This is a genomic window from Methylobacillus sp. DLP286, assembly GCF_056636515.1.
The window spans coordinates 852,600-910,060 of record NZ_CM153145.1 but is presented as its reverse complement, the minus strand read 5'-3'; the positions used below and the strand labels follow the sequence as shown (position 1 = coordinate 910,060).

Annotated in this window: 53 protein-coding genes and 1 tRNA gene (2 of these 54 cut by a window edge); 36 read left to right on the top strand and 18 right to left on the bottom strand. The window is 56.9% G+C overall.

The window, feature by feature from the left end:
- On the top strand, nt 1–455 hold the end of the coding sequence (locus tag ACWXTG_RS04340) for an ABC transporter substrate-binding protein (RefSeq protein ID WP_407996690.1). The gene continues 592 nt to the left of window position 1, outside the view; the window shows 455 of its 1,047 coding nt (coding positions 593–1,047); its start codon lies off the left edge, out of view; the stop codon is at nt 453–455.
- A gap of 98 nt (nt 456–553) precedes the next feature.
- Here the strand turns inward: ACWXTG_RS04340 and ACWXTG_RS04335 are convergent, their stop codons facing one another.
- Entirely contained in the window at nt 554–709 is a 156-nt protein-coding gene (locus tag ACWXTG_RS04335; RefSeq protein WP_407996689.1) for a hypothetical protein, read from the bottom strand.
- A gap of 159 nt (nt 710–868) precedes the next feature.
- Here ACWXTG_RS04335 and ACWXTG_RS04330 point away from each other — a divergent pair, with 159 nt between their 5' ends.
- The 8 genes from ACWXTG_RS04330 (at nt 869) to ACWXTG_RS04295 (ending at nt 9,225) form a co-directional block, all read left to right on the top strand.
- On the top strand, nt 869–1,708 hold the full coding sequence (locus ACWXTG_RS04330; RefSeq protein WP_407996688.1) for an ABC transporter ATP-binding protein: 840 nt from the start codon (nt 869–871) through the stop codon (nt 1,706–1,708).
- Nucleotides 1,709–1,742: 34 nt separating this feature from the next.
- Nucleotides 1,743–2,573 carry an energy transducer TonB gene (locus ACWXTG_RS04325; RefSeq protein WP_407996687.1) on the top strand — a complete coding sequence of 277 codons (831 nt, stop codon included), beginning with the start codon at nt 1,743–1,745 and terminating at the stop codon, nt 2,571–2,573.
- A gap of 38 nt (nt 2,574–2,611) precedes the next feature.
- The gene (locus ACWXTG_RS04320) at nt 2,612–3,346 is read left to right on the top strand and encodes a MotA/TolQ/ExbB proton channel family protein (RefSeq protein WP_407996686.1); all 735 of its coding nucleotides are present in this window, start codon (nt 2,612–2,614) and stop codon (nt 3,344–3,346) included.
- The gene (locus tag ACWXTG_RS04315; RefSeq protein WP_309565370.1) at nt 3,346–3,753 is read left to right on the top strand and encodes an ExbD/TolR family protein; all 408 of its coding nucleotides are present in this window, start codon (nt 3,346–3,348) and stop codon (nt 3,751–3,753) included. Before ACWXTG_RS04320 ends, ACWXTG_RS04315 begins: the two co-directional genes overlap by 1 nt.
- A gap of 146 nt (nt 3,754–3,899) precedes the next feature.
- A complete protein-coding gene (locus tag ACWXTG_RS04310; RefSeq protein ID WP_407996685.1) occupies nt 3,900–4,718 on the top strand; it encodes an ABC transporter permease in 819 nt (272 codons plus the stop codon).
- Complete coding sequence (locus ACWXTG_RS04305) at nt 4,715–5,497, top strand: ABC transporter permease (protein ID WP_407996684.1); 783 nt, start codon at nt 4,715–4,717, stop codon at nt 5,495–5,497. Before ACWXTG_RS04310 ends, ACWXTG_RS04305 begins: the two co-directional genes overlap by 4 nt.
- A 79-nt stretch (nt 5,498–5,576) precedes the next feature.
- Entirely contained in the window at nt 5,577–7,397 is a 1,821-nt protein-coding gene (locus ACWXTG_RS04300; RefSeq protein WP_407996683.1) for an ABC transporter ATP-binding protein, read from the top strand.
- Nucleotides 7,387–9,225: an ABC transporter ATP-binding protein gene (locus ACWXTG_RS04295; protein WP_407996682.1), complete on the top strand. Its 1,839-nt coding sequence runs from the start codon at nt 7,387–7,389 to the stop codon at nt 9,223–9,225. Before ACWXTG_RS04300 ends, ACWXTG_RS04295 begins: the two co-directional genes overlap by 11 nt.
- 2 nt (nt 9,226–9,227) lie before the next feature.
- Here the strand turns inward: ACWXTG_RS04295 and ACWXTG_RS04290 are convergent, their stop codons facing one another.
- Nucleotides 9,228–10,616 (bottom strand): exonuclease domain-containing protein, encoded by a 1,389-nt coding sequence (locus ACWXTG_RS04290; protein ID WP_407996681.1) that lies wholly within the window; start codon nt 10,614–10,616, stop codon nt 9,228–9,230.
- A gap of 258 nt (nt 10,617–10,874) precedes the next feature.
- On the opposite strand from ACWXTG_RS04290, the gene ACWXTG_RS04285 reads away from it, so the two are divergent.
- Nucleotides 10,875–11,042 carry a hypothetical protein gene (locus tag ACWXTG_RS04285; protein ID WP_407996680.1) on the top strand — a complete coding sequence of 56 codons (168 nt, stop codon included), beginning with the start codon at nt 10,875–10,877 and terminating at the stop codon, nt 11,040–11,042.
- Nucleotides 11,043–11,108: 66 nt separating this feature from the next.
- Here ACWXTG_RS04285 and ACWXTG_RS04280 read toward each other — a convergent pair whose 3' ends face one another.
- The 7 genes from ACWXTG_RS04280 to ACWXTG_RS04250 form a co-directional block, all read right to left on the bottom strand.
- Entirely contained in the window at nt 11,109–12,143 is a 1,035-nt protein-coding gene (locus ACWXTG_RS04280; RefSeq protein ID WP_407996679.1) for a sulfite exporter TauE/SafE family protein, read from the bottom strand.
- Nucleotides 12,144–12,383: 240 nt separating this feature from the next.
- Nucleotides 12,384–12,459, bottom strand: a tRNA-Asn gene (locus ACWXTG_RS04275).
- Between the two features lie 226 nt (nt 12,460–12,685).
- A complete protein-coding gene (locus tag ACWXTG_RS04270) occupies nt 12,686–13,327 on the bottom strand; it encodes a peroxiredoxin (RefSeq protein WP_309565363.1) in 642 nt (213 codons plus the stop codon).
- A gap of 154 nt (nt 13,328–13,481) precedes the next feature.
- On the bottom strand, nt 13,482–14,525 hold the full coding sequence (locus tag ACWXTG_RS04265) for an ABC transporter substrate-binding protein (RefSeq protein ID WP_407996678.1): 1,044 nt from the start codon (nt 14,523–14,525) through the stop codon (nt 13,482–13,484).
- Nucleotides 14,526–14,751: 226 nt separating this feature from the next.
- A complete protein-coding gene (locus ACWXTG_RS04260; protein ID WP_407996677.1) occupies nt 14,752–16,593 on the bottom strand; it encodes an ABC transporter ATP-binding protein in 1,842 nt (613 codons plus the stop codon).
- Complete coding sequence (locus ACWXTG_RS04255; RefSeq protein WP_480220825.1) at nt 16,583–18,319, bottom strand: ABC transporter ATP-binding protein; 1,737 nt, start codon at nt 18,317–18,319, stop codon at nt 16,583–16,585. The genes ACWXTG_RS04260 and ACWXTG_RS04255 overlap by 11 nt, the downstream gene beginning before the upstream one ends.
- Before the next feature lie 197 nt (nt 18,320–18,516).
- The gene (locus ACWXTG_RS04250) at nt 18,517–20,898 is read right to left on the bottom strand and encodes a TonB-dependent receptor (RefSeq protein WP_480220824.1); all 2,382 of its coding nucleotides are present in this window, start codon (nt 20,896–20,898) and stop codon (nt 18,517–18,519) included.
- A gap of 501 nt (nt 20,899–21,399) precedes the next feature.
- On the opposite strand from ACWXTG_RS04250, the gene ACWXTG_RS04245 reads away from it, so the two are divergent.
- The 7 genes from ACWXTG_RS04245 to ACWXTG_RS04215 all read left to right on the top strand — a co-directional run bounded on the left by ACWXTG_RS04245 (nt 21,400) and on the right by ACWXTG_RS04215 (nt 29,732).
- On the top strand, nt 21,400–21,876 hold the full coding sequence (locus tag ACWXTG_RS04245) for a hypothetical protein (RefSeq protein WP_480220823.1): 477 nt from the start codon (nt 21,400–21,402) through the stop codon (nt 21,874–21,876).
- Between the two features lie 34 nt (nt 21,877–21,910).
- A complete protein-coding gene (locus ACWXTG_RS04240) occupies nt 21,911–22,600 on the top strand; it encodes a class II aldolase/adducin family protein (protein ID WP_480220822.1) in 690 nt (229 codons plus the stop codon).
- Nucleotides 22,601–22,680: 80 nt separating this feature from the next.
- Nucleotides 22,681–24,030 carry an LLM class flavin-dependent oxidoreductase gene (locus ACWXTG_RS04235; protein ID WP_480220821.1) on the top strand — a complete coding sequence of 450 codons (1,350 nt, stop codon included), beginning with the start codon at nt 22,681–22,683 and terminating at the stop codon, nt 24,028–24,030.
- Between the two features lie 185 nt (nt 24,031–24,215).
- Entirely contained in the window at nt 24,216–24,872 is a 657-nt protein-coding gene (locus ACWXTG_RS04230) for an HAD family hydrolase (protein WP_480220820.1), read from the top strand.
- A gap of 705 nt (nt 24,873–25,577) precedes the next feature.
- Nucleotides 25,578–26,642 (top strand): LLM class flavin-dependent oxidoreductase, encoded by a 1,065-nt coding sequence (locus ACWXTG_RS04225; protein WP_480220819.1) that lies wholly within the window; start codon nt 25,578–25,580, stop codon nt 26,640–26,642.
- An 18-nt stretch (nt 26,643–26,660) separates the two neighbouring features.
- Nucleotides 26,661–27,830, top strand: coding sequence for an LLM class flavin-dependent oxidoreductase (locus ACWXTG_RS04220; protein ID WP_480220818.1), 1,170 nt, complete (start codon nt 26,661–26,663; stop codon nt 27,828–27,830).
- A 138-nt stretch (nt 27,831–27,968) separates the two neighbouring features.
- On the top strand, nt 27,969–29,732 hold the full coding sequence (locus tag ACWXTG_RS04215) for an ABC transporter ATP-binding protein (RefSeq protein ID WP_480220817.1): 1,764 nt from the start codon (nt 27,969–27,971) through the stop codon (nt 29,730–29,732).
- 31 nt (nt 29,733–29,763) lie between these two features.
- Here the strand turns inward: ACWXTG_RS04215 and ACWXTG_RS04210 are convergent, their stop codons facing one another.
- Nucleotides 29,764–30,582 carry a dienelactone hydrolase family protein gene (locus tag ACWXTG_RS04210; RefSeq protein WP_480220816.1) on the bottom strand — a complete coding sequence of 273 codons (819 nt, stop codon included), beginning with the start codon at nt 30,580–30,582 and terminating at the stop codon, nt 29,764–29,766.
- The gene (locus ACWXTG_RS04205; RefSeq protein ID WP_480220815.1) at nt 30,536–31,183 is read right to left on the bottom strand and encodes a glutathione S-transferase family protein; all 648 of its coding nucleotides are present in this window, start codon (nt 31,181–31,183) and stop codon (nt 30,536–30,538) included. The genes ACWXTG_RS04210 and ACWXTG_RS04205 overlap by 47 nt, the downstream gene beginning before the upstream one ends.
- 261 nt (nt 31,184–31,444) lie before the next feature.
- Here ACWXTG_RS04205 and ACWXTG_RS04200 point away from each other — a divergent pair, with 261 nt between their 5' ends.
- Entirely contained in the window at nt 31,445–31,720 is a 276-nt protein-coding gene (locus ACWXTG_RS04200; protein WP_309565349.1) for a cupin domain-containing protein, read from the top strand.
- Between the two features lie 203 nt (nt 31,721–31,923).
- Here ACWXTG_RS04200 and ACWXTG_RS04195 read toward each other — a convergent pair whose 3' ends face one another.
- Both ACWXTG_RS04195 and map read right to left on the bottom strand, forming a co-directional pair.
- Entirely contained in the window at nt 31,924–34,494 is a 2,571-nt protein-coding gene (locus tag ACWXTG_RS04195) for a [protein-PII] uridylyltransferase (protein ID WP_480220814.1), read from the bottom strand.
- 5 nt (nt 34,495–34,499) lie between these two features.
- Nucleotides 34,500–35,300, bottom strand: a complete 801-nt coding sequence (gene map / locus ACWXTG_RS04190) for a type I methionyl aminopeptidase (protein WP_480220813.1) — start codon at nt 35,298–35,300, stop codon at nt 34,500–34,502.
- Between the two features lie 221 nt (nt 35,301–35,521).
- Between map and rpsB the strand changes: the two genes are divergently transcribed.
- The 15 genes from rpsB (at nt 35,522) to rnhB (ending at nt 49,839) form a co-directional block, all read left to right on the top strand.
- A complete protein-coding gene (gene rpsB, locus ACWXTG_RS04185; RefSeq protein ID WP_309565346.1) occupies nt 35,522–36,271 on the top strand; it encodes a 30S ribosomal protein S2 in 750 nt (249 codons plus the stop codon).
- 99 nt (nt 36,272–36,370) lie between these two features.
- Complete coding sequence (gene tsf / locus ACWXTG_RS04180; RefSeq protein WP_480220812.1) at nt 36,371–37,246, top strand: translation elongation factor Ts; 876 nt, start codon at nt 36,371–36,373, stop codon at nt 37,244–37,246.
- 108 nt (nt 37,247–37,354) lie between these two features.
- Nucleotides 37,355–38,071, top strand: coding sequence for a UMP kinase (pyrH, locus tag ACWXTG_RS04175; RefSeq protein ID WP_309565344.1), 717 nt, complete (start codon nt 37,355–37,357; stop codon nt 38,069–38,071).
- A 31-nt stretch (nt 38,072–38,102) separates the two neighbouring features.
- Nucleotides 38,103–38,660, top strand: coding sequence for a ribosome recycling factor (frr, locus tag ACWXTG_RS04170; RefSeq protein ID WP_407996663.1), 558 nt, complete (start codon nt 38,103–38,105; stop codon nt 38,658–38,660).
- A 48-nt stretch (nt 38,661–38,708) separates the two neighbouring features.
- Nucleotides 38,709–39,461 carry an isoprenyl transferase gene (locus tag ACWXTG_RS04165; RefSeq protein WP_407994910.1) on the top strand — a complete coding sequence of 251 codons (753 nt, stop codon included), beginning with the start codon at nt 38,709–38,711 and terminating at the stop codon, nt 39,459–39,461.
- A 1-nt stretch (nt 39,462) separates the two neighbouring features.
- The gene (locus ACWXTG_RS04160; protein WP_480220811.1) at nt 39,463–40,293 is read left to right on the top strand and encodes a phosphatidate cytidylyltransferase; all 831 of its coding nucleotides are present in this window, start codon (nt 39,463–39,465) and stop codon (nt 40,291–40,293) included.
- The gene (ispC, locus tag ACWXTG_RS04155; protein ID WP_480220810.1) at nt 40,290–41,477 is read left to right on the top strand and encodes a 1-deoxy-D-xylulose-5-phosphate reductoisomerase; all 1,188 of its coding nucleotides are present in this window, start codon (nt 40,290–40,292) and stop codon (nt 41,475–41,477) included. The genes ACWXTG_RS04160 and ispC overlap by 4 nt, the downstream gene beginning before the upstream one ends.
- Nucleotides 41,471–42,838, top strand: a complete 1,368-nt coding sequence (gene rseP, locus ACWXTG_RS04150; RefSeq protein ID WP_480220809.1) for an RIP metalloprotease RseP — start codon at nt 41,471–41,473, stop codon at nt 42,836–42,838. The genes ispC and rseP overlap by 7 nt, the downstream gene beginning before the upstream one ends.
- A gap of 17 nt (nt 42,839–42,855) precedes the next feature.
- On the top strand, nt 42,856–45,186 hold the full coding sequence (gene bamA, locus ACWXTG_RS04145) for an outer membrane protein assembly factor BamA (RefSeq protein WP_480220808.1): 2,331 nt from the start codon (nt 42,856–42,858) through the stop codon (nt 45,184–45,186).
- Between the two features lie 71 nt (nt 45,187–45,257).
- The gene (locus ACWXTG_RS04140; protein ID WP_309565338.1) at nt 45,258–45,761 is read left to right on the top strand and encodes an OmpH/Skp family outer membrane protein; all 504 of its coding nucleotides are present in this window, start codon (nt 45,258–45,260) and stop codon (nt 45,759–45,761) included.
- Between the two features lie 20 nt (nt 45,762–45,781).
- Nucleotides 45,782–46,834, top strand: a complete 1,053-nt coding sequence (lpxD, locus tag ACWXTG_RS04135; protein WP_480220807.1) for a UDP-3-O-(3-hydroxymyristoyl)glucosamine N-acyltransferase — start codon at nt 45,782–45,784, stop codon at nt 46,832–46,834.
- A 29-nt stretch (nt 46,835–46,863) separates the two neighbouring features.
- Entirely contained in the window at nt 46,864–47,325 is a 462-nt protein-coding gene (fabZ, locus tag ACWXTG_RS04130; protein WP_407996658.1) for a 3-hydroxyacyl-ACP dehydratase FabZ, read from the top strand.
- 2 nt (nt 47,326–47,327) lie between these two features.
- Nucleotides 47,328–48,110, top strand: coding sequence for an acyl-ACP--UDP-N-acetylglucosamine O-acyltransferase (lpxA, locus tag ACWXTG_RS04125; protein WP_480220806.1), 783 nt, complete (start codon nt 47,328–47,330; stop codon nt 48,108–48,110).
- A 14-nt stretch (nt 48,111–48,124) separates the two neighbouring features.
- Nucleotides 48,125–49,261: a lipid-A-disaccharide synthase gene (gene lpxB / locus ACWXTG_RS04120; protein ID WP_480220805.1), complete on the top strand. Its 1,137-nt coding sequence runs from the start codon at nt 48,125–48,127 to the stop codon at nt 49,259–49,261.
- On the top strand, nt 49,258–49,839 hold the full coding sequence (gene rnhB / locus ACWXTG_RS04115) for a ribonuclease HII (RefSeq protein ID WP_480220804.1): 582 nt from the start codon (nt 49,258–49,260) through the stop codon (nt 49,837–49,839). Before lpxB ends, rnhB begins: the two co-directional genes overlap by 4 nt.
- Nucleotides 49,840–49,888: 49 nt before the next feature.
- Here rnhB and ACWXTG_RS04110 read toward each other — a convergent pair whose 3' ends face one another.
- The 5 genes from ACWXTG_RS04110 to ACWXTG_RS04090 all read right to left on the bottom strand — a co-directional run bounded on the left by ACWXTG_RS04110 (nt 49,889) and on the right by ACWXTG_RS04090 (nt 56,046).
- Nucleotides 49,889–50,599 (bottom strand): SAM-dependent methyltransferase, encoded by a 711-nt coding sequence (locus ACWXTG_RS04110; protein WP_480220803.1) that lies wholly within the window; start codon nt 50,597–50,599, stop codon nt 49,889–49,891.
- Entirely contained in the window at nt 50,596–52,026 is a 1,431-nt protein-coding gene (locus tag ACWXTG_RS04105; protein ID WP_480220802.1) for a DUF4139 domain-containing protein, read from the bottom strand. The genes ACWXTG_RS04110 and ACWXTG_RS04105 overlap by 4 nt, the downstream gene beginning before the upstream one ends.
- A 25-nt stretch (nt 52,027–52,051) precedes the next feature.
- Nucleotides 52,052–52,630 carry a Maf family protein gene (locus ACWXTG_RS04100; protein WP_480220801.1) on the bottom strand — a complete coding sequence of 193 codons (579 nt, stop codon included), beginning with the start codon at nt 52,628–52,630 and terminating at the stop codon, nt 52,052–52,054.
- A 108-nt stretch (nt 52,631–52,738) separates the two neighbouring features.
- A complete protein-coding gene (gene oadA / locus ACWXTG_RS04095; protein ID WP_480220800.1) occupies nt 52,739–54,589 on the bottom strand; it encodes a sodium-extruding oxaloacetate decarboxylase subunit alpha in 1,851 nt (616 codons plus the stop codon).
- A 38-nt stretch (nt 54,590–54,627) separates the two neighbouring features.
- Entirely contained in the window at nt 54,628–56,046 is a 1,419-nt protein-coding gene (locus ACWXTG_RS04090) for an acetyl-CoA carboxylase biotin carboxylase subunit (protein ID WP_407994896.1), read from the bottom strand.
- A 94-nt stretch (nt 56,047–56,140) separates the two neighbouring features.
- Between ACWXTG_RS04090 and ACWXTG_RS04085 the strand changes: the two genes are divergently transcribed.
- The 3 genes from ACWXTG_RS04085 to plsX form a co-directional block, all read left to right on the top strand.
- A complete protein-coding gene (locus ACWXTG_RS04085; protein WP_480220799.1) occupies nt 56,141–56,644 on the top strand; it encodes a YceD family protein in 504 nt (167 codons plus the stop codon).
- Between the two features lie 18 nt (nt 56,645–56,662).
- Nucleotides 56,663–56,842 (top strand): 50S ribosomal protein L32, encoded by a 180-nt coding sequence (gene rpmF, locus ACWXTG_RS04080; RefSeq protein ID WP_230341835.1) that lies wholly within the window; start codon nt 56,663–56,665, stop codon nt 56,840–56,842.
- A gap of 73 nt (nt 56,843–56,915) precedes the next feature.
- Nucleotides 56,916–57,461, top strand: partial view of a phosphate acyltransferase PlsX gene (gene plsX, locus ACWXTG_RS04075; protein ID WP_480220798.1) — the 5' portion only. It continues 498 nt past the right edge of the window; only the first 546 of its 1,044 coding nucleotides appear in the window; its start codon is at nt 56,916–56,918; the stop codon falls past the right edge of the window.

Genomic DNA, 57,461 nt, shown 5'->3' with positions numbered 1-57,461 from the left:
CCTATATCCTGGAGGATAGGGGAGTAGGCAAAATCATCTGGTCCACCAAGACCGCGCCGGTCGATTGGAAGCTGATGGGCGGGGTATGGGCGCGCAATGATTTTGTGAAGCAGAACCCCGAGGTTACCCAGGCCATCGTCACTGCCTACCTGAAAAGCGTGCACTGGGTAGCGCAGGATGAAAACAAGGAAACCTACATCCGGGAATATTCCAACAAGATCTATCCAGAAAGCGTGAACCGCAGAGAATACGACCAGGACAACGTGAGCTGGCGCCAGCGCTGGTCGCCGCTCTACGATGCAGCCTTGCAGGAGCATTACCGCAAGGCGGTGGCCTATGCGCAGGCATCAGGGTTGACGCGAACGCAAGCTGACGTCCAGCAAATGCTGAACCCGCGATTTGTCACCACGGCATTGCGGGAGCTCAAGCTCGAAGATTTCTGGGTTCCACATTAAAGGCAGCGATCCAGGCTATATGGCTCTGTCGGAGGTAGTCGTAGGGCAAAGGCAGGGCACGACGCCTGGATAATTCGTTAATTGCTCTAGATTGCGATTTAAACAGCAGCGCTAATTTTGCGCTGCTGTTTCATTTCCACCAGCAGGCCCTGTTTTTGTAGCAACACTTTGACTGTGTTTTTTGATGCCATAGCAACAGTTTGCTCTCTGGTGACCGTTCGGGATTTTTCCAAGCCAATGAATTTTAATAACAAGTCGATTTTCCCAAGGATTTGGCACAGGGATTGCCTATATATAACCAAATTGTATTTTTAATTCTCTTTATATGTTTTTATTAAGAGATATTAGAAAAAGTTATTTGGAGTGATGTGCCGCAGGGCACCCAAAAGCCCAGGCGGCAGAAAGAAGCAAGAATGAGTGCATTGAATACAGTGCTGAGTTTTAAACGTGAACAGGCACTGCATGATGAAACGCAGAAAGAGCAAAACGCAAAGCAGCAATTAAAGCCGAGGCCGGTTGCCTTGACTATCGAAAGGGTCGAAAAGGCGTTCCAGCTTTCGGGTGAGCGCCTTCAGGTGCTTTCCGATATCAATCTGGAAATTCGCGCAGGCGAGTTTATTTCGATCGTGGGCGCCAGCGGTTGCGGCAAATCGACTTTGCTGAAGCTGATCGCCGGGCTGGATACCTACTATGGCGGAGACATCGTATACCAGGGCAAGCGCATCCAGGGTACCGACCTCGACCGTGGGATCGTGTTCCAGGAACACCGCTTGTTTCCGTGGCTGACGGTGGAGGCCAATATCGAGCTCGCTTTTGCCGCCACCGAGACCACCAAGGCCGAGCGCAAGCGCCGCGTGCAGGCGCAGATCGACCTGGTGGGATTGTCGGGTTTTGAAAAAGCCTATCCCCACCAGATTTCCGGCGGGATGTCGCAACGCGTGGCGATTGCCAGAGCGTTGGTATTGCGTCCGCAATTGCTGCTGTTGGACGAGCCATTTGCCGCATTGGACGCTTTGACCAGATTGAAACTACAACAGGAACTGCAACGCTTATGGGAGCAGGAGGGCTTGACCACCATCCTGGTGACCCATGATGTGGAGGAGGCTGTGTTTTTGGGGGACCGCGTAGTGGTGATGCAATCCCACCCAGGCCGCATCAAGCGCATCGTCCCCGTCGACCTGCCGCGTCCGCGCGTGCGTTCCACGCTGGAATTCCAGCGTATCAAGGATGACGTGCTGACGGATTTCGTCTAGCACGCCGCAACGGAACATACAAAGGAGGATATACGTGTCTACATCTGCCTTGAGGCCTGCTGGCAGGTTGCTTGAGAGTGGCGACATCCTGCCGAAAAGGGATGAGCTGGCGAAGCGCGTTGCCGAGGCAGGCAAGCGGCTGGATCAGGCATTTGCCTTGCGCCAGAAAGAATTTCAGGAAGAAGCGGCTGTCCCAGGCGGCGGCAGGAATTACCTGGCCCTGGGCCTGGTGGTGATTGCCGTGCATGTGGTCGGGGCTTATTTCTATATCAATGCGGATCATGCGCCGATCGTGCCCAAGCCCCGGCCGGTGGAAATCGAGATCATCAGGCCAGTGATCGAGCCGCCGCCCGAAGTGAAACCGCCACCGCCGCCGCCTCCACCGCCCAAGAAAGTGGTGAAGCAACCGCCGCCGCAGCCCAAGCCGCAACCGGCATTGAAAACGCCGGAGGCCGAGCCTGACATCAAGCCGGACGATATCGTGGTGCAGGAAAACACCACGGCGGAAAGGACCAGCGAGCCAGTAGAGGCCGCGCCGCCTGCGCCTCCACCGCCGCCAGAGCCAGTGAAGGAAGAACCAATAACCGAGGCAATGGGCTATGCGGGCTACTTGAACAACCCTGCGCCGAAGTATCCATCCTTCGCGCAACGGCAAGGTTGGCAAGGCACAGTAGTGCTGCGGGTGCGGGTGTTGGCCAGCGGCAAGGTCCAGGGCGTGGAGATCAAGAAGTCCAGCGGCCGCAAGACATTGGACGAGGCCGCGATAGAGGCGGTGAAAGGCTGGGAGTTTGCGCCGTCCAAGCGCGGCAATACCCCGATCGATGGCTGGGCCACCGTGCCGATTGAATTCAAACTGGCTTCTTAAAGCCATCATTTACGTCATTATTTGAAGGAACATTAAAGATGTTTGATATTTCAGAATCTAATTCATTGATTGTCGATGGCGTGCTCTATGCGCTGATTGCCTTTTCCGTGGTGACCTGGACCTTGCTGTTGGTCAAGGGCTACCAGCATTGGCGCGCAGCCAGCCAGACCAAGCGTTACAAGAAGGCGTTCTGGAGCGCTCCCAATATTATTGCCGCCTCCGAGATCCAGGATGTCGACGGTCCTGCGGCACGCGTGGCGCAGGCTGGTTTCAATACTCTGCGCGACGTAGACAGCCATGCCTCCCATGATCTTGAGCATACCGGCGACCGCCAGGACTTGCTCGAGCGCTCCCTGCGCCAGCAAATCCTCAAGGAGCGCCGCAGCCTGGACAGCGGTCTTGCCGTATTGGCCAGTATCGGCAGCACCTCGCCGTTTGTCGGCCTGTTCGGCACGGTATGGGGCATCATGAACGCGCTGACCAATATCGGCGCGCTGGGCTCCGCCAGCCTGGAAGTCGTCGCCGGCCCGATCGGCGAAGCCCTGGTGGCGACAGGCCTAGGGATTGCGGTTGCGGTGCCTGCCGTGCTGGCATTCAACTTCTTCACCCGCCGCCTCAAGCTGATCAACGGCGACCTCGATGATTTTGCCGCCGACCTGATTCGCCTTTCCCGCAAGGCCAACTTTGCCGGCAGCAAGCCTGTCGAGCTTGGTTCAACCAAGCAAGAGACTTCTTCTTCCGTGGTCAACCTGAAAAATGAGGCGGTTGCATAATGGCTTTCTCGACAACTAGCGAATCAGATGACGTATTGAGCGAAATCAACATTACGCCCTTGGTGGACGTGATGCTGGTGCTCCTGGTGGCGTTCATCGTCACCATCCCGGTACTCAACAACGCCATCACGGTGAACCTGCCTAAAACGGCTGCCACGCAGCCGCCCGAGCCGAAAAAGCCAGTGACAGTGAGCGTGGACGCGGAAGGCAAAGTGTTCGTGGACAAGCAGGAACTGCCAGTGGCGCAACTGGAGTCGGAATTGAAAGCGCGCCATGCGGCCAATCCCGATCTGGCATTGCACTTGAGTTCCGACGAAGCCGTGAATTACGGCGTGGTGGCCAAGGTCATGGCCTCGATCGAGCGCGCCGGCATTACCAAGCTGGCCGTGCTGACCCAGGCGGAATAAAGGCGGTTACAAAACTCTCCTGGCATTGCTGCTTTGCCGAGCGCTACTACTTTTACTCGGCAAAGTGCCTAGCCAGGAGAGGGTTGCGCTGAGTTCTGTTAGCCGCTGTAGCCGCTTCTATTATCAAGCAGGAAAGAATTATATCTATGAGCATAGGTATCAGGGTTGCACTTGGCATCAACCAGGCCGACCCGGTGTTTCGCCGTCGCAGCAGGTTACGCCTGGCGGCGTTTATCTCCCCGATCGCGTTTCTCCTACTGTGGGCATGGGTCACCAAGCTGGAGATTTTCTCTCCGCAATTGCTGGTTTCGCCGTGGGAAGTGCTCGCCAGCCTGCATGAGCTGCTGGATTCGGGCGAATTGTGGGCGCATTTGTCAGTCAGTTTGTCTCGTTTAGGGATGGGTTTCCTGATCGGCGCCAGTTCCGGATTGCTGTTCGGCATCCTGATGGCGTTGTCGCCCAAGGTGGAGGGTTTTTTCTCGCCGCTGTTCCAGGCATTGCGCCAGGTGCCGACCATCGCGTTGATCCCGATCTTCATCCTGTTGTTCGGCATCGAGGAGCTGTTCAAGATCGCCATCGTGACCAAGGCGGCCTTCTTTACCGTGGCATTGGCGTCGTACGAGGCTACCAAGGGCATACCCAAGCATTATTTCGAGGTGGCGCAGGCATATCAGCTGCCCAACCGTACCTTGTACACCAAAGTGGTCATTCCTGCGATCCTGCCGCCTATCCTGACGGGCTTCCGCATTGCGTTTGCGCGTTCATGGACCATCCTGGTGGCGGCAGAGTTGCTTGCCGCCGACAGCGGGCTCGGGCATATGATGCAGATGGGCCGCGAGATTTTCCGCATTGATATCGTGATGGTCGGCGTGGTGCTGACCGGACTCATCGGTTTCGGCATTGACCGCCTGTTCAAGTGGGGCGAGGCCAATCTGATTCCCTGGCGCAAGGTTGAAGCAAAATGACAACGCAAACTCTATCCAGATACCGTATTTTGCAAAGCGGCCGCGGCTGGCTGATCCCGCTGGCACTCCTGCTGTTGTGGGAAGCGATGTCGCGCCAGAGCGCGGAACATGCCTATGCATTCGCCTCTATCTCGCAGATTTATCATGGCTTGCTGGAAATCATCTCGACAGGAGAGCTGCAGCAAGGCGTCGCTGCCAGCCTCCAGCGCGCTTTCCTTGGGCTGCTGATCGGCGGCTCCATCGGCTTCGGGGTCGGTGCGGTGATGGCGTTATGGCGCGTGGCGGATGTATTGATCGGGCCGCTCTACCATATGCTGCGCCAGGTGCCGTTGATGGGGCTGGTGCCCTTGTTCAGCCTCTGGCTGGGCAATGGCGATCCGTCCAAGCTGCTGGTGGTGTGCCTGTCGGCGTTTTATCCCATGGTGCTGGCGACTTACGAAAGCCTGCACCAGGTTGAGGACAAGTACAAGGAAGTCGGGGATGTCTACAAGCTGGGGCGTAGCAAGACCTTCTTCAAGATACTCCTGCCCGCGGCATTGCCCAGCATCTTTACCGGCGTTTCGTTCGCCTTGGCGTTTGCCTGGCTTGCGACCATCGGCAGCGAGATCCTGTTCAGCGCCGGTGCTGGCCTCGGCAACATCATGATGAACGCGCAGGCCGCATCGCGCATGGATATCCTCATTATCCTCACCGCCTTGATCGGTTTGCTGGGCTACCTGATGAACCTGGTCATCCAGCGCGTGGGCCGCTACTTGTTCCGCTGGCGTAATCTGCGCTAGTCTATATCCCAAATAACGCAGTGCGTTCCTGCACTGCCGCCATGCCTGGTTCCCCAGGCATGGCGCATAACCCTGCTGTATGAAAGCCCGGTTTGTGAATCTCCGTTCCTATCCCTTGTTGCGATGTTTGTGGCTTTATCGGCGTACGCCCGTACGTTTCTGGATTTCCGCTGCCTTATTTGCCCTCGCCAATTTCATGCTGGCCTGGCAACAGGGCATGATCGCGCGTGCCGTGCACGATGTGGAGCAGGGCGTGGCCGTCGTCGCGGATGCGGCTGGCAACCTGGATGCCAGCGTGGCCTGGCATTGGCTGCTGATCATCGTGGGCATTGCCGCAGGCCGGGCATTGCTGATGTATTTTGTCGGCTGGCTATCGCTGGTGATCCAGCAAGACCTGCTGGGATATTTGCGCGAGATGATCCTGGTGCAGGTACAGCGCCTGGACCTGGCCTACCATTGGCTGCACGGCGCGGGCGAGATCGTGACGCGCACCACGCGCGACGCCGATAAGCTGCGCGATGCCTTGATCAGCTTCTGGCGGCAGGTGGTCGACACATCGTTCATTATCATCGCCGCGGTCGGCTTCCTGTTCTGGTATCACCCGTTGCTGGGCATCGGCCCCTTGTTATTGACGACCCTGGGCTTCTACATCCTGTTCCGCCAGACCGACCATTTGGTACAGCTCGACCGTGCCGTGGGGCAGGCGTTCGACAGCGTCAACCAGGACTTGACGGAAGGGGTAAGCGGCGTGCGCGTGATCAAGGCCTTCAGCCTGGAATCCACCCGCGTGGCGCAGTTCGAGCGCCATGTCCGTTTCTTCGTCGGCCAGGCCCTGGAAGCCTTGCGCTACTCGACAAGCAGGATACCCATTCCCCAGTTCGTCGTGGGGCTCGGGCAGGTATGGGTGCTGGGCGTGGGCGCATATCTGGTCTACACCCGGCATTTGAATTATGGGGAGCTGGTCGCTTCCCTGTTGATGGCTACCACGCTGGTATTCAGGGTAGAGGGGGTGGGAAGGGTGATGCAGGTGTTTGCCGATGCGCGTTCGTCGGCGGCGCGCATATGGGAGTTGCTGGACGCCTTGCCCGAGATTAAAGGTGGAACGCTGGATATTCCCCAAGGCAAGGCGCTTGGCGTCCGGCTTCAGCAGGTGGGCGTCGAGCCTCCAGGCGGAGGCAACCCGGTGCTCGACCAATGCAGTTTTGAACTCAAGCCCGGCGAGGTCGTGGCGCTGGTCGGGGCGACAGGCTCCGGCAAGAGCACGCTGGCAAGCTTGCTGCCCAGGCTTGCCGATGCCAAGGCCGGCAAGATCGAGTTGAGATGGGATGATGAATGGCACGATGTGCGGGATTTCACCCTGGACGCCTTGAGGCGCGCGATCCATGTCGTGCCGCAGGAGGGTTTCTTGTTTTCCGACAGCCTGGCCAGCAATTTGCGCCTCGCGGGCCAGAACGCGACGGACGAGGAGCTGCTGTGGGCATTACGCATGGCGTCGGCAGAAGAAGTGCTGGCACGGTTGGAGTCGGGGTTGGAGACCCGAATCGGCGATAGGGGTATTACGCTCTCGGGAGGACAGCGGCAGCGGATCTGCCTTGCGCGCGCCTTGATAGGGAAGCCTTCCATCCTGGTGCTGGACGATGCCACCAGCGCGCTGGATGCCGTGACCGAGCGCACGGTATTGAACAACATCCGCCGCCTGCCGGAAGACAAGGGGCAGGCGGTTTCAGTGCTCATGATTGCCAGCAAGCTATCCACTATCCTGCTGGCGGATCGCGTACTGGTGCTTTCGGGCGGCAGGATCATTGCGGAAGGGACGCATGCGAGTTTGGTGGCGAGCAGCGCGGAATACAGGGAGTTGATGGGCGTGCAGGAGTTGACGGAGGTGGAAGATGGCCAATGATAGAGCGCCCGCCCTGCGCGTGATGTCCGATATCGAGTTGGAGGAAATGCTGGCGCAGCAGAAACTGCAGCGCGGCATGTTCTGGCGCCTGCTGCCTTTGCTGCGCCCGGTGAAGCATTTCGTAGCCGGGGCCATCATTGCGGAGATCGTGCTGGTCGGGCTGGTGTTCCTGCGGCCTTACATGATCGAGCAGGTGATAGACCATGGCCTGGTGAAAGGCTTGGCGGGAAGCTACAGCCTCAATACGCATATCATCCTGTGGGCCTTGGTCGGCATGACCATTTCCTGGGCCGGGCGTTTCGGTCTGGCAGGCGTTTCCCAATATCTTTCCGGCTCGGCGGCGATCCGGGTGTTGAACAGCTTGCGCGTGAGTGTGTTCAATCACGTGCAGCATTTGAGTGTGGGGTATTTTGACCGCACCAAGTCTGGCCGCATCGTCTCGCGCATAGACCGCGACGTCGACAGCCTGGAGCCATTGATGATACAGGGGCCCCCCGAGCTGCTGTCGGCCTTGCTACGCAGCGTAGTAGCTGGGATATTGCTCTGGCTGACCTCGCCGATATTGTTCCTCAGCCTGGCATCCGTGATTCCCTTGTTATTCGGGGCGACATGGCTGTTCAAATATTTGGCGCAGAGCAATTACGCCCGGGTGGCGGAAAACCGCGCTCGCTTTACTGCGCACCTGGTCGAGACGGTGGCCGGCGTGCGCCTGATCAAGCAGGCAGTACAGGAGGAAAACAACCGTGCCAGCTACCGCGTGCTGATCCAGGACTTCATCAACGCCTTGATCCGCAATACCCTGATGTCGGGCTGGTTCTCGCATTTCACCGGCGTGCTGACGACCCTGGGCATGATGCTGCTCATCGTCTTCGGCAGCCGCGAAGTCGCCTTGGGACATATCAGTTTTGGGCAGATGGCTGCGAGCATGTTCTATGTCTTCATGTTCCTCGGGCCGTTGCAAGAACTGGGCGACCTGTTCGAGCGCTACATCAACGGCGTGGCCTCCGCCCAGCGTATTTTCCTGCTGCTCGACACTCAGCCGGAGATCCGTGATGCCGAGCACCCAGCGCCGTTGCAGCAGGTGCGGGGCGATGTCGAGTTCCGCAATGTCGTGTTCTCCTATCATCCGGACGGGGAAAACCCGGTTATACGCAACCTGAACCTCAAGGTGGAGGTAGGCGAGGTGCTGGCGATCGTCGGGCCAACCGGCCATGGCAAGAGCACGCTGGTGCAATTGCTGACGCGCTTCTACGAGGTGCAGGGCGGCGCGGTGCTGGTCGACGGCAATGATGTGAAATCCGTGGCGCAGCATGAATTGCGGCGCCATGTCGGCGTGGTGCTGCAGGATAACGTCTTGTTCAGCGGCACGATTATCGCCAACTTGCGGCTGGCGAAGCCGCACGCCAGCGAACAGGAGCTGATCGCCGCGGCGGAGGCGCTGGGCGTGCATGACATCATCAGTCGTTTGCCGCATGGCTATCAGACGGAGGTGGGAGCCCTCGGTAGCCACCTGAGCCATGGGCAGCGGCAACTGGTATGCCTGGTGCGGGCCTACCTCGCCGATCCGGCCATCCTGATCCTCGACGAGGCGACTTCCGCCGTGGATATCCAGACCGAGCGCAAGATACAGCACGCTTTGCGGCGCTTATGCGAGGGGCGGACCGCCATCATCATCGCGCACAGGCTTGCCACCATCCGCGATGCCGACCGCATTGCCGTGATCCGCGACGGCCAGGTGGTGGAGCAGGGCGCGCATGACGCATTGATGCGCCAGGGCGGGCATTATGCCGCGCTGTATCATGCCTATGAGGCCGGGCAGGAGTTTTAAATTTAAAGCTGCAGCAATTGCAGGCCGGGTTTGTTGAGTTGTTTCAGCAGCAGTTTGTAGGTATCGATATCGAAGATGAACGCCGTCTTGGTGTGGCGCATCATATCCAGGCTGTCGTGCTCGTCCGCCGTGCCAAGGTAGCACCAGTGCTCAAACACATGCACTGCGGACTTTCCATTCTTGGCATTGGTTTCGCGGATGCCGATCTTGCCGGGATAGGGCCATGATTTCAGTTGATGACTGATCAACGCCTGCTTCAGGCGCAGGTAGTGCAACTCCGGCGGCTCCTGGTTGCAGCACACCCCCTTGCAGCGTTTGAGCTGATATGAAAAGCAAGGGCCATTGCCGCTTTCCAGCCCCAGGTGTTGCGGGCAAAGCCCGTGCACCTGGGCAAGCTGGCGCAATGCGGCTACGGCCTGGCGCTTGGTGCGATAGGTCCCGTAGAGCTCGCCCAGCAAGTCTTCGGTCATGGCATCCTGTGCGACCAGGGTCAGCAAGGGGCGTTGCCCCGCAGACGGGGCCAGATGCCAGGAGCAAAGCTGCTGCTCGCGTCGCAACTGCCGGTTATGTATCGGTTGGCGCTCCTTGATCAACCTGGCTTCCAATAACAACGCGCCAAACTCCCCGGCGGTCTCTATCCATTCGATATGCTTGATTTCTTGGGCGATGCGCATGCCGCGCGCCCGCGCATGGTCGCTGTTGAAATGCGACAGCACGCGGTTGCGGAGGTTGACGCTCTTGCCTACATAGAGGGGAAGGGCATTTTCCCCATAAAAGAAATAAACGCCGGGTGTTTCCGGTATGCCATCTATCAATTGCGGATCAATGTCGGCAGGCAGCGACTGGCCTTTGAGCAACTCCTCGGCCGTGGCCTGCAATGTTTCCAATCCATGTTCGGCTTCTGCAATATGCAGGAATTCCGCCATGACATCCACATCGCCCATGGCGCGGTGTCGTGCCGCGCAGACGATGCCATGGCGCGCGATGATGGCATCCAGGCCGTGGCTTTTGTATTCAGGATAAAGCCGGCGCGACAGCTTGACGGTGCAGAGCACATTCTGTCGCAATGTCATGCCTAGGCGCTTGAACTCGTTCTTGAGGAAACCGTAATCGAACCGTACGTTATGCGCGCACAATACCGCCCCGTGCAGGTGGGAAAGTAGCTCGTTGGCGACATCGCGGAACAAAGGCGCATCCTTCACCATGGCATTGCTGATGCCGGTAATGGCATTGATGAAGGGCGAAATGTGCATTTCAGGATTGACCAAGGTCTGCCAGCGTTTGACCTCGACTCCGTTTTCGTAACGGATCAGGCCGATTTCAGTGATGCGGTCTGTAACCGGGGTCGCGCCTGTGGTTTCAAGGTCTAGCAGTACGTAAGCGGGCAACATGATGAAGGAAGAAACTCAAATATATGAACGATTGTACAGCAGGCTGGGCATGTTATCGAATGCCTGGCATGAGCAACTTATGCGGATTGAAGACGGGCGAATATTGTAAGCCAGCCGCTATGGCATGGGATATGCTTAATCTCATATGACATCGGATAAGTCTCAACGGTCTGTCAGGTTACTGAGGCTTGAAAGAATTCTTTGGAAGTGATTTGTAATACAACTTTCACATGGCCTGCTTATGATCGATTTACACATATGAAAAAAGAGCGCATCATGGATGAAATGGAATACAACCAGCTAGTTGCAACCGATGATTCCGGCAAGGTACATGAAGTCGACGACCTTGTGATTGCCCTGCGAGCCGCCGGTACGCCTTTTACTGATGACATTATCCAGTCCGCGATTGACGAGGGCGTACAGTGAGCGGCAATTTCGCGGACCTTATCTCCTTGTAGGCTTGTATTCGCACAAGCTTTTGTTTTTTTATGATTAAGGAAACTTAATTTTCTTGATTAATTGATTATCGCGATCATAGTAATAAGCCTCGTAGGAAATCTTTTTCAAGGCATAGACTTTCTCGATAACGATTTTGGCAGATCCTACATCTTGCGAGAGTACGTATGCCTGTCGTGCTTGATCGAGGTCTGAGAATGGAATGATTTTCTCGAATTCGAAGCCTTCACCATATTTAAATTCAATGGTGTAGATCAAGTCATTCCAGTTGAATGTAGCATCGTAACCTTTTGACACCCTGACGATATCAATATTGGGGTTGTGAGCTTCTTGAATCCTTACCACCGCACTATTCAATAGCAAGATGCCTGACAGTACCATGGCGCTATAACCAATCTTGCTGAATACCTTGATCGATATTTTAGGCAGGACATACTTCATCAGATAAGTAGAAGCGATTGCCGCCACCGCAACCAGCATGCCGATATAGAACGCCTTCAGCGTAAACAAGCCGAATGAGGCATATAAGCATAATTTGACAATATGCAGGATGATCTCATTGGCCGCCCGGGTGGCGATGATCTCTTCCTTTGTTAGCCCGTAGCGTAGATATACCCCGTTGAACAGGACACCTACTGCGCCAGTCAAGGCTGAGATAAATCCGGCCAAGAAGCCAATAAATCTGAGAAGGCGGCTTGAAAATGGTGGCTTATCCTGAGGAGGTGCCGAATCCTTCTTGAATATATAAGGCAAGTTGGATACCAGGAAGACCGCCATGCACAACTCTATATACATCGGGGCCAGATAGCTCAGTAGCCAAGCTCCAACCAACACTCCAGGCAGCGCGAACGGCAAGAAGTGTTTTACTATGTTCCAGTCAATTTGCCGGAAAAATAGATAGAGCTTGGTAATTGAGCTGATGGACGTCCCGATGGAAAGGGCTGCAGGCACCTGGGCAGCTGGCAGGGCATAACCCAGAATCGGAATCAGCAACAGCCCGGCACCACCTCCGCAAACCATGCTCAGGGCAAAGGCCAGGAAAGCGACGAGGAAAATATTCAAATACATCATGGTATAAGTTATTAATATCTAATCTTAAAGATGAAAAGCGTGGTCCGAGTCTGGCAATCAAGTTTCCCCCATCCAATACAACAGGCGATAAAGCAGGGCCGCTCAGATAGATTACCGACTAAAGAAAACTTGAGGATTACACATGATGTGTTGCTAACAAGCAACATGGCGCTGATATAAATCTAAAGACGGAACAGACTAAAGAAAAAAGGCCCACATTGCTGTGGGCCTTTCTCTGTTTGGCTCCCCGACCTGGGCTCGAACCAGGGACACACGGATTAACAGTCCGTTGCTCTACCGACTGAGCTATCGGGGAATCGAGAAGCCGCTACTATACTGGGCTGGCGGGGAGTGGTCAACTATTTTCTATAAAAAAATGACAGATTTCCGATGCTAGTTTTGACGCCATTTTTGCTGACCTGGAATTTTCTTTTTGAATCAATTGTCAGTGCAGGTTGTTAGATTGTGCCGTTAGGGATGATTTCCTGAAGCAAGTAAAAAAATGCCCGGGCAGGCCGGGCATTTGCTAGATTAATCCATCTTCATTTATTGGGCTGAGGGGTGAGCCTCAGGTAGGGCTTGACGGCTTTGTAGCCCTTGGGGAATTTCTCCTTGAGCACTTCCGGGTCGGTGATCGAGGGCACGATGACGACGTCGTCGCCGTCTTCCCAGTTGGCCGGGGTAGCAACGCTGTGGTATTCGGTCAGTTGCAAGGAGTCGATCACGCGCAGGATTTCGTTGAAGTTGCGGCCGGTGCTGGCGGGGTAGGTCAGCGTCAGGCGGATTTTCTTGTTCGGGTCGATGATGAATACGGAGCGCACGGTGGCGGTGGTGCTGGCGTTGGGGTGGATCAGGTCGTAGAGCTCCGACACCTTGCGGTCGGCATCGGCAATGATGGGGAAGTTGACTTCCGTGCCCTGGGTTTCGTTGATGTCGGTGATCCAGCCCTTGTGGGAGTCTACCGGGTCGACGGAGAGTGCAATGGGCTTGACCTTGCGCTTCTTGAATTCTTCCGCAAGCTTGGCGGTGGCGCCGAGTTCTGTTGTGCAAACGGGCGTGTAATCGGCAGGATGGGAGAACAGGATGGCCCAGCTATCGCCCAGCCATTCATGGAAGGAGATAGTGCCGATGCTGGAATCCTGGGTAAAGTCGGGTGCGGTGTCACCCAAGCGTAGTGTTGCCATGTTGAGGCCTCCTGATTGATTCTCTGAGCTAGTATTGATGGCCTGGTTCTACGACGGCCGTCAAATGAATAAGGCAGCCCTCATTGTTATGAAGGCTGCCTCGATTTTAACCATACTGCGCCAGCAGTTGTTATGGTTAATTGTTATATGCTTATTATGCCGCCTTTTGCGAGAGCGAGCGCAGCACTTCGGCCAGCGGGGCAGGGTCTATCCAGGCCTTGACGTCGAAGTCAGCCTTGATGAAGCCCCATTCCAGCAGGAAGTTCTTGTAGCCTTCCAGCGCGGCGATGAATTCCGGGTTCAGATCGGTACCTTGGTGCAGGTGGATGTCGCTGCCATAGGCCTTGCGCACGTATTCGTCGGTAGAGCCGGACTCCTTGGCAATGTAGGCCACGGTTTCAGCCTCGTGGGCTGCTGCCCAGTCGCCGGCATCGACGATGCGGCGCAGGAAACGGGCTACCAGGTCAGGACGCTGGCGCAGGAGTTCGCCATCGACCGTGATAGGGCGTGGAGCGCCGTTATTGGCGCGGACTTTCGGGTCGGGGTGGTTGCGTACGTCGTAGACAATGGTCAGGCCGTTGGCTTCGGCGGCTTCGTAACCGCGTGCGCCCTTGGTGAAGATGACATCGACCTTGCCGCTCTTGAGCGCTTCCAGCTCGGTCGCATAGGCAATGCGGGTGCCATTGCCCCAGCCAAAGCCAGGCGCGGACTGCGGCACTTCAAAATCGATCAATTCCACATCATTGGTGGAAAGGCCTGCTGTTTCCAGCGTGACGACGATGCCGCGCAGTGCGCTGGCGCGTTGATGGTCGATGCTGATGCGGTTCAATGGCAATGCGATTTTCTTGCCTTTGAGGTCTTTGGGCTCCTTGATGCCGGAAGCAGGCAGGGCAAGGAGCAATTGGGCTTCGTCGACCCAGTTGAGGCCGATGACCTTGGTGTCTGCGCCATTGGCGTGAGCCCAGATGGCCGGGACGTTGCCGCCCTGGCGGAAGGAGTGCGGCAGCTTGTGGTCATAGTGCGATTCGAGCAGTTCCGGGTCGCGGGTTTCCTGCAGGGTGTTGATCGTAATGTTGTCGGGCTGGAATTCCTGCTTGAACCAGTCCTGGCGGGCTGCAAGGCCGAGCGGGGTGGGGACCGGGCAGCGTGTGTACCAAAGGGTATCAACGGATGTGTTTTGAGAGCTTGCTGACGACATGAAGAGTCTCCTTGTAATTGAGCCTGCGCAGATGAACAGGTTGGAGCCTTATTAGTGGCATGTTCCATGCCAGGGTAAACATGTAAGTGATAATTGTTAAAATTATTTATATATCAATAAATTAATATAATTTATTAATGTTGTTTATTATTATGTGGTGATTGTAAATCAACAGCATCCAGGGCTGCTGTTGATTATGAAACAGTAGCCCTGGCTGTGGTTGAGGCTAGGCAGGCTGATTGTTGGCGTTGGAGGCTTCTTCGTATGCCTGGTAAAGCCGGGAATAAGCGCCGCCCTGGCGGATAAGCTGTTGATGATTGCCTAGCTCCTGGATATTGCCGTCCCAGATGACGGCGATACGGTCTGCATCCCGGATAGTGGCAAGGCGGTGCGCGATGATGATGGCGGTGCGGCCTTCGCACAAACGGCGCAAGGCGGTCTGGATGCGGCGTTCGGTATGGATATCCACGGCAGAAGTGGCTTCATCTAGCACCAACACGGCCGGGTTGGCGAGATAGGCGCGCACCAGGCAGACCAGTTGCCGCTGCCCGTGGCTGAGGAATGCGCCGAGCGGGCCGACTGCGGTACGGTAGCCCGCAGGCAGCCGCTCCAGCACTTCATCGGCACCCAGTTCGCGCGCGGCGGCAATCAGGGCTTCATCGCTGGCTTCAGGAGCTGCCAGGCGCAGGTTGTCCAGCACCGTGCCGGAGAATAGGACGTTGTCCTGCAGCACGATGCCTACCTTGCGTCGCAAATCCTGCTGCGCATACTCGCGCACATCCTGGCCGTCGATCCTGACTGCGCCTGCATTGACCTCATAGAAGCGCGTCAGCAACTGCACCAATGTGCTTTTGCCGTGGCCGGTTGGCCCGACGATTGCCAATACTTCGCCAGGGTGGATATCGAGGTTAAAGCCACGTATTACGGGCTTTTCCGGCAAGTATCCGAAGATGACGTTATCGAATTCGACTTTGCCGGATTGCTGCTTGGGGATTACAGGGGTTTGCGGGTCCTGAATTTCAGGCTCCGTATCCAGCATCAGGAAAATGCGCTGCGCCGACGAAGCGCCGGAAGTGTAGCGCTCGAACAAATCGTTCAGCTCCTGCAGCGGCCCGAGGAAAAGCTGGACATAGAACAGACTCTGCGCGAGCTGGCCGACCGTCATTTCCTGGTCCGCGATGCCGATACCGCCCACCATGAGCAGGAAGGCCATGCCGACGGTGCTGAGCACCTGCGTCAATGGCAGGAACCAGCTTGACTTCATGGAGCCCCTGATGAGGATATTGTTGAAGTCTTCCAGCAATCCGCGATAACGGCGCGCGTTGCTGGATTCGTTGACCATCTGCTTGAGGATGCGCACGCCGGAGACGGTTTCCACCAGGTGCGCGGTAAAGCGCGCACGCGCCTCGGCGACACGGCCCCAGATTTTCTCCGAGATGCGCTTGAACAGCCAAGTGCCCAGAACCAGGAAAGGTACGATGCTGGCCAGGGCTAGAAACAGTTTGGGCGAAATCCACCATAAGGCGATCGAGGCCACGACCAGGCGCAGCAGCGCTGAGAACAGCTCGGGCGGGCCCTGCACCAGCAAGGGCTCCAGCGTATCGATATCGCGGTCGGCGCGGGAGATGATGCGGCCGGCCTTGGTCTGGTCGAAATAGCGCACGCTCAATGCCTGCACATGGCTGAAGACGCGGATGCGCAGCTTGTTGAGGATGTCGATGGCCGCCGTGCCGGCGAGGTATTGCGAGAAGCTGCCCAGACCGAAGCGCAATGTCCAGCTCACGCCGGTGGCGACTGACATCCAGGCTAGCAGCGGGGTATTGAGGACGATGCCTTGTGCGGTCTGGATGAAGCCGTTGTCGATCACCTCGCGCAGGAACCACGGACGGATGAAGATCACGCCCACGAGCACGATTTCGAGCAGGATGACTGCGAGAATCCGGCCCTTCACATCCTGCAGCAGTGGCAGCAGGCGCCAGAACATGCTGCGGTCCAGCTTCTTGCGGGCGAAGGCCTGTTCCAGCTCGATATCATTGAGCGGCTTGTCGCCGCGGAAATCATTTGCCATGGCTGACTCCCAGCAGGTCGCGGTATTGCGCATTGGTGGTGGATAAATGCTCATGCGTGCCTTGGTCGCTGATTCGGCCCTGGTCGAGCATGGCGACTCGGTCGGCGAGCAGGATGGTGGAGAGCTTGCTGGCAATCAGGATGACGGTGATGGGCTGGCCGTTGCTGTTGCGCAGTTTGCGGATGTTGTCCAGCACCTGGCGCTCGGTAATGGCGTCCAGCGCGCTGGTGGCGTCGTCCAGCACCAGGATCGAAGGCTCGGCGAGAAACGCGCGCGCCAGGCTGATGCGCTGCCGCTGCCCGCCGGACAAGGTGATGCCGCGATCGCCGATTCTGGTTTGCAGGCCGTCGCTCAAGCGGTCGAGCACTTCCGTTGCACCCGCTTGCTCCAAGGCTTGCAGAATTTGTTGCTCGCTTGCCTCCGGCTTGGCTAGCCGCAGGTTGGCCTCCAAAGTGTCGGAGAACAAGAAACTTTCTTGAGGAACCACATTAATTTTTTTTCTTAATTCATTTAATTTGAATGATTTTATATTGTTCCACCCTGCCCAGGGCGAGCCGATTTCCACGCTGCCGGCATCCACATCCAGCAAGCGCGGCAGCAATCCCGCCAGGCTGCTTTTGCCGGAGCCCGTCATGCCCACGATCGCCACCACCTCGCCTGGGGCGACTTCAAGATTGCAATCCTGCAATATCGCATTGCCCTGGCCAGGGGATTGGATGCCGACATGATTCAGGCGGATGCCCAATGCGCCCTCTGGAACGGAGTCGGCGCCTGACTTGATCGTCGGCTGCTCGTCGAGCAGTTCCCAGATGCGTGCGGCGGAGGCGCGCGCATCGGCGAAAATCTGGATCACCCGGCCGATGCCCTCGATGCGGAACACTAGTGCATTGGCGACCAGCACCGAGGCAACCAGCTCGCCGATATTGAGCGTGCCTTGCTGCACCAGGTATGCCCCCGCAGCCAGGATCCAGACATGGCTCAAGGCAACCACGGTCTGCGGCAGGGGAATACGCGAGGCGGCATAGGCCAGTGCGCTGCGCGCGTTCTGCATGAAGCTTTGCACCAGCGTCGTGAAAACCGCGACGCGCTGCTGTTCCAGGCCGAAGGACTTGATGACGCGCACGCCGTTCACGCCTTCGCTGAGTTCCTGATTGACCGCGTCGTAGGCCGCACCTACAGCCCTATCCAGCGTCACCAGCTTTTCTGTCTGGGTGACGAATAATGTAATGCCGCCCAGCGTGAATGCCAGCGTACCCAGGCCCAGCCATGGGTGATACCAGGAGAGCAGGGCGACGGAAACCAGTACCCAGAGGCTGGCCTCGAATACCTGGCGCCAGAAGTTGATCAAGGCGTCGCGCACCTTATCGGCATCCCGCGTGGTACGCGTGACCATTTCGCCCATGCCGTGCCGCCAGTGGTAGGCGAGGTCCAGCCGCTGCACCTGGTGCAGGATGCGCTCGCGCAAGATGGTGAGCAGGTCCTGGCCGATCACCAGCGACATCAGACCGCCGACATATTGCAATATGCCCCTGCCAAAAGCCACCAGCAGCAATAGAACGATCCAGTGCAGCGCTTGTGAATATTCCAGGCTGCCATCCGCGAGCCTGGTAATGGCATTGCCGCTCTGGACATCGTTGACCGCTTGGCCGACCAGCCATAGCTGCCATGCCATGCCGATATTGACGAGGGTGAACAAGGCAGCGGTCAAGGCAAATTTGTATGGCATGTAGCGATACAAAAGCAGGCAGCGGATGAGGGGGTATTGCTTCATACTGATTGGGTGCTCGTGGTTTAAAGATACGAATAATTTGGGAAGACGCTCGATTGCATTGATGCCGCTAGAACTCAATAAAAGAAACAGCCTGTTTCCAGGCTGTTTCTTGAACAAAGTCGTACAGTGTTTAGGTTAGTTGACTGAAATTATTAGAAGCGGTAGGTCAAGGATGCGCCTATCGTTCTTGGGTTGCCCCAATACACAGTGTTACCAGAGATGGCGGTGCCTGCAGGAGCACTTGCTGGTAGGGCGTGGTAGCGGTATTCCTTGTCGAACAGGTTGTTGACGTAGCCGGTGATCTCGATCTTGTCGTTCTTGGTCAAGTAGCTTACGCGTGCATTCACCAAGGTGTAGGCTCCCTGGTTCAGCAAGTCGTTGTTTTGCGGTACGACAAAGAAATACTGCTTGCCTAGATAGCGCGCATCGGCTCCCAGCAATATCCTGCTGCCGTTTTCCAGCGGGATATTGTAGGTGCCGCGTAATTGGGCGCTCCAGCGGGGAGCACGCACGAACTCGTTGCCATCGTGGTTGCCGCCGCCATTCTGGATGTCGAATTTTTCGAACTCGGTCTTGAGTATGCCGATATTGGCATTCAAGTGCAGGTTATTGGTCGGCAATGCCTCGACTTCAAATTCTGCGCCCTTGACGCTGGCTTTTTCCACGTTTTGCAAGTAGGAAATTGGCACAGCAAGATTGGTGCCGACGACATTGACTTGCACATTGCTGTAGTCGTAGTAGAAGGCATTGGCATTGAAATTCAAGCGGCCGTTCAACCATTCGGACTTATAGCCGATTTCATAGGCGTTCAATTCTTCCGGCTTCAAGGTATTCAATGCCAATGGGTTTGCGGCAGCGGTATTGTAGCCGCCGGACTTGATGCCACGGGAGAACTTGAAGTAAACGCGATCCGTGTCCGTGATCTTGTATTGCGGGGTGATGTCGTAAGTGAAAGCGTTCCATCGTTTGCTACGCTCATCAGTAAACGTGCCTGTTCCTCCAATGCCGCCAGTGTAACTGCTCCACCAAGAACCCAGATCGGACCAAGACGCTGTTCCTGCAGTGTTATTCAAGCGATTAAGGTCGTATTTCTTTTCTTCAGTAGTCCAGCGAGCGCCTAAAGTAGTATCAAACTTTTCACTGAAGTTATACGTAGTGCTCCCGAAGATAGCGTAACTTTCGCTCTTATGGGATAAGTCAGTAGAATTAAAGCTCACTGGTTGGGAAGAGCCTGCAAACTGAGGAACCGATCCATTAGGTAGTCTCGCGTTGGCAGAGAATGAATCAATATCCTCTTTGAAATAGAAGAAACCGGTCAGCCAGTTCCAGCGATCCTCACGAGGAGACGCTAGGCGGAATTCCTGTGTCCACTGCTTACTTTTTGCATCTGTGTAACCACGGCCAATTTCTAACGGAGAGTTATCTGTATCGGCGAAATTCTCAGTTTTGTAATCGGCATACGCAGTAATGGAGGTGAGTGTAAGTTTGCCGATCTGCCAATTAACATTCAAGGAAATACCGTTTTGCGTAACATCGTTGCTTTCTTCGGCATTGCTGCTGACATGGTTGATATTCCGGCTAGGTCGGTAGCCATTGCGGAATTCGCCTGTCCGGCTGTAGACCGTACCGACGTTGCCGTCGGTTTTGTACTTGCGGTGGTAAACGTTCAATAAGGCATCGAGGTCAGGAGTCAGCGCAAATAACAATTGGCCGCGAATGACCGAGTCTTCAACGCCGCCGCTGGTTTTACCGTTGAATTGGTTGGTGAAGCGGCCATCGAGGTCCTGGTTATAGAAGGAAATACGGCCTGCGATGCGCTCGTCGACGATGGTGCCCCCCACGGCGCCCTGGATTACCTTGTCACTGAAGCTGCCGTAATCCACCTTGGCATAACCTTCAGGGTTCTCCGAGAAGGTAGGTTTCTTGGAAACGATATTGACGGCGCCGCCAGTCGTATTCTTGCCCCAGAGCGTGCCTTGCGGGCCGCGCAAGATTTCCACGCGTTCCAGGTCGAAAATGGGGATGCCGGTGGCGCTGGCATTGCTGATGAATACGTCATCGATATAGAAGCCGATGGGGTTGGGGAAATCCAGCTGTTGCTGGCCTGCGCCCACGCCGCGGATCCACCAGCGTGGCCGGCCATTCTGGATGGTGCCGGCTGATGAATTGGGGACGTTGTTCAGAATTTCGCCTGCAGAACGGCCTATGCCTCTTTGCTGCAGTTCTTCCCCTCCCAATACCGAAATGGCGGTCGGTACTTCCTGCGCATTTTCTTCACGGCGTTGGGCGGTCACCACAATGCTGCCAAGGGATGATTCGACATCCTTTGCTTGGGCAGGAGTGGTTTCTTCGTTGTTTGATGTTGCTTGTGTCGTGGCGGTGCCCGTGGCTTGAGGAGTTTGCTCATCGGCCGCAAATGCGGGAGCGATAAAAAAACTGCCTGCAAATGCGGCGGCTACGGCGATTGTGAGTTGTCGTTTGACAAATGGGCTTGGGACCGACTCTGTTGGCAAGGGCGTGCTTTTCCTGGACATTGAATTTTCCTGCTAATAATGAAATGAATGGCCCAGCGCATTGCTGTGCACAGGCAAAACTATCGGCAGGATTCGTGCCAGTACTTTGTTTCCTTCATGTAAATATCTTAACCATATGAATTATATTGGATATTTATTTTCCTCTAATTTTTGTCGTAGTAACGCTGTTGTTTTGCGGGCAATGCCAGATGTTTATTTTTAAACAAATGTTGTTTTTCAAGCAGCAATTGCGAGTTGCAAGCCAGGATATGTTTGTTTTTCAGCAGAGGCAGCATGGCTTATTGAGGAGATTGTTGATTTCCGGTCACTGATATTGAGATTGTTTATCGTGATCTTTTAGCAGTTTTTGATAATAAATTTTATATAAAAAATAATAAGTTGGTGAATTTATTTAATAAATTAGATTAATTTTTAATTGTCGTGGGCTGGTCCTGCTTAAGTCGATCCTGGCATAGTGCTTGCGAATGAATGGGTTCAGATGACTTGTGGTTAAGGATGTATATGGCGCAGAACCCAGCAGAACCAATCCGCCTCTGGTATACCCGTTGCGGTGCCGCCACGGCTTCCGCGTTGGCGATCCGCCAAGGCTGGCTGCAGGCCGAGTTTGCCCAGGACGGCACTATCCTCCACTCGCTGCGCGATTCTGACAGCCTCGAGTTGCGCAACGCGCATTTTCATCATAAGCAGTCGGGTTTGTTCCGCGAGGACGGGAATATCCCGCCGATATGGGCAAAAGGGACCGGCCAGGATGCTGTGCGGATCGCATGGCAAGAATGTGCACCTGTCGTTCACCCCGTCATTATCCGAGGAATAATCCGCGGGTTGGAAGTGCAAAAGGACTTTCTGCACGAGTGGGACTATTTTTCGGACGATTTCGATATCAGGGATTGGATAGTGCATGAGCCGCTGGAGGCCGCCAGAAAACTGGTGGAAGCACAACTACAGTTTGCCAATTTCCCCGACAACATAGCTGCTTAGCAGCGGTATTTAATTTTTAACTGGAGGATGTGAAATGAGTGAAAACCTATCCGAAATCGACTTGGTGTCTTATGTGGACGAAGCCAAGGCCGATGCGATCCATGCATTCAACGTATTGCGCGAAAACGGCACCTTGTCTGCGAGCCTGACCTTCCATATTTCCCACAGGATCCCGGGCCACGACAAGCTTTTGCATATCCGCTTCCCGGGCGGACTTGCGCGTGACCATACCCCCAGCCTGCGTATCAGCAAGTTCTCCGAGGAAAGCAGCCATATCCTGAACGAGTCGCGCCTGGATGCGGACACCGCCATCCATATCCATACCAATTTCTTGTCGGCATGGTCGCTGGCGCACAAGCCGTTCCCGATCCTGTATGTCGCCGCGGCCCGCCATTTGCTGGCGCGCGAAATCCCCAACCACCTCGACCGTACGCGCAGCGTTCTGGACGTCATCAAGGAACGCTTGGATAAGCACCCTGAACTGGCACCTCCGCCTGCGTTGTTGGAGTCCAACGGCGGCGTCAATTTCTGGGGCAAAGGCATCATCCGCACTTCGGAGCTGATCTTGTTCGTGGAAGAGGCCGCGCGCTACCAGGCGATCGCCGAGCAGATCGGCGGCGCCCAGCACTACACGCCAGGCGCACTGGAAGTACAGTGGAAGCGCACTGGCTTGCTGGAGAAGGCCAAGGCATACAGCGGCCGTTATCTGGAAGATATCGCCTAAGCGTCCAGCTTAGAAGACATAGCCGGGCTAGGGTCAACAGGCCTTGGTGCCCAGCTTTTTATATTTAAGAGAGCCTCCATATGAGTGACAACAAGCGCCAATTGATCCTGAATGTATTCCTGCTCCGCTACGGGCACCATCCTGCAGGCTGGCTGCATCCGGTCTGGCAGGAAAACGGCCGCCCGGACTTGCAATGGTGGATACGCGCCGCGAAGATCGCGGAGGAGGCAAAGTTCCATACCTTCTTCGTGGCCGACTTCATCGGCCGTTCAGGCGAGCTGACGCCGCAAGCGGCCAAGAACCCGTCCAACTTTCATTTCGAGCCATTCACCTTGCTTTCCGCGATTGCGACGCAGACCAAGAATATCGGCCTGGTCGCCACGGTCAATACAAACTTCTCCGAGCCCTATAACATCGCCCGGCAGTTTACCTCGCTTGATCATATCAGCGGCGGCCGCGCCGGCTGGAACGTGGTGTCGTCCTTGAATCCCGCCACGGTGAAGAATTTCGGCATACAGGATAATCGCTCGCACGAGCAGCGCTACGATCGCGCGGAAGAGTTCGTCAACCTGGCCAAGGCGTTATGGGACAGTTGGGACGACGATGCATTCGACCATCCCGACAGGAACGCCGGCAACTTCTATGACCTGGCATCCGCACACCCAGTGAGCTTCAGGGGCAACTATTTCTCTTCCGAAGGCTTGCTGGATTATCCAAGGCCGATCCAGGGATATCCCGTATTCGTGCAGGCGGGCAACTCGGATACCGGCAGGGAGTTTGCCGCGCGCGTGGCGGAAATGACCTACAGCTCGGCAACCTCGCTCAAGGTGGCGCAGGATTACTATGCCGACGTCAAGAGCCGCATGGCGAAATACGGCAGGGCGGAGGACCAGCTCAAGATTACCCCGGGCCTGAACGTGGTGGTGGCGGAAACCGACCAGGAGGCGCAGGACAAATACGGCGAGCTGCAGGAGCTGGTGGATTTCAGCGACCTGGAATTCGGCGGTTTCGACCTCTCGCAATATCCCCTGGACGGCCCGTTGCCGGACTTGCCCTACGACGCGGGCGAGAACGGGCGCGGCCGCTTCCAGCAGCAACTGGAGCTGGCCCGGCGCGAAAATCTCACCATCCGCCAGCTGGTGCTCAAGTTCCGGGTGGCGCGCGGCCACATCCAGGCCATCGGCTCGGTAAAAACCGTGGCCGACTTGATCGAGCAATGGTTCGTGGAGAAGGGCGCGGACGGCTTCAATGTCGTGCCGCCTTACTCGATTAAGGGGCTGGAGGACTTTGCCCGTTTGGTCGTGCCAGAGCTGCAACGCCGCGGCATCTTCCAGAAGGAGTACAGCGGCAATACCTACCGCGAAAGGCTGGGGCTGGATCGGCCAGCGAATCCCAACACCCAGGCTTCGCCGGAAGCATTGCGCGCTTAAGGTGAAAGCCGGGAGCTGCATAGCTCCTGGTTTTAAGGCATCATTCTGCGCTTTGAACAGCGTACCTTTAGAGCCGCCAACCAAGCTTAGCGATTCTGTCTAACCGTCCTGCCAAAAGCAGCAGTACAAGTGGTACGGCAAGGCCGGCAGGATTTTGTTAGCGGCTCCTGGGCAATAAGGGAATCATGCCTGCTTATGAATTAGTCGTGTTTGACTGTGACGGAGTGTTGGTCGATAGCGAGAAAATCACCAACCGGATATTTGTCGACGTATTGAACGAGGAGGGCATACCTGCCCGGATCGAGGAAATGGCCAGGCATTTTGTCGGCCATTCGCTCGAACAGTGCATGGACATCATCGCCCGCATTTATGGCCGCAGGCCGGGTGCGGATTTTCTTGCCCGTTACCGGCCCAGGCGCGATGCCGCATTGCGCGACAGCTTGCAGCCTGTCGCTGGCGTAGAGCAGGTGTTGCGGCAGCTACAGTTGCCGCACTGCGTGGCTTCCAACAGCAGTGCCGCCAAAGTGCATGAAATGCTGGATATCACCGGCTTGCTGCCTTATTTCAACGACAGGATATTCAGTGCCGCCGACCTGGGCAGGCCGAAGCCTGCGCCCGACGTCTATCTCAAGGCGGCAGAAAGCCAGGGAGTCAAGCCTTCAGCCTGCCTGGTAATCGAGGATACCGATGTCGGCGTTGCGGCGGCGGTCGCCGCAGGCATGCGGGTATGCGCCTATACCGGCACCATGGCAGCCAGCAGATTGCTGGAGGCAGGCGCGGAGCAGGCGGTGGATGACATGCTGCTTTTGCCTGACATCATCAGGCGTGGTTTAGACGGATAGGATAAACCGTAGTTTTGCACAGAAAGCGTTGTTGAAAATGGACCGGATGAGAATGTGGCAACCTAATGCTGAGTAAAAATGAACTTTATTGAAAAATTAGAGAAATCCTGGGAGGAAAGCAATTCATCGTGTGCAGCTCGACCCTGACTTGTTCGGGTTTCCTTAGCACATTAAAAAGCCAAACAGACGCGATATTTGGCTTTTTAAAGGACATTGTCGACGCGCCTCATGATATTGGGGGGGGCCTTAAAGCCGCAGAGCGCTGGTCAAGGCAGGCCAGACTGAAAACGGCACCGGTTTGATTATCAGTGCTTTCCGGGCAATCCTATATGCTTCCCAAGACCCCGATTACGCTGAGGTCGCGCGCTCCGTGACAATCGATTTGAAAGACAGCATCAATCTTCACAGGTCAAAAAAGAGTCCATAACCAAGTCTTGTTTAATCGAGAGATGGCTGCTTATTGAGCAGCAACTGTTTATTTTCGAGCAAATTAAAGGGCTAAGTGTTTTTATGTAAACAGTTCGGGCCGCGAATATGCCTGCCTCAAGTCCAGCATTAAAATCCCGTGCAATGTGAATCTGTGAAATAAGCTAAAGGATTCAAACCCCTGCAAATTCCCATAAAATAATTGTGGGAATTAAAGGCGAATGGCATGGTTTCTGCGATAAGTATGATGATCTAAGTAGAAATATCGCGGAGATATGCATGACAGTTAAATTTTTCTGGCAAGCGCCGACCTCAGGGGATGGGCGCTATGCCGACGCCGAGAAACGCACGCGGGGCGAACGGGCCGACAGCCGGCCTTACTTCCTGCCGGGCGTGACCGATCCTCGCGGCCAGCGGTTCAATTATTTCGACCATTTGCACCAGATCGCCAAGGCGGTAGAACTGGCCAAGTTCGACGGCATCAAGGTCAGGAACGACCCTGAGGGCGACGAATCCTGGATCGTCGCCGGCTACCTCAGCCGCGCGACGCGCTACTTGACGGTGCTGGCCGAGTTCGACGCATCTCGCGGCTCGGCGGTCTATGCCGCCAAGAATGCGGTGAGCTACCAGCGCTTTACCGAAGGCCGTTTTGCCTGGCAAATCGGCGTGGAGCCCGACGAGGCGAAGCGCAGGCAGCAGGGCGACTTCGCGGCGCAGGAGGATTTGTATCCAAGGGTGGAGGAGTTTGTCACCGTGGCCCGCAATGTCATCACCACGACCGGGTACGACTTTGACGGCCGCTTCTTTCAGGTATTGCAAGGCGGCTTCCAAGGGCCGCTTTCCGGCCAGAAGGTTCCTCCCATCTATCTATCCGGCGAGACGGACGAGGCATATGCCCTCTCAGCCAAGCTTGCCGACGTGCATGTGCTGGAAGCGCAGCCGCTGGACGAAGTCGCAAGGAAAGTCTCGCTTTTACGCAACCAGGCAAGCAAGCAGGGCCGTACATTGCAAATCGGCCTGCGCGTCGATGTGCTGGCGCGCGAAACCGAGGAGGAAGCGGTATTCGACGCCAAGCGTTATGCCGAACAGACCGGTCAGCAAGGCGGTAACAGTAATACCGCAGGATTATGGCAAGGTTTGACCACAGTCAGCACCGGCGCAAGCGCCGTGCTGGTCGGCAGCTTCGAGCAAGTCACGGAACAGCTGGCCGCGCTGGCGGAAGCGGGCGTCGAGCAGTTCATCCTGGGCGCCGTCCCCAGCCTGGAAGAGGCCTACCGCATTGGCGAGAATGTCCTGCCGCCGCTGCGTTCCCTGATAAACGGCGCCAGCCGGCGCGCAGCCTGATAGAGGAGTCGATATATTATGGCAATTGATGTTTTCTGGAGAATTCCAACGCACGGCGAGCCAAGCTCGCTGCGCAACAAGCTGCACCACCGCGGCGACTGGTCGCAGCAGCAAGGCGACCATATCGTGCAAAAAGGCCTCAGCGGCGGCCATGGCGACGGTTTCAACAACCTCGACTATATCGCCGAGGTGGCGCGTGCTGCCGAAATATCGGGCTTTCAAGGTGGCTTGATCCCTTCCTTCCCGATGACCGATGAGCCGTGGGCAATTTCCTCGTTCCTGGCGCGCGAGACCAGCACTTTCCGTTTCATGATTGCGTTCCAGCCCGGCTTCCTGAACCCGGTCGTGGCCGCGCGCATGACGGCCAGTCTGCAACGCGCCACCGGCGGCCGTGCCCTTTACAACGTGATTACCGGCGGTGGCGGCCCTGCCCAACTGTGGTGGGGCGATGTGGCGCCGCACGACGACCGCTATGCGCGTACGACAGAATTCCTGGACGTATTGCGCGGCGTATGGAGCGGGAACAGTTTTTCCTACCAGGGCAAGTTCTACCAAGTAGAAAATGCGGCCTTGCCGGCCCAGCTCCTGGGCCAGGACTTTCCTGAGATTTACTTCTCCGGTTCGTCCGACGCGGCCCTGGCTTCCGCCTCCAAGCATGCGGACTATTACCTTTCATGGCTTGAGCCTTTCGACCAGTTGCGCGACAAGTTCGACCGCGTGAAGGAGCGCACCGCCGCATTGGGCCGCAAGATCAAATGCGCAGTGCGCGTGGACATCATTGCCCGCCGCACCGAGGAGGAGGCCTGGCGCGAAGTGCAGCGCGGGTTTGAGAGCCTCGATGACGCCGCGCGCGAGCGCTACAAGCGTTTCGCCCAGCAAACCGGGGATTCCGTCGGCGCCAGCCGTCAGCGCAGCAATGCGCCGAAGGAGCTCAATGATTACCGCGACTTCATCATCCATCCCAATGTCTGGTCCGGCCTCAGCCTGCTGCGCGGCGGGCAGACCCAGGGCATCGTCGGCAGCTATGAGCAGGTGGCCGAGCGTCTGGACGACCTGGTCAGGCTCGGCGCGGACGCTTTCATCCTCGCCAGTACGCCTCACCTGGAAGAGGCTTACCGGGTAGGGGAGGAAGTACTGCCGCTGGTGCGCGGCCATGACAGCGCGCCTGCTTTGCGCGCAGTCGGCTAACCTCCTGCCGTCGCTCAAGAAAACCCCATGCTGCGGCATGGGGTTTTTACGTTTCCAGGCGGTCAAACCCGCAGTCACAATGTGGCTGATATTTTATGCCTGGCTGATAAAATCAAAACTTTGCCCACTACATCCCATATGCATCCTCTTCGACGGTTATTCAACCATGCCCGCCAATACCGGCGCGATGCGTGGATCGCTTCCATCTATTCCCTGCTGAACAAGATTTTCGACATCCTGCCCGAGATACTCATCGGCGTGGCGGTCGATGTCGTCGTCAACCAGAAGGCTTCCTTCCTGGCCGGGCTGGGTATTGTAGAGCCGCGAGACCAACTGCTATTGCTTGCCGCATTGACGGTGTTGATCTGGGTCGGGGAGTCCCTTTTCCAATACCTGTATGACGTGCGCTGGCGCAACCTCGCGCAGAACCTGCAGCACGACTTGCGCATGGAGGCCTACCAGCACGTGCAGCAGCTCGAGCTTGCCTACTTCGAGCGCAACCGTAGCGGCAACCTGCTGGCCATCCTCAATGAGGACATCAACCAGATGGAGCGCTTCTTCAACGGCGGATTCAATAGCCTGATCCAGGTGTTCTTTGGCTCGGTGATGGTAGGCGGGGTGTTCTTCTTCCTCACCAAGGAACTGGCGTTTCTCGCATTGATACCCGTGCCGTTCATCCTCTATGGCGCATTCTGGTTCCAGTCCCGTCTTGCCAGGCGCTATACCTCGGTCAGGGAGGCGGCGGGCGCCTTGGCTACGCGCCTCAACAATAACTTGCTCGGCATCGCCACCGTGAAGGCCTATGCAGCCGAGGAGATTGAGTCCCAGCATATCCGCAGCGCTTCCGATGCCTATCGCCAGAAGAATGCGGAGGCCATCCGCCTTTCCGCCGCGATCACGCCTGTGATCCGCATTGCGATCCTGGCAGGCTTTACCGTGACCTTGCTTTACGGCGGCTTCATGACCTTGAATGGCGAGCTGGGCGTGGGAAGCTATTCCGCGTTGGTCTACCTGACCCAGCGCCTGCTGTGGCCGTTGACCGGCCTGGCCGAGCTGACCGACCTTTACCAGCGCTCGATGGCTTCCATCCAGCGCGTAATGAATTTGCTGGATTCGCCATTGGCGATCCAGTACGGCGGCAAGCCCCTGGGCCTGGATTCGGTAAAAGGCGACATCCGCTTCGCGGGAGTGCGTTTCGCCTACGATGCCCAATCGGGCCAGCCCGCGCTTGATGGGTTTGACCTGCATATCCCGGCCGGCAAGACCGTGGCATTGGTGGGCGCGACCGGCGGCGGAAAGAGCACGATCACCAAGCTGTTGCTGAGGTTTTACGACCCGCAGCAAGGCCAGATCCTGCTCGACGGGGAGAAGATCGCCTCCCTGGACCTGCAGCAATTGCGCCGCGCAATCGGTTATGTCGCGCAGGACACCTTCCTGACGGATGCGAGCATTGCCGAAAACATTGCCTACGGGCAGCCTGATGCGGGCATTGATGCGATTATCGCCGCCGCTAAGGCTGCCGAGGCCCACGAGTTCATTGAGCGTCTGCCGGAGGGTTACGGCACCCAGGTGGGGGAGCGCGGCATGAAGCTCTCGGGCGGGCAGCGCCAGCGCCTGGCCCTGGCGCGCGCCATCCTCAAGAATCCGCCGATCCTGATCCTCGACGAAGCGACCTCCGCGGTGGATAACGAAACCGAAGCCGCCATCCAGCGCTCGCTCAACAAACTGGTGGTCGGGCGTACCAGTATCATCATCGCGCACCGATTGTCCACTGTACGTCATGCGGATTGCATCCATGTGCTGGAACACGGCCGGATAATCCAGTCGGGAAGCCATACAGAATTGCTGGAAAGCGGCGGGCCTTATGCAGAGCTTTGGAAATTGCAGACGGGTGAGCTCTGAAGAAAAAATAGATTGCTAAAGTATTGTGTTTTCATTTGCCAGTATATATTTGATTTACTTCTTGCCTGATAGCTGACACGGCAAATTGTGCTGCTATTTTTGCTGCCAAGGCCAAGTTGCCTGGGTCTGCAGGCTGGCCTTCCTGCGCCAGCGCATGGTTGCCGTCCACTACGGCAATGCGTGTCGGGCTGGGCTTGGTTCCCAGATAGCTATAGAGCTCGGAAGTCACGCAGACGGGATCGGCATTGCCGAGCAGCCACAAGCTTGGCCTGGTCTCGTCAGCGGCATTTGCATATTGCTGCGCAAGCCCTGGTGGCGTTCTGCATACGGGCGTCAGCAATATGGCCGCCTTGAGTTCCGGATCAGCCTGAAATAATCTCCAGCCGATAATCAAGCCCAGCGATTTGCCTGCCACGGCGATGCGTTTCTTGTCTACCCAGGATTGCTGCCTGGCATAGGCGATGGCCGTTTGCATATCCTCGATTTCCGGTTGCCTATCAAGCGAGGGCTTGCCGTTTTTCCTATCTTGCATGTGGTATGCCCAGTTGAAGCGGATGATGGCAAAGCCGGCCTCGGCCAGATGGCTGGCAACCTGCTCCTGCAGAGGCTGCTTGGCGTCATAGTTGGAGCCCGAGCCCAGGATCACGGCAGGGAAGGGTCCGTCACCGGATGGCTTGTCCTCTATGATTTCAATCGTAGCGCTGCGCGGCGTTGTCAGTAAAAGGCTGCTTCCAGCATTGGCCGTGGTTGAAATTAGTAGGCTGCCGGACAAGGCCAGGAGTAATTGCGAAAAAATGCCCATATTAGCCCTGCGCTTGATCACCGGCACGTAGCTGTGCTTCGGCAGCAAGCGCCGCCTGCACCGCGGGGTGGCTCAGATAGCGTTTGTGATAGGCATGGATCGCAGGGTATTTGTCTTTAGCCTCGATATCGGCCCGCGGCAGCCAGCCCAGGAACACCCCAAGGTAGGCGTCTGCAATCGTGAAACGCCCGTCTACCAGCCATTGATCCGCAACAAGGCGTTTTTCCACGTGGGATAACAGCCGGTTGAGCCGTTCAAGGCCTTTCTTGCGCACTTGCTGTTGCGCTTCATGGTGATCGGCAAACAACTCGGTGCGCGTCACTAGCCTGAACACAGGATGGAGGTCCGAGTTGGCGAACCCTAGCCATTCCTGGATATGCGCGCGTTGCAGGCTTCCTGCGGGGACAAACAGATTGGCCTCAGGCTTGCTGTCAGCGAGGTAGGGAAGGATGGCGGCATTCTCGGTAATGACATCGCCGTTTTCGAGTTGCAGTGTGGGCACTCTACCCAACGGGTTGATATCGTAGATCTGGGAGTCTGCCTGGCGTAAGGCGACGCGTACAAGCCGATGAGGAATATCCAGGGCTTTGAGGGTCACAATCGCCCCCAGGGAACAGGCGCCTGGAGAAATATATAATGTTGTCATCATGCGTCCTTAGATTGTTTTGCAATAACCTCGGGAATATGCAGAAAATGTGCCGGTAGCTAAGCTATTGATCGTACGGGGCAGAGCTGTTGAATTTCGTGCTTTGGTGTTTTTATACGGTCAGATTGACACCAAGATGTTTTATTGGAAACAGTTTGGCAGCGGTAGGTATGCCTGACTACGGCCGCATGTTAGAATCTCGTGCAAGCCGGTGTTACGGCTGTTTTTTCGTCCAGTTTTTGTTGATTAATCAAGGATTTTTAAATGAGTCAAATTATTATCGAGCACAACCCAAGTGAAGAAAAACTGAAGGAACTGGGTGTGGCAAACTGGTCCATCTGGGAAAAGGAAGTGTCCAAGTTCCCGCTGGACTTCGGTATCAAGGAAACCGCATACGTGCTGGAAGGTGAAATCCTGGTAACGCCAAAGGGTGGTGAACCTGTTCGCATCGTTCCAGGCGACCTGGTTGTATTCCCTGTCGGCCTGCAAAGCAGCTGGGAAGTGGTTAAGCCACTGCGCAAGCACTACAAGCACGGTTAATCTCGCCTCGCGCTAACCGAACAATAAAAAAGCCCCGTCTCAAAGGCGGGGCTTTTTTATTGCAGGCTATTTATTACTGCCAAGCAAGTTAAGAGCGGCTAACAAAATTCAGCGAAGCGATTCTAGCTAGGCGCTCTGCCGCAGGCAGTACAAGCAGTACGGCAAGGCAGTGCAACAACGCTAGGGGAGTTTGGTTAGATGCTCTAAAGCTGCGAGCGGAGCGAGTCTTCCAATACCGCCAGGACTTCGGGGGTCAAGCGCTGTCCCGACTGGTCGGAAATCAGGAAAGTATCCTCGGCGCGGTTGCCGAGCGTATTGATTTTCGCCGTATGCAGGCGGATATGGTGTTGCTGCAGGACATGGGCAATGCGCGACAGCAGGCCCGGCCTGTCGTTGGTGGCGATGTCCAGTACGGTGTTGGGGCTGTTGGCTTCCTGTTTGATAGTCAGTTCAGGTTTGATCGGCATGTGCTTTACCTGGCGGCTGATGCGGCCTTGCACCGGCGCATCCGGCGGCGCCTGGCTGAGCAGTTTTTGCGTCAGCTCATATTCGATAAAACTTAATAAGTCACGATAAGTTATCTTTTTATCTGACTGATCAAGAACCAAAAAATTATCAAGCGCGTAGCCATGCTGGGTGGTGTGCACTTTGGCTTCCACGATGTTGTAGCCCAGCCGGCCAAAGAAGCTGCAGATGCGGACGAATATGTCGGCTTGGTCGGGCATGTAGATCATGGTCTGGATGCCGTCGCCAGCCGGGCTGAGCCTGGCGCGTACGATCGGTGCCTGGGTATTGATGTGGGTGAGCAGCAGCCGGGTGTTCCAGGCGATCAGCTGCGCTTCGTGGCGCAAGAAGTAGGCGGGGCCCAGTTGCTGCCATAGCGGCTGGTAGGCTTGCTCCACCACGCCATAATAGCTGAGGATTTCCTTGGCTTGCTGCTGGCGGGCGCTGAGCTCCTCGTTCAGGTTGCTTCCACGCAGGATGCGCTGGGTGGCGCGGAACAGGTTTTCGAGCAGGGAGCCTTTCCATGCGTTCCATATCTTCGGGCTGGTGCCGCGGATATCGGCTACGGTCAGCAGATATAGCGCAATCAGGCGGTATTCGCTGCCTACATAATGCGCAAATTTTTCCACTACTGCGGGGTCGGACAAGTCGGACTTCTGCGCCGTGCTCGACATGACCAAATGGGCCTCGACCAGCCAGGCCACCAGCTCTCCGTCTTCAGCCGGAAGATTGTGCTGTTTGCAGAAGCGGCGGGCATCGACGGCGCCGAGCGTGGAATGGTCGCCGCCGCGGCCTTTCGCGATGTCGTGGAAAAGGGCGCCCAGGTACAGCAGGTGGGGCTTGGGAAACTCGCGTAGCAGCCGGCTGCATAATGGAAATTCGTGCGCGAACTCGGCCAGTGCGAAACGGCGCAGGTTGGCCAGCACGTTGAGGATATGCTCGTCCACGGTGTAGACATGGAACAGGTCGTGCTGCATCTGGCCCGATACGCGGCCGAAAGCGGGGATATAGCGCCCGAGCACGCCATAGCGGTTCATGAGTTTCAGCGTATGGGTAATGCCTTTGGGCTGCTGCAATATCTGCATGAACATCGCCTTGTTCTTTGCGCTGGCGCGGAACTGGGGCGTGATTTCATGCTTGGTGCGGTGCAATGCGCGCAGCAGCCCGGCGCCCATGCCCTTGAGCTCAGGGTGCTGCTGCAGGACGAGAAAGCTTTCCAGGATGGCGGAAGGCTCGTCGTAGAGCAGGGTCGGGCTCTTGGTTTCCAGCAGGCCGTTGACGGCCTCAAAGCGGTTGTTGAGGCTGACGACGGTATGCTGTTCGGGATAGATGCGCTCGCGCAGCACCTGGAGCAGGATTTCGTTGATCAGGCCCACGAACTTGGCGCTTTGGTAGAAGCTGTGCATCAATTGTTCGCTGGCGCGCCTGCGCTTGGTCGTGACCAGGTCTAGCTGGGATGCCAGCTCGTTCTGGAAGTCGAATAGCAGGCGGTCCTCGCGCCGGTTGGCCAGGTAGTGCAGGCGCGTGCGCAGCATCTGCAGGTTGCGTTCGTGGCGGCGCACTTGTTGCGCGGCATGCTTGGACAGGATGCGGTTCTTGACTAGCTCGCGCCAATTGCTGCCAAGATTGAGCGCGCGTGCGATCCAGATAATGTTCTGCAGGTCGCGCAGCCCGCCCGGGCTTTCCTTGATGTTGGGTTCGAGGTTGTATGCCGTATCGTTGAAGCGGGCATGGCGGCGGTGCTGTTCTTCCACCTTGGCTTCAAAAAACCTGGCGACATTCATGACGGATGCCACAGCCTGGAGGAAGTCGCCATACAAGGTAGCGTGGCCGTCCAGGTAGCGAGCCTCAAGCAGGTTGGTCTGTATTGTGACGTCGCCTTGCGCCTCAACGACGCACTCGGTCAAGGTGCGGACGCTGTGGCCGATGGCGAGCCCGGTATCCCACAGGACGCCGACCAATTCCTCTATCTTGCGGTTGGTCGATGCGGAAGCCTCGCTATTCAGCAGGATCAGGATGTCGACATCGGAGTAGGGAAACAGCTCGCCGCGGCCGTAACCGCCGACGGCGATCAGGCAGGCCTCGGCGTCCAGCTCGAAAGCCTGCCACAGCGCACGCAGCACGCGGTCCGTCAGCGCCGACTGGGCTTGCAACAGGCGGCTGACATTGGGTTTGTGCAGGAATTCCTGCTTCAGCGCATGTTGCCCGGCTTGCAACTGCTGGCGCCATTGGCGTGCAAGCGTATTGTCTGCGCGTGCGGCGGGTTGCATGCTGCTTATTTGATGAAGGCGGGGGCGGGAGGCGTGCCTGCGGAAACGGTCAGCACTTCATAACCGTCGTCGGTCACCAGCACGGTATGCTCCCATTGCGCGGACAGGCTGTGGTCCTTGGTGACGATGGTCCAGCCGTCGCCCAGCTGCTTGATGTCGCGCTTGCCGGCATTGATCATGGGTTCTACGGTGAAAATCATGCCGGGCTTCAACACGGCGCCCTTGCCGGGCTGCCCGTAATGCAGCACTTGCGGGTCCTCGTGGAAATTCTTGCCGATGCCGTGGCCGCAGAATTCGCGCACGACGCTGAAGCCTTGCTTCTCGGCATAGGTCTGGATGGCATGGCCGATGTCGCCCAATGTCGCGCCTGGCTTGACCTGGTCTATGCCCAGCCACATGCATTCATATGTAATGTCCGATAGGCGCTGGGCCTGGATGGAGATGTCGCCGATATGGAACATGCGGCTGGTATCCCCGTAATAACCGTCCTTGATGACGGTGATGTCTATGTTGAGGATGTCGCCGTTCTTCAATACCTTGGCTCCGGGGATGCCATGGCATATCTGGTGGTTGACCGAGGTGCAGATCGATTTCGGGTACGGGGTGTGGCCGTGGGGCGCGTAGTTGAGGGGGGCCGGGATGGTTTTCTGCACGTTGACCATGTAGTCGTGGCATAGCTCATCGAGCTTGCCTGTCGTGACGCCGGCTTGAATGTGCGGTGTGATAAAATCCAGGACTTCGGCGGCCAGTTTGCAGGCCACGCGCATTTTCTCGATATCTTTTTCTGTCTTGATGTTGATTGCCATTGTATTGCAAGGCTTGCGCCCAGGTTTTCCTTGAGTTCGTACAGCTGCTTATGGTAGCATACCGCACCCATTTGGCAGGAATAATGCTTGCCGGGTGGAATCCCGCAGCCAGCCGCGACGGCAAGGCTGCAAATCTGCACATGCGCCCCGTACAGGGTGTCCGCGCGAAAACGCGGATGTTGTTGGGCGTATGGAAGCAATAACCCTTACTGGAGATTAAAATGTCCGTTACTATGCGTCAAATGCTGGAAGCCGGTGTGCACTTCGGCCACCAAACCCGCTACTGGAATCCCAAGATGTCCCAATACATCTTCGGCGACCGCAACAAGATTCATATCGTCAACCTGGAAAAAACCCTGCCGCTGTTCGAAGACGCATTGAAATACGTGCGTCAACTGGCTGCAAACAAGGGCCGCATCCTGTTTGTCGGCACCAAGCGCCAAGCGCGTGAAATCGTCAAGGAAGAAGCGCAGCGCGCCGGTTGCGCCTACGTCAACCACCGCTGGCTGGGCGGCATGCTGACCAACTTCAAGACCGTCAAGCAGTCCATCAAGCGCCTGAATGAATACGAAGCCCTGCTGCAAGACGGCGGCATCGAGAAGTTCGGCAAGAAGGAAGCCCTGGGCTACAAGCGCGAAGTCGAGAAGCTTGAGCGCTCCATCGGCGGCATCAAGGAAATGGGCGGCCTGCCAGACGCGATTTTCATTATCGACGTCGGCCATGAAAGCGGCGCTGTCACTGAAGCAGCCAAGCTGGGCATCCCTGTGATCGGCGTAGTCGACACCAACAACTCCCCGGACGGCGTAGCGTACGTCATCCCCGGCAACGACGACTCCAGCCGTGCCATCCGCCTCTATGCGCGTGGCATTGCCGATGCAGTGCTGGAAGGCCGTAACCAAAGCATCAACGAAATCGTCAAGGCAGCGTCCGAAGAGGAATTCGTCGAGGTGGAAGAAGCCGCGGCAGAGTAAGACCCTGTCAAAAGGGGGCTCTGGCCCCCTTTTTTTGTACCCGGATTTGGTTAATGAAACCTGGCTAACGCCAACAAAACAATATTCAAGGAGTAAACAATGGCTGAAATTACCGCAAGCATGGTCAAGGAATTGCGTGAGCGCACCGATGCGCCCATGATGGATTGCAAGAAGGCGCTGACAGAAGCTGAAGGCGATATGGCGCGTGCGGAAGAAATCCTGCGTGTGCGTTTCGGCAACAAGGCCAGCAAGGCCGCCGGCCGCGTGGCCGCTGAAGGCGTCGTGGCCGTGAGCATCAAGGCCGACGGCAAGCTGGGCGCGATCGTCGAAATCAACTCTGAAACCGACTTCTGTGCCAAGAATGCGGATTTCCTCGCCTTCACCAGCCAAGTAGCCGAGGCTGCCGCCACGAACAAGCCTGCCGATGTGGCTGCCTTGTCCGCACTCAATATCGAAGGCGGCAACGTGGAAGACATCCGCACGCAATTGATCGGCAAGATCGGTGAAAACATCACCGTGCGCCGTTTCGTCGTTACCGAAGCCAAGGGCAAGCTCGTGAGCTACGTTCACGGCGGCAAGATCGGCGTGCTGGTCGACCTAGTTGGCGGCGACGAAGCGCTGGGCAAGGATATTGCCATGCATATCGCCGCTGCAAAGCCAAAGTCCCTGGACGCCAGCGGCATTCCTGCCGAGCTGATCGAAGCCGAGCGCCGCGTCGCGATCGAGAAGGCGAAGGAAGCCGGCAAGCCGGAAATCATGCTGGACAAGATCGCTGACGGCACCGTGCAGAAGTTCCTCAAGGAAGTGACCTTGTTGAGCCAGCCTTTCGTCAAAGACGACAAGCAAACGATCGAGCAGTTGCTCAAGTCCAACAATGCCAGCATCGCTTCTTTCACCATGTATGTGGTCGGTGAAGGCATTGAAAAAGTCGTGACCGATTTTGCTGCTGAAGTTGCCGCTGCGGCAAAGGTGTAAACTAATGGTCGCACCCGTTGCGGCCTGCCGGTAGTAAACGAACGTGGATCGTCTTGATATGTGGGATGATTCACGTTTTGCACAATTTGCATAACAATAAGGAGCCCCATGAGCACTCCCGCCTATAAGCGCATTTTATTGAAACTCTCTGGTGAAGCCCTGATGGGCGACGACAGCTACGGTATCAACCGAGCGACCATTTTCCGGATTGTGGAAGAGATCAAGGAAGTGGTCGATCTCGGCGTGGAAGTGGCGGTGGTGATCGGCGGAGGCAATATTTTCCGCGGCGTTGCGCCGGCGGCAGAAGGCATGGACAGGGCGACGGCGGACTACATGGGTATGCTGGCTACGGTCATGAATGCCTTGGCGTTGCAGGACGCGATGCGCCAGGTGGGCCTGGTGAGCCGCGTGCAGTCCGCATTGAATATCGAGCAGGTGGCCGAGCCTTATATTCGCGGCAAGGCCATCCGCTATCTTGAAGAAGGCCGTGTGGTCATCTTCGGCGCAGGGACGGGCAATCCGTTCTTTACCACCGATACCGCGGCTGCCTTGCGCGGCATGGAAATCAACGCGGAAATCGTGCTCAAGGCGACCAAGGTGGACGGCGTGTATACGGATGACCCGAAACGCAATCCCGAAGCCATGCGCTACAAGACGCTGACATTCGACGAGGCGATCGTCAAGAATCTGAAAGTCATGGATGCGACGGCACTGACATTGTGCCGCGACCAGAAGTTACCAATCTCCGTGTTCAGCATCTTCCGCCAGGGAGCGCTGAAACGGGTCGTACTGGGTGAAGACGAGGGAACGCGCGTTCTGCCTTGAATACCCGGATACATGCTTAGCAGGAGACATCATGATACAAGACGTAAAAAACACTGCAGAACAAAAAATGCAGAAGTCCATCGAGGCTTTGAAGGCCGATTTGAGCAAGGTGCGCACTGGCCGGGCGCATACCGGGCTGCTTGACCACGTGCAGGTTGAATATTACGGTTCCATGGTGGCGATCAACCAGGTCGCCAATGTGAACCTGGGCGATGCGCGCACCCTCAACGTGCAGGCATACGAAAAGAGCATGACGGCCAAGGTGGAAAAGGCGATCCGGGATTCTGACCTGGGCCTCAACCCTGCCACCAACGGCGATGTGATCCGGGTCCCCATGCCCATGCTGACCGAAGAGCGCCGCCGCGACCTGATCAAGGTGGTGCGTGGCGAGGCGGAAAATGCCAAGGTGGCGGTACGCAACGTACGCCGCGATGCCAATGATGCGCTGAAAAAACTGGTCAAGGATAAGGAAATCAGCGAGGATGACGAGCGTCGCGCGCAGGATGACGTGCAGAAGCTCACGGACAAGTTTGTAGCGGAGATCGACAAGCTGCTGCAGACCAAGGAAACCGAGTTGATGGCTGTTTAATTGCGGCAGCCAGTGATTTTATATTGTTTCTATCCCATGGAGCATTGAGTGGCACTTTTTTCCAGCTCCACCCAGACCATCCCGGTAACGGGCGATATTCCCCAGCACATTGCCGTGATCATGGACGGCAATGGCCGCTGGGCCAAGAAGCGCTTTCTCCCCCGAGTCGCAGGGCATAAGCGCGGCGTCGAGGTCGTGCGCGAAGTCGTGCGCCTGTGTGCAAACCATGGGGTGAAATACCTCACGCTGTTTGCGTTCAGCAGTGAAAACTGGCGCCGTCCTGCGGATGAAGTCAGCTTCTTGATGAACCTGTTCATGGAAGCGCTGCAACAAGAGGTCGGCAAGCTCGACGAAAACAATATCTGCTTGCGCATGATCGGGGATTGCTCCCGTTTCGACCCGGCCCTGGTGGACAAGATTGCGGAAGCCGAGGCGCAGACGGCTAGCAATGACGGACTGACCTTGACGGTCGCGGTCAATTATGGCGGCCGCTGGGACATCATGCAGGCAATGAAGCGCCTGCTGGCCGAGAAGCCCGGCCTTGCGCAAAGCTTCACGGAATCCGATCTGGCAGCCTATCTCAGCATGCATTACGCGCCCGAGCCGGATTTGTTCATCCGTACGGGAGGGGAGCAGCGTATCAGCAACTTCCTGTTATGGCAGCTCGCCTACAGCGAGTTGTATTTCACCGAGACCCTGTGGCCGGATTTCGACGAGGCCGAGTTCAAGCGCGCGATTGCGTCCTACCAGCAGCGCGAGCGCCGCTTTGGACGCACGAGCGAACAGCTGGTTGCGGACTGATATGCTGAAGATCCGCTTGCTGACGGCTGCTATCCTGATTCCTGCATTCTTGGCGGTGTTGTTCGTGTTGCCGGAGCCTTACTGGTCCTTATTAATGCTTGCCGGCGTCCTAATCGGCTTGTGGGAGTGGTCCCATATGGCCGGCTTCAAGCCGGCTGTCCGCGTCCTTTATATTGCCGCCTCCGCTATCGCAGGTGTGTTCTTTACTTTCTGGCAAGGGCCGGCAAATGCCTTTATGCAGGAATATGCGCTTTACTGGAGTTTGCCCTTGGCGGCAGCTTTCTGGATTGCCCTCGTGCCGATCTGGTTATGGCGCCGTACACAGGTAAGGAACCCTTATCTCATGATGCTTGCAGGGTGGTGGATCGTCCTGCCGTTATGGCTGGCGCTCGTCAGCTTGCGCGCGATCAGCCCCTGGCTGCTGTTGGCCATCATGCTCGTGGTCTGGATTGCCGATAGTGCCGCCTATTTCGCCGGCAAGCGTTTCGGCAAGCACAAGCTGGCGGCCAGTATCAGCCCGGGCAAGACCTGGGAGGGCGTGCTAGGCGCATTGGTCGCCGTGAGTCTGTACGGAGTGGCGTTATGCATTGCTTTTGACTTGAATGTCTTGTTGATCGCAGGATTCTGGGTGTTGACGGTTTTCAGCATTATGGGCGACCTGCTCGAATCGCTGATCAAGCGCCAGGCGGGCTTCAAGGATAGCGGCAACCTGTTGCCCGGCCATGGCGGCATTCTTGATCGTGTCGATGGCCTGACATCCAGCCTGCCGCTGGCGGCGTTTTTTCTTCATTTGCCTCTTTATTACCAAGCGTGGATGCATTCCGCCTCATGACGCCCATGCTACAAAACGTCACCATTCTGGGCGCCACCGGCACCATAGGACTCAATACCCTGGACGTGATCGCCAGGCACCCTGGACGCTATCGCGTGTTTGCCCTTACGGCCAACTCCCGTGTCGACGAGCTGGCTGAACTTTGTCTGCATTATCGGCCCCGCTATGCCGTCATGCTGGATAGCGACGCGGCGGAAAAGCTGCAGCAAAGGCTGAAAGGCACGGAAACTCAGGTGCTTTCAGGCCTGGAGGCGCTGGAAGATGTCGCGGCGCATCCCGAGGTGCATGTGGTCATGGCGGCCATCGTCGGCGCCGCGGGGCTCAAGCCTGCCATGGCGGCGGCATATGCCGGAAAGCGGATTCTCCTCGCCAACAAGGAAACCCTGGTGATGGCGGGCAAGCTGTTCATGCAGGCAGTGGAAGAGGGCGGCGCCACCTTGCTGCCGATCGATAGCGAGCATAACGCGATCTTCCAGGTCATGCCGCCGGCCCGTTTGGCTGCGCTTGAGCACTGCGGCGTCAGGCGTATTTTGCTGACCGCTTCAGGCGGTCCTTTCCGCAAGGCAAGCGCCGCCGATCTGATGGCAGTGACGCCCGCGCAAGCATTGAACCATCCGAACTGGGTCATGGGGCCCAAGATCACGATCGATTCCGCGACGCTCATGAACAAGGGGCTGGAAGTCATCGAGGCGCACTGGCTGTTCAATGCGCCGGCGGAGAAGATCGAAGTGGTGGTGCACCCGCAGAGCGTGATTCATTCCATGGTGGAATATGTGGACGGCTCCGTGCTGGCGCAAATGGGCAATCCGGACATGCGCACCCCGATCGCCTACGGCCTTGGATATCCTGAAAGGCTGGAAGCCGGGGTTAACGCCCTGGATTTGTTCAAGGTCGGGCGGCTTGATTTCGAAGCGCCGGATACTTCGCGCTTTCCGTGCTTGCGTCTGGCGTTCGATGCCTTGCGCCACGGAGGCACTGCGCCCGCCATCCTCAATGCGGCGAACGAGGTGGCAGTGGACGCCTTCCTCAACGGCAATATTGGGTTCCAGGATATTCCGCGCCTGATCGAGGCCGTGCTGACAGCCATGGATATCGAAGCCGTATCATCCGTTTCCCAGCTGGTCAAAGCCGACTCCCTGGCACGGTCTCATGCCATGGAATGGAGACAGTTGGAAGCATGTTGACCTTGCTCGCCTTTCTGGTGACCCTCGGCATTCTGATTGCAGTGCATGAGTACGGCCATTTCCAGGTGGCGCGCTGGTGCAATGTCAAGGTGCTGCGTTTCTCCTTGGGTTTCGGCAAACCTATTTTTAGGCGGCGCTTTGGCGCGGACAATACCGAGTTCGTGATCTCGGCCTTGCCGCTGGGCGGATACGTCAAGATGCTGGACGAGCGCGAACTGTCGGTGCCCGGCAGCGTCAGCGAAGCCGAATTGACGCGGGCGTTCAACCGGCAACCCGTCTGGAAAAGGATTGCGATCGTGTCCGCGGGCCCGGCGGCCAACCTGCTGTTGGCGATTTTCCTTTACTGGGTATTGTTCATGCAGGGCGTGCCGGGCATGAAGCCTATGCTTGGGGAAGTGCCTGCCCAAACGCCTGCCGCGCAGGCCGGGCTGAAAAGCAACGACTTGATCACTGCAGTGGCTGGCGAGCCGGTCGCGAGCTGGACGGATGTGCGCTGGATATTGTTGCAGGAGGCGATCAAGTCCCCTGCGGTGACGGTCAAGGTCAAGGATGAGGCGCAGCGCGAGCATGAAGCCGAGCTGAAACTGGACAGTATCGAAAAGGAAGATTTCGAGTCCGATTTCCTTGAAAAGCTGGGCCTCGCACCTTACCGTCCCGCCATGCCTGCGCGCTTGGGGGACATCATGCCTGACAGCGTAGCGGCCAGGGCTGGTTTGCAAACTGGTGACGAAGTGCTGGCGGTCAACGACAGGCCCATCGATGAGTGGGAGCAATTTGTCACCTTGGTGCGCGAGCAGCCGGATCAGCCGTTGACATTGCGGTTGAAGCGCGGCGAGCGGCAACTGGATGCGGTGGTCATCCCGCAGGCCGTGGATGAAAACGGCACGAAGATAGGCCGGATAGGCGCCGCCTATCAGGTGGACGAAGCGCTGGTTGAAAAGTTGAGCGTGACCGTGAGCTACGGGCCTTTGCAATCTTTTACCCGGGCGGTGGATAAAACCTGGGAAACATCTGTCTTTAGCATCAAGATGCTGGCGCGCATGGTGACCGGCGAGGCTTCTTGGAAAGGCGTGAGCGGCCCGGTGACGATAGCGAGTTATGCCGGCCAGAGCGCCCATATCGGATGGAAGTCGTTCATTGGCTTCCTTGCCTTGATCAGCATCAGTCTCGGAGTGCTTAATCTATTGCCCGTGCCAGTGTTGGACGGGGGGCATTTGTTGTATTATACGATAGAAATTTTCAAGGGCAGTCCGGTCTCTGAAGCCGCCATGGAAGTGGGCCAGCGTATTGGTTTGGCGATATTGGCTTTATTGATGGCAGTCGCTTTTTACAATGACATCACCAGGTTTATAACAGGTTGATCTTAATGAAGTTTGGCATGAAGCTTAAACATATCCCGCTACTAATCCTGGCTCTTTATTCCACTTCAGCATTGGCTCAGGATCCTTTCGTGGTAAAGGATATCCGGGTAGAAGGCCTGCAACGGACTGAAGCCGGTACGGTGTTCAACTATTTGCCCGTGCGTGTCGGCGATACCATGACAGAGGAAAAAGCCACGCAGGCGATCAAGTCGCTCTACGGCACAGGCTTCTTCAAGGACGTGCGGATTGAGTCAGACAACGGCATCGTCGTCGTGATGGTGCAGGAGCGTTCGGCTATTGCCCAACTCGTCTTCAATGGCAATAAGTCTTTTCCCACGGACAAGATGAAAGAGGGCCTGAAGCAGATTGGCCTGGCTGAAGGCCTGATTTTCGACCAGTCCATGCTCGATCGTGCAGAGCAGGAAATCAAGCGCCAATACCTATCCCAAGGCAAGTATGGCGCCTCGGTGAAGACTTCGGTGACCCCGCTCGAGCGTAACCGCGTAGCCGTGCGCTTCGATATCGAAGAGGGCGCGGTGTCCAAGATCCGCAATATCAATATCGTCGGCAACAAGGACTACAGCAAGGAAGAGCTGCTGGAGAAGCTGACGCTGACCACGCCCAACTGGCTCACCTGGTGGAACAAGAACGACCAGTATTCCCGCCAGAAGCTGACGGCCGACCTGGAGGCGCTGCGCTCGTTCTACATGAACCAGGGCTATCTGGAGTTCAATATCGATTCGACCCAGGTCTCCATTACACCGGACAAGCGGGATATCTACATCACGATCAATATCACCGAGGGCGAGAAGTACACCGTGACCGACGTCAAGCTGGCCGGTGAAATGCTGATTCCTGAAGCCGAGGCGCGCAGTCTGATCTCCGTCTCGTCAGGGGAGGTGTTCAACCGCCAGCGCGTTACGGAATCCAGCAAGGCGATCAATGACCGCCTGGGCAATGACGGTTATGCCTTTTCCAACGTCAATGCGATTCCCGAAGTCGACAAGGAAAAGCATACCGTCGCATTTACTTTCTACATTGACCCGGGCCGCCGCGTTTATGTGCGCCGCATCAACCTGACCGGCAATACGCGGACTCGGGACGAAGTGTTGCGCCGCGAAATGCGCCAGCTGGAGTCTGCCTGGTATGGTGCGGACAAGATCGAGCGCTCCAAGCAGCGTCTCGAGAGATTGCAGTATTTCTCTGACGTCAACGTCGAGACGCCTGCGGTCCCAGGCACCAACGACCAGGTCGACCTCAATATCAACGTGACGGAACGTTCAACCGGTAGCGTCATGTTCGGTGCCGGCTTGTCCAGCTATGAAGGCGTGGTGCTGGGCGTGACCATCAACCAGAACAACTTCCTTGGCACGGGTAACCGCGTGGCTGCGCAGGTTAATACTGGCCGTATCAACACTGTATACTCGTTGACTTACACGGACCCTTACTTCACCCCGGACGGCATCAGCCGCGGCTTCAACGTCTACCACCGCAAGGTCGATACGACTTACCTGCGTACCGGTGATTACAAGACCGCGTCTTACGGTGCGGGCGTGAATTTCGGCATGCCGTTGAATGAGCGGGATTTCGTCAGTGCCGGCTTGACCTTTGATTACACGGACGTTGAGCTGAGCAGCAATAGCCCCCCTCAGTTCAGGCGTTATTGCAGCAGTTCCGAAGACGCCAACAGTTGCAGCAACAGCTCCTGGTTTGTTAACCTGGCTTGGACGCACGATACGCGCGATAACATCATGTTCCCGAATAAAGGGGTGCTGCAGCGCATCAGCTCCGAGGTTGCCTTGCCTGGGCTCGATCTCCAGTACTACAAGCTGGAATACAAACATGCCTGGTACAAGGACATCAGCAAGAGCGTCACCCTGATGCTGAATGGTGAAATCGGCTATGGCAATACCTATGGCGACAAGGACTTCCCGTTCTTCAAGAACTTCTACGCCGGCGGTGTGAACTCGGTGCGCGGTTACGAACAAAGCTCGATCGGCCCTCGTATCTATGACACAACCGGTCTCGGCTATCGTGATTTTGCCGCCGGTGGTACAAAGCGTTTGCTCGCGAACGCGGAGTTGTACTTCCCGATTCCGGGCATGAAGGACAACAATGCCTTGCGCTTGAGTACCTTTATTGATGCAGGCTCGATTGCCGGTGACGGTATTAATGAGTCGGGGAATAATTATTCCACCAGCCTGAGCGATGTGCGCTACTCCACCGGCGTCGGGGTCAGCTGGCTGTCGCCGTTCGGCCCGATCAAGCTGGTGCTGGCCAAGCCGCTTAACAAGCAAGATGGCGATCGTACCCAGATGCTGCAATTCCAAATGGGGCAGCAGTTCTAAGCTGGTCTAGAATACTGTATGGTTAATTTGAAATTATTGAAGCAAAAGCTTGTATATCAGGAGAAAGTCAATTGAATAAGTTGTTGAAAAGTCTGTTGGTTGCCACTGCTTTATCTTTCGCAGCCAGTACCCAGGCCGCCGAATTGAAGATCGGCTATGTGCAGGTTGACAAGATCTTGCAGGAAGCGCCGCAAACTGCCGAGAGCGGCAAGAAGCTGGAAAAGGAGTTCGGCCCGCGTACCAACGAGCTTGACCGCCTGCAAAAACAGATCCGCGATCTGGAGACTGCGCTGGAAAAAGACAGCCTGACCATGTCGGAAGCCGACCGGCGCAACAAGGAGCGCGATGCCTCCAACCTCAAGATCGAGTTCCAGCGCAAACAGCGCGAGCTGCGCGAAGATGTCAACCTGCGCAAGAACGAAGAGCTGGGCGTGTTGCAGGATAGGATCAACAAGGCGGTCACGGCTGTTTCCGAAGCCGAGGGCTACGACCTGGTGGTTTACGGCGGCGTGGCTTATGCCAACAAGAAAATCGACATTACCGACAAGGTATTGAAATCCCTGGGTAAGAAGTAAGCCCAGCCAGTAGCCATTCAATGAGTACGTCGTATTCCCTGCGGGAGATCGTATCCAGACTGGGAGGCGATGTGGTGGGGCAGGATGACATCCTGATCTCTCGCGTTGCCTCCCTTGCCAATGCCCAGGCAGGGCAGATCAGTTTCCTGACCGATTCCAAGTATCGATCCGTGCTTGCCGCCACCAAGGCAAGCGCGGTCATATTGACCCCGGACAACCGTGACCTCACGGCATTGCCGAGGATACTCACGGACAACCCCTACGCCTATTTTGCCAAGGTCTCGGATTTGCTGAACCCGAAACCGCAATATGTGCCGGGAGTGGATGAAACCGCCGCGATTGCCTCCAGCGCACGGGTGCCGGCCAGTTGCACCGTCATGGCCAAGGCTGTGATTGGCGCCAATGCGGTGCTCGGCGAGCATGTCGTCATCCATCCAGGCTGCGTCGTCGGCGAGGGCGTGGAGATCGGCGCATATTCGGTGTTGCATGCCAATGTCACGATTTACCACCACTGCGTGGTCGGCGAGCGCTGCAGCATATTCTCAGGGAGCGTCATTGGCGGGGATGGGTTTGGCTATGCCCCCGAGCATGGCCGCTGGGTGAAGATTCCCCAGGTCGGGCGCGTCGTCATCGAGAACGACGTGGATATCGGCGCCAACACCACCGTCGACCGGGGCGCGATCGACGATACCATCATCCATGAAGGATGCAAGATCGACAACCTGGTGCAGATCGGCCATAACTGCCGCATAGGCGCGCACTCCGTGATTGCGGGCTGTGTCGGCATCGCAGGCAGCGCCGTATTGGGGAGGCATTGCCGTATCGGCGGGGCTGCCATGATACTGGGCCACCTTGAAATCGCCGATGGCGTGACCGTGTCGCCTGGGAGTATGATTACACGTTCGTTGACGAAGGCGGACACCTACACGGCATTGATGCCATTCCAGAGCCATGAAGACTGGCTCAGGACCGCTGCAGGTATCAGACGATTGGGAGAGCTTGCTGAGCGGGTCAAGCAATTGGAAAAGCAATTGGCGCCCCTGCAGGCATCTGGTATCCAGAGAGATAAATAATAATTTGATGTTGAGAAACGAGAAAAGCCATGACTGAACAAGCTATTACGAGCATGGATATTCATGAAATACTGAATTACCTGCCACACCGATATCCTTTTGTATTGGTGGATCGTGTGCTTTCGCTGGAACTGAACAAAGAGATCGTGGCCGTGAAGAACGTCACGATCAACGAGCCTTTCTTCCCTGGCCATTTTCCCTACCATCCAGTCATGCCAGGCGTGTTGATCGTGGAAGCGTTGGCCCAGGCTGCCGCCATCCTGTCGTTCAAGACCATGGACACCAAGCCCAACGACAAGTCCGTGTACTACTTTGCGGGCATGGATAATGTCCGCTTCAAGAAGCCGGTGTCGCCTGGCGACCAGCTCGTTCTCAAGGTCAGCATAGATCGCATATTGCGCGGTATCTGGAAATACAAGGGGGAGGCCCTGGTGGATGGCGCTGTCGTCGCTGAAGCGGAAATGATGTGTATCCTGAAAGCGATTGACTAAGCATGGCCGAACCGAGGATACATCCTACCGCGATTATTGATTCCAAGGCCGAGCTCGATTCCAGCGTAGAAGTCGGCGCGTTCACCATTGTCGGGCCAGGTGTCCGTATCGGCGCAGGCACCCGCGTGGCGAGCCATGTGGTGATCAAGGGGCCTACCACCATCGGCAAGGACAACCAGATATTCCAGTACTCGTCCCTGGGCGAGGTGCCACAAGACAAGAAATTCAAGGACGAGCCAACCCTGCTGGAAATCGGCGACGGCAATACCATCCGCGAGTTCTGCACTTTCAATCGCGGCACAGTGCAGGACAAGGGCACAACCAAGATCGGCAGCCACAACTGGATCATGGCCTACGTGCACATCGCCCACGATTGCGTGGTCGGCGACCATACCATTTTTGCCAACAATTCTTCCCTGGCAGGGCATGTGGACGTGCATGACCACGCCATCCTCGGCGGATTCACCTTGATCCACCAGTTCTGCAAAATCGGCTCCCATGTGATCACCGCAGTGGGCTCGGTCGTATTCAAGGATATTCCGCCTTACGTCACGGCTGCCGGCTATGATGCCAAGCCGCACGGCATCAACTCCGAGGGGCTGAAGCGCCGGGGCTTCTCTGCGGACAATATCCTGCAGATCAAGCGTGCGTACAAGACCTTGTACCGCAACGGCCTGACGCTGGAAGAAGCCAAGCAACAGCTGGCAGAGCAAAGCAAGACATCGCCAGAGCTGGATATTCTGGTCGATTTCCTCAACCAATCAACCCGCGGCATCGTCCGCTAGAAGCAGGGTGTGTCATGCCGACCATTGGTATTGTGGCCGGAGAGGCTTCTGGCGACTTATTGGGCAGCCATTTGATCCGGGCGCTGAAAAAGCAGCGTCCTGACCTCAAGTTCGTCGGCATTGCCGGCCCCAAGATGATCGCCGAAGGCGCGGAAACCCTGTTCCCGATGGAACGGCTTTCCGTGCGCGGTTACGTCGAGGTGCTGCGCCATTTGCCGGGATTGCTCAAAATCCGCAAGGAAGTGGCGCAACACTTTCTCGATCATCGTCCCGACGTGTTTATCGGGATTGATGCGCCGGACTTCAATTTCACGCTGGAGCGCAAGCTCAAGCGCCAGGGAATTCCCACCGTGCATTATGTCAGTCCCTCGATCTGGGCATGGCGGCGCGGCAAGATCAAGAAAATCCAGCAGGCGGTGTCGCACATGTTGGCGCTGTTCCCGTTCGAGCCGGAAATTTATCGGCAGGCCGGGGTGCCCGTCTCGTATGTCGGCCATCCCCTGGCGGACATGCTGCCGTTGGAGCCTGATCTTGAAGGAGCCCGCGAAGAGCTCAAGCTGCCGCAGGACAGCCTGGTCATCGCCATGCTGCCAGGCAGCCGCCAGAGCGAGGTGCAGCAATTGGCAGACCTGTACATCAAGACCGCCAAGCTCATTTTTGCCGAGCGGCCTGATGTGCGCTTCCTGGTGCCGTTGATTACCCGCGAGACGCGCGCCATCTTCGAGCGCGCCTTGTATGCGAATGAAGGCTACGACTTGCCGGTGAACATCATGTTCGGACATGCGCACCAGGCGATGGAAGCTGCGAATGCCGTGATCGTGGCCTCCGGCACCGCGACCCTGGAAGCCGCCTTGATCAAGCGGCCCATGATCATTACCTACCGCATGCCTAATCTGAGCTGGCAGATATTGAAGCGCATGAAGTACCTGCCTTACGTCGGCTTGCCGAACGTTTTGGCCGGGCGCTTCATCGTGCCGGAGTTGTTGCAACATGATGCCGTGCCGGAAAAACTGGCAGCGACCTTGCTGCAGATGCTCAACGACAAATCCCGGATTGCCGACATACAAACGGAGTTTCGCCGCATGCATGAGCTGCTGCGGCAAAATACGGAGGAGAAGGCGGCGCAGGCAGTGCTGTCTTTCATCAAATGAGCAATGAACGCGTGATTATCTGCGGCGTGGATGAGGCCGGCCGGGGCCCTCTGGCGGGGGCCGTCTATGCCGCGGCCGTGATCCTGGACCCGCAGCGTCCTATCCTCGGCCTGGCAGATTCCAAGACACTCAGCGAGAAAAAGCGCGATACGCTGGCAATCGAGATCAAGCAGCACGCGCTGGCTTGGGCGATTGCCTCGTGCAGCGCCGAAGAAATCGACGAGATCAACATTCTGCAGGCAAGCCTGCTGGCGATGAAGCGCGCGATCGATCAATTGACGGTAATGCCCATGCGGGTGCTGGTCGACGGCCTGCATTGTCCCAAGATCACGATACCCGCCCAAGGCATCGTCAAGGGGGACAGCAAGGTGCAGGAGATTGCCGCGGCTTCCATCCTGGCGAAGACGGCGCGCGACTATGAAATGGTGGAAATGCATGCGCGCTATCCGCAGTATGACTTCGCCAAGCATAAGGGCTATCCGACAGCCCACCACCTCAGGCTGCTTGCCGAGCATGGCGCCTGCGATATCCATAGGCGCAGTTATGCGCCGGTCAAGAAAGTGTTGGGGCTGGTCTAGGTAGGTTTCTAATGCCGGGCCTAGGAATTAGGAATTCAGGCCCGGCCTTTCATGCAAGCAGCAGGAACACCGTTGGCTGCTTGTGCAGTTCCGGCAATTCCGACTTTTTCCAATCCTTGATGGGCTTGCTGACGATCAACTCGGTCGGCAGGCTGATGTTGCGCGCGATGCACAACCTGGTTTCCGCAGCGCAATGGGCGAGCATGTCCTCCAGCAGGTGCTGGTTGCGGTAAGGCGTCTCGATGAAAATCTGCGTTTCCTGCTGTTGCCTTGATTGGCGCTCGATATCCTTTATCCTCTGGATCCTGGCTTGCTTGTCGCTGGGCAAGTAGCCGAGGAATGCGAAACGCTGCCCGTTCAATCCCGACCCCATTAGCGCCAGCAGGATGGAAGAGGGGCCGACCAGCGGGGCGACGCGGATGTTCTTTCTATGGGCCAGTGCCGCCAGGCGTGCGCCAGGGTCGGCAATCCCGGGGCAGCCTGCCTCAGACATCAGCCCCACGTCCTGCCCGGCGAGCAACGGCGCCAGCAAGGCGGGCAGCTCCGTATCCGTCGTATGCTCGTTGAGCGTCAGCAGTGTCAGCTCCCGGACGGGTTTGGCTGTCTTGACCAGGCCGAGAAAGCGCCGCGCGGTTTTTTCATTCTCGACAACAAAGGTCTCCAGGCCTTGCGCCAGCAGAATGACCTCCTGCGGCAAGGCTTGCTGGATATTGTCCGCCCCCAGCGTCACCGGGAGCATGTATAGCGTGCCTGCGCTCAATGCTTCACCTGCACGCGGTAAGTGAGCGTGGCGCTGCCTTCCGCCGGGATATTGATACTCCAAGTGGCCGTGTTGCTGCTGGTTTTTGTGCTGGGACGGCTTTGTGACAATATGCTCCAGTCGCCGGGGATCGGCTCAACGACCTTGACTGTGACAGCCTGGTTCTTGGCATTCTTGATCACGATTTCGTAAGCGCTCTCGAACTGGCTGCTGCCCTTGGCAGGGTTGGGCAGTTTCTTGAAGTCGGTCTGCTTCTTGTTGGCGGTGACGTCAAAGGCTTCCCCGAGCTTGAGGCGAACGGTTTCGTTTTTTGCTGTATGGTCGATATTGTCCTCGCCGACAAATTGGGCGTTGCCTTGGCTGTCTTTCTTGTATACCCGCATGATGCCCTTGGGAATGGGTTTGCCGAGTTTGGCGCTTTCCTTGTTATCGAACTCGACGAATACGCCCACTTTCAATTTTTGCCCCAAGTCTCCCTGGCTGGACCGGTAGTAGTAGGGCGAGCCTCTCAATACCAGCTCTTTGCGCACAGGCACTGATTGGGCGCTGAGCAAAGCCACCTGCTTGGTCTGGTTTTCGGCCAAGGTGGTGGGGCGCTCGAGCGTATAGAGGTGATATTCGAGCAATGCCTCCTGGGCCATGGCAGGCGCGGCGTCCGCCATCATCATCTCGTTCTTGCGCATTTGTACCATCGGCGCGGGCGGCGGAGCGACCCGGTTGACGTCGCCGGCGACCAATTGCAGCTTGGCATCCCGGTATGTGGTGCCGCTGGTGTTGGACAATGTGACCCAGCCGGATAGGTCAAGACGGTCTTCTGCCGCATTGAGTTCGGCGACATAGTCGGCCTGCCAGCTCAAGCCGTGAGTTAGATAGCTCAGCTCGACATCCTGCGGGCCGGATTGCCTGGTGTTGACCTGGGTCACCAAGGTCGGACGGTCACGCAGGTTTTCCGGCACGTCGGGATACACGATGCGCCCGGGAACCCCGGTTTCTATCCGGTTGCCCATCTTGAGTACTGTGCCGTTATTGGCGGCCAGCACGTAGGCTTGCTCTACGGTTTCAGCGCCCGTGGCAGGATTGGTGCGGATCACCTGCACCGTCTGGCCGATATATTTCTCCAGGAGTTTCTCCGGGCTGAGCAGGTCATAGTCGAAATTCTGCTCCAATGTCTGCAATTGCCCGCTTAAGCTGCGCAACAATGCAGTCTCGGGACGGATCTGCGCACTGACGTCGCGCAAGGCCAATGCATTGAGGCCGGATTGCAGGTTGACCTTGCGCTGGTCTTTCACCAGGGCGAGGTCGCCGTTATAAATTGTGACAGCGACGCTTTGCTGGTCATGCAATGTGCTTCGGATTTCATCCGGGGCTGCAACAGCCTGGAAGGCGGCCATCAGGCTCATGGCAATCATCGTGCGTTTCAAGCTCATGGAATCTCCTCTGGGGGAACTCTGTTTATATGACATCGACACCCTGGCTGGCCAGCATGTCGATGAGGCGTATCAACGGCAGGCCAATCAGCGCATTGGGGTCGTCGCCCTGCATGGCAGCGATGATGGCGATGCCCAGCCCTTCCGATTTTGCGCTGCCGGCGCATTGATAAGGCTGTTCTTTTTGCAGATAGTTCTCGATCTGCCGGTCGCTCAGGTCGCGGAACTTCACGGTATAGGGCACGACATCGGCCTGCATTTCCTGCGTGGCTGCATTGTATAGGCAGAGGGCGCTATGAAAAACCACGCTGCGATTTCGCATCAGGGTCAATTGCCTCACGGCATTATCATGCGTCACGGGCTTGCCTAGCTGCAGGCCGTCCAGGGTCGCCACCTGGTCGCAGCCGATGACCAATGCATCGGGAAATGCTTCCGCCACTTTCCTGGCCTTGGCCTGGGCAAGGCGTAGTGCGGTGTGTTCCGGGGCTTCCCCGGGTTGTGGCGTCTCGTCTATATCGGGGGATTGCACGCTGAAAGGCAATTGCAGGCGGGCGAGCAATTCACGCCGGTAAGGGGAGGAGGAGGCAAGGATCAAGGGAGGCATACAAGGTTGAGCGGTCAAAACTTTATTGTGGCACGGCGTTACTAATGAGGCAAAAATAGCAATAAAAAAGCCGGCCTGGGCCGGCTTTTGGCAGAAAGCTCAAGGTGCTCAGTCGGGCTGGATTTCCAGCAGGGCTTCGTCCGGAGTGACGCTATCGCCCTTCTTGACGTTGATCGCAACCACGACGCCGCTCTTGGAGGCCTGGATTTCGTTTTCCATCTTCATGGCTTCGATCACGAGAACGGCATCTCCCGCATTCACCTTGTCGCCCACGTTGACCTTGACGTCCACAATGGTGCCGGGCATGGCGGTGGTGACGCAGCCGGCATGGGTCGGGCGGGGACGGCCGCTGCCCGTAGTGCTGCTTGCCTTCTTTTTCGCTTCGCCGCTGCTTTGGCCGCTGGAAACCTCGATTTCATTGAGGGTTTCCACCACGACTTCTTCCGCCACGCCGTCCACCGAGACATAGAATGGACGCTGCTCTTCGCCGTGGTGGCCGCTGCCGGTCAGCTTGATGTGGAAGCTTTCGCCATGCAATGTGACATTGAACTCGGTAGGCGCGAAGCGCGAATGGGATTCGCTGGAAGTGACGGCCTCCTTGTCCAGCAGGGGCTCGGGCTTGAGCGTACCGGCATTGCGCTCTTGCAGGAAGGTCTTTGCCAGGTCGGGGAACATGGCATAGGTGAGCACGTCTTCCTCGCTCTTGGCCAGGCCTTCCACCTCATTGCGCAGTTTTTCCATTTCCGCAGTCAGGAGGTCGGCAGGGCGGCAGTCAATGACTTGCGCATTGCCGACGGCCAGGCTGCGCACGTCCGGGTTGACGGTGGCAGGCGCCTTGCCGTAATGACCCAACAGGTAGTTCTTGACCTCGTTGGTGACGGACTTGTAGCGCGCGCCCGTCATGACGTTCAATACCGCCTGGGTGCCGACGATCTGGGAGGTGGGCGTGACCAGCGGAGGATAGCCCAGGTCTTCGCGTACGCGCGGGATTTCGTCCAGCACCGCGTCCATGCGGTCCAGCGCGCCTTGTTCCTTCAACTGGTTGGAAAGGTTGGAAATCATGCCGCCCGGCACCTGGTTGACCAGCACGCGGGTATCGACGCCGGTGAATTCGCTTTCGAACTGCCAGTACTTCTTGCGCACTTCGCGGAAATAGGCGGAGATTTCCTGTAGCAGGCCGATATCCAGGCCGGTGTCGTAATCAGTGCCTTTCAGGGCCGCGACGATGCTTTCGGTGGTAGGCAGGCTGGCGCCTTCGGCAAATGAGGAAATGCAGCCGTCGACGATGGCAACGCCGTTGTCTACCGCACGTTGGATCGACATGCTGGCCAGGCCGGAAGTGGCATGGGCATGCAGGTGGATGGGCAGGCTGACCGCCTCGCGCAGAGCCTTGACCAAGTCGCCCGTCACCTGCGGCGTGAGCAGGCTCGCCATATCCTTGATGGCGATGGTGTCGCAACCGAAGCTTTCCAGTTCCTTCGCCAAGTTGACGAAATAGGGGATGTCATGCACGGGACTGGTCGTGTAGCTGATAGTGCCTTCTGCATGCTTGCCGACCGCCTTGACTGCTTCGATGGAAACCTTGAGGTTGCGCAGGTCGTTCATGGCGTCAAAAATGCGGAACACGTCAATACCGTTGTCGGCGGACTTTTGCACGAAGGCGCGGACCACGTCATCCGAGTAGTGGCGGTAGCCCAACAGGTTCTGGCCGCGCAACAGCATCTGGATGCGCGTGTTGGGCAATGCCTTGCGCAATTTTTTCAGGCGCTCCCAGGGGTCTTCGCGCAGGTAGCGTACGCAGGCGTCGAATGTCGCGCCGCCCCAGGCTTCCAACGACCAATAGCCGACAGCATCGAGTTTGGAACAGATGGGCAGCATGTCGTCGGTGCGCATGCGGGTCGCAATCAGCGACTGGTGACCATCACGTAGAACTACATCGGTTACATGTACTTTTGCCATAATCTTTTTCTACCACTTCAAGGTGTTAATTTTAAGCCTCAGATACCCTCGTGGGCAGCTATGGCGGCTGAAATCGCCGCTGCAATCAGTTCGCGCGGGAACTGGGTTGCATAGTTGGCAAGCTCGGGATGGGACTCGACAAAGCTGGTGTTGAACTGGGCATTGCGGAAGTCCTGGTGCTTGAGGATTTCCTGATAATAAGGAATCGTCGTCTTGACGCCGTACACCACCGTGTCGTTGAGCGCGCGGCGGCCGCGTTCCACCACGCTTTCCCAATTCAGCGCCCAAACGGTGAGCTTGGCGCACATGGAGTCGTAGTAGGGCGGGATCACGTAACCGCTGTACATGGCGGCGTCCATGCGGATACCCGGGCCGCCGGGGGCGTAGTAGCGGGTGATCTTGCCGAAGCTGGGCAGGAAGTCGTTCTTGGGGTCTTCCGCGTTGATGCGGAATTCCATGGCAAAGCCGCGGTACTGCACTTCCGACTGCTTGTACTGCAGGCGCTGGCCGTCGGCGACGCGGATCTGCTCCTGCACGATGTCGATGCCGGTGATCTGCTCGGTCACGGTATGCTCCACCTGCAAGCGGGTGTTCATTTCCATGAAATAGAAGTTGTTGTCGGAATCGAGCAGGAACTCGACCGTCCCCGCGTTCTTGTAGCCTACGGCCTTGGCGGCCTTGACCGCCAGGTTGCCGATATACTCGCGCTGCGCCTTGCTCAATTGCGGGGAAGGCGCAATCTCGATCAGCTTCTGGTTGCGGCGCTGGATCGAACAGTCGCGCTCGAACAGGTGGATGACGTTGCCGTGGCTGTCGGCCAGCACCTGCACCTCGATATGGCGCGGATTGACCACACATTTTTCAAGGAACACTTCCGGCTTGCCGAACGCCTTGCTGGCCTCGGAAATGACGCGGTCGTAGTTACCTAGCAGCTCTTTTTCGTCGTTACAGCGGCGAATGCCGCGGCCGCCGCCGCCGTTGGTGGCTTTCAGCATCACGGGATAACCGATCTTGGCGGCGAGTTTGCGTGCTTCTTCCAGGTTTTCCAGGTTGCCGTCGCTGCCGGGCACGCATGGGATGCCAGCCTTGATCATGGCGGTACGCGCCTGGATCTTATCCCCCATCTGGCGAATCACCTTGGCGTCGGGCCCGATGAACTTGATGCCGCGGCGCGCGCAGATTTCGGCGAGCTCGGGGTTCTCGGAAAGGAAGCCATAGCCAGGGTGCAGCGCATCGCACCCCGATGCGACGGCAAGATTGACGATATTATGTGCATTCAGGTAGCCCAGCACCGGATCGGATCCGATGTTGTAGGCCTCGTCCGCCTTTTTGACGTGCAATGCGTGGCGGTCGGCGTCAGAATATATAGCAACAGACTTGATGCCCATCTCGGAGCAGGCGCGTACGATACGCACGGCAATTTCGCCACGATTGGCAATTAGAATTTTTTTGATCACGTAGTAAACCTAAACCTGAAAAATAGTGCTGATTTTTGACAGGGAAACCCGCAAATTATATCATGCGCGGCTTATGACTGCACAAGCAATCCACATGCCTGTTATCAACAGTCTCGACTTCTCGAGAAAAGCGCAAGAGTTTCATGATATAATCCCGCTCTTGCGATTTTCTCGCTTGGGTGAGTATCTGGCCGATACCGATGGTTCGCTGGAAATCACCTTGAATGGCAGGGCGGACAAGTCGGGCAAACCCACGCTTCATTTAGAAGTGCGCGGTGCGCTCAAGCTGACTTGTCAGCGTTGCCTGGATTCATTTGAATACCCGCTGGATGTGGCTGCAGATTTTGTGATCGTCACCAGTGAAGATGCGATTCCATCGCCAGATTCAGATGAATATGACGATGAGGTGGATTACTTGGTGGCGGAAACGCAAATGCCGGTGATAGACCTGGTAGAAGACGAGATATTGCTGACTTTGCCATTGGCGCCCAAGCATGCTGAAGAGGCGTGTGGCGGCGCTGGCAAGGTCGAGTTGGAAAAACCAAGTCCTTTTGCTGTGTTAAAAGGGTTTAAAGCTGGCAAAAGCCAAAACGATTAGTTTAATTAGGAGCAAATTATGGCCGTTCAACAAAATAAAAAGTCACCATCCAAGCGTGGCATGCACCGTTCCCACGACTTCCTGACCAACCCGCCGCTGGCAGTTGAGCCAACCACTGGCGAAACCCATCTGCGTCACCACGTCAGCCCTAACGGCTACTACCGTGGCCGCAAGGTATTGCCAGCCAAGGGTGAGTAATCTCCCTGGATTTGCAGGTATATGCGCCAGCCTTTACGGCTGGCGCTTTTGTATTTAACCTCCGATTGTGAGCATGGATATAACTGTTGCTATCGACGCGATGGGAGGCGATCATGGCCCTCATGTCACCATTCCCGCCGCGCTCAACGCTATCAAGCAGGATAGCCAATTAAACATCATTCTTGTCGGCTTGAAGGATGTGATCGAGGCCGAGCTTTCTGCCAACAAGGCGGCGGCAGGCCCGCGCCTCAGGATTCACCATGCCACTGAAGTGGTGGCAATGGACGAGTCTCCCCAGAGCGCGCTCAAGAACAAAAAAGATTCATCCATGCGCGTGGCCATCAACCTCGTCAAGAGCGGCGAGGCAAATGCGTGCGTCAGCGCCGGCAATACCGGAGCCTTGATGGCGACGGCGCGTTTTGTCCTCAAGACGCTGCCGGGCATAGACAGGCCTGCGATCGCAGGCATACTGCCAACCCAAAAAGGCCGGGTTTACATGCTGGACCTCGGCGCCAATGCCGACTGTACTCCCGAGCATTTGCTGCAATTCGCCATCATGGGCGCCATGCTGGTGTCCTGCGTCGAGCACAAGGAGCGGCCTACCGTGGGCCTGCTCAAC

Excerpts from the sequence above, each read along its gene's own strand:
- ACWXTG_RS04330 (WP_407996688.1), top strand. The coding sequence starts at position 869 with ATGAGTGCATTGAATACAGTGCTGAGTTTTAAACGTGAACAGGCACTG.
- ACWXTG_RS04320 (WP_407996686.1), top strand. The coding sequence starts at position 2,612 with ATGTTTGATATTTCAGAATCTAATTCATTGATTGTCGATGGCGTGCTC.
- ACWXTG_RS04315 (WP_309565370.1), top strand. The coding sequence starts at position 3,346 with ATGGCTTTCTCGACAACTAGCGAATCAGATGACGTATTGAGCGAAATC.
- ACWXTG_RS04310 (WP_407996685.1), top strand. The coding sequence starts at position 3,900 with ATGAGCATAGGTATCAGGGTTGCACTTGGCATCAACCAGGCCGACCCG.
- ACWXTG_RS04305 (WP_407996684.1), top strand. The coding sequence starts at position 4,715 with ATGACAACGCAAACTCTATCCAGATACCGTATTTTGCAAAGCGGCCGC.
- ACWXTG_RS04300 (WP_407996683.1), top strand. The coding sequence starts at position 5,577 with ATGAAAGCCCGGTTTGTGAATCTCCGTTCCTATCCCTTGTTGCGATGT.
- ACWXTG_RS04295 (WP_407996682.1), top strand. The coding sequence starts at position 7,387 with ATGGCCAATGATAGAGCGCCCGCCCTGCGCGTGATGTCCGATATCGAG.
- ACWXTG_RS04290 (WP_407996681.1), bottom strand. The coding sequence starts at position 10,616 with ATGTTGCCCGCTTACGTACTGCTAGACCTTGAAACCACAGGCGCGACC.
- ACWXTG_RS04285 (WP_407996680.1), top strand. The coding sequence starts at position 10,875 with ATGAAAAAAGAGCGCATCATGGATGAAATGGAATACAACCAGCTAGTT.
- ACWXTG_RS04280 (WP_407996679.1), bottom strand. The coding sequence starts at position 12,143 with ATGATGTATTTGAATATTTTCCTCGTCGCTTTCCTGGCCTTTGCCCTG.
- ACWXTG_RS04270 (WP_309565363.1), bottom strand. The coding sequence starts at position 13,327 with ATGGCAACACTACGCTTGGGTGACACCGCACCCGACTTTACCCAGGAT.
- ACWXTG_RS04265 (WP_407996678.1), bottom strand. The coding sequence starts at position 14,525 with ATGTCGTCAGCAAGCTCTCAAAACACATCCGTTGATACCCTTTGGTAC.
- ACWXTG_RS04260 (WP_407996677.1), bottom strand. The coding sequence starts at position 16,593 with ATGGCAAATGATTTCCGCGGCGACAAGCCGCTCAATGATATCGAGCTG.
- ACWXTG_RS04255 (WP_480220825.1), bottom strand. The coding sequence starts at position 18,319 with ATGCCATACAAATTTGCCTTGACCGCTGCCTTGTTCACCCTCGTCAAT.
- ACWXTG_RS04250 (WP_480220824.1), bottom strand. The coding sequence starts at position 20,898 with ATGTCCAGGAAAAGCACGCCCTTGCCAACAGAGTCGGTCCCAAGCCCA.
- ACWXTG_RS04245 (WP_480220823.1), top strand. The coding sequence starts at position 21,400 with ATGGCGCAGAACCCAGCAGAACCAATCCGCCTCTGGTATACCCGTTGC.
- ACWXTG_RS04240 (WP_480220822.1), top strand. The coding sequence starts at position 21,911 with ATGAGTGAAAACCTATCCGAAATCGACTTGGTGTCTTATGTGGACGAA.
- ACWXTG_RS04235 (WP_480220821.1), top strand. The coding sequence starts at position 22,681 with ATGAGTGACAACAAGCGCCAATTGATCCTGAATGTATTCCTGCTCCGC.
- ACWXTG_RS04230 (WP_480220820.1), top strand. The coding sequence starts at position 24,216 with ATGCCTGCTTATGAATTAGTCGTGTTTGACTGTGACGGAGTGTTGGTC.
- ACWXTG_RS04225 (WP_480220819.1), top strand. The coding sequence starts at position 25,578 with ATGACAGTTAAATTTTTCTGGCAAGCGCCGACCTCAGGGGATGGGCGC.
- ACWXTG_RS04220 (WP_480220818.1), top strand. The coding sequence starts at position 26,661 with ATGGCAATTGATGTTTTCTGGAGAATTCCAACGCACGGCGAGCCAAGC.
- ACWXTG_RS04215 (WP_480220817.1), top strand. The coding sequence starts at position 27,969 with ATGCATCCTCTTCGACGGTTATTCAACCATGCCCGCCAATACCGGCGC.
- ACWXTG_RS04205 (WP_480220815.1), bottom strand. The coding sequence starts at position 31,183 with ATGATGACAACATTATATATTTCTCCAGGCGCCTGTTCCCTGGGGGCG.
- ACWXTG_RS04200 (WP_309565349.1), top strand. The coding sequence starts at position 31,445 with ATGAGTCAAATTATTATCGAGCACAACCCAAGTGAAGAAAAACTGAAG.
- ACWXTG_RS04195 (WP_480220814.1), bottom strand. The coding sequence starts at position 34,494 with ATGCAACCCGCCGCACGCGCAGACAATACGCTTGCACGCCAATGGCGC.
- map (WP_480220813.1), bottom strand. The coding sequence starts at position 35,300 with ATGGCAATCAACATCAAGACAGAAAAAGATATCGAGAAAATGCGCGTG.
- rpsB (WP_309565346.1), top strand. The coding sequence starts at position 35,522 with ATGTCCGTTACTATGCGTCAAATGCTGGAAGCCGGTGTGCACTTCGGC.
- tsf (WP_480220812.1), top strand. The coding sequence starts at position 36,371 with ATGGCTGAAATTACCGCAAGCATGGTCAAGGAATTGCGTGAGCGCACC.
- pyrH (WP_309565344.1), top strand. The coding sequence starts at position 37,355 with ATGAGCACTCCCGCCTATAAGCGCATTTTATTGAAACTCTCTGGTGAA.
- frr (WP_407996663.1), top strand. The coding sequence starts at position 38,103 with ATGATACAAGACGTAAAAAACACTGCAGAACAAAAAATGCAGAAGTCC.
- ACWXTG_RS04160 (WP_480220811.1), top strand. The coding sequence starts at position 39,463 with ATGCTGAAGATCCGCTTGCTGACGGCTGCTATCCTGATTCCTGCATTC.
- ispC (WP_480220810.1), top strand. The coding sequence starts at position 40,290 with ATGACGCCCATGCTACAAAACGTCACCATTCTGGGCGCCACCGGCACC.
- rseP (WP_480220809.1), top strand. The coding sequence starts at position 41,471 with ATGTTGACCTTGCTCGCCTTTCTGGTGACCCTCGGCATTCTGATTGCA.
- bamA (WP_480220808.1), top strand. The coding sequence starts at position 42,856 with ATGAAGCTTAAACATATCCCGCTACTAATCCTGGCTCTTTATTCCACT.
- lpxD (WP_480220807.1), top strand. The coding sequence starts at position 45,782 with ATGAGTACGTCGTATTCCCTGCGGGAGATCGTATCCAGACTGGGAGGC.
- fabZ (WP_407996658.1), top strand. The coding sequence starts at position 46,864 with ATGACTGAACAAGCTATTACGAGCATGGATATTCATGAAATACTGAAT.
- lpxA (WP_480220806.1), top strand. The coding sequence starts at position 47,328 with ATGGCCGAACCGAGGATACATCCTACCGCGATTATTGATTCCAAGGCC.
- lpxB (WP_480220805.1), top strand. The coding sequence starts at position 48,125 with ATGCCGACCATTGGTATTGTGGCCGGAGAGGCTTCTGGCGACTTATTG.
- rnhB (WP_480220804.1), top strand. The coding sequence starts at position 49,258 with ATGAGCAATGAACGCGTGATTATCTGCGGCGTGGATGAGGCCGGCCGG.
- ACWXTG_RS04105 (WP_480220802.1), bottom strand. The coding sequence starts at position 52,026 with ATGAGCTTGAAACGCACGATGATTGCCATGAGCCTGATGGCCGCCTTC.
- ACWXTG_RS04100 (WP_480220801.1), bottom strand. The coding sequence starts at position 52,630 with ATGCCTCCCTTGATCCTTGCCTCCTCCTCCCCTTACCGGCGTGAATTG.
- oadA (WP_480220800.1), bottom strand. The coding sequence starts at position 54,589 with ATGGCAAAAGTACATGTAACCGATGTAGTTCTACGTGATGGTCACCAG.
- ACWXTG_RS04085 (WP_480220799.1), top strand. The coding sequence starts at position 56,141 with ATGCCTGTTATCAACAGTCTCGACTTCTCGAGAAAAGCGCAAGAGTTT.
- rpmF (WP_230341835.1), top strand. The coding sequence starts at position 56,663 with ATGGCCGTTCAACAAAATAAAAAGTCACCATCCAAGCGTGGCATGCAC.